The organism is Streptomyces sp. NPDC088730 (assembly GCF_044751215.1).
Classification (GTDB): Bacteria; Actinomycetota; Actinomycetes; order Streptomycetales; family Streptomycetaceae; genus Streptomyces.
In genome coordinates this window covers 1-54,991 of sequence record NZ_JBIVLK010000012.1, presented here as the reverse complement: position 1 = coordinate 54,991, position 54,991 = coordinate 1, and the positions used below count along the sequence as shown (strand labels likewise).

The window sequence follows — 54,991 nt, the reverse complement described above, 5'->3', positions numbered from 1 at the left end:
GCGTCCACCGGGTGGGTGTGCGGCACGAAGCCGTTCTCGCCGCGCTCGAACTGGGTCAGCTCGGGGCGCACCAGATGGCCGCGGGAGAGCCGCAGCGACGCGGTCCGGTAGATGGCCGCCGCCATCCGGCCGAGCGCCCGGCCGTCCTGGTGGCGGTGTTTGCGGACGCCGACGTCGACCTGGGCCAGCGCGTCCAGGCCGACCGTGTGCAGGGCGTCGACGAGCAGCCCCAGCTCCACCCCGTAGCCGACCGGGAACGGCAGCTGTTCGAGCAGCGAGCGGCGCACGGCGTACTCGCCGCCCAGCGGCTGGACGAAGCCGGCCAGCCGCGGCCAGTGCAGATTGAGCAGCGGCCGTGCCACCAGTTCGGTGACCCGCCCGCCCTGGCCCGCGGTCTCCCCGAGCGGACGGTCGTACATCGCCTTGACGAACTGCACGGAGGGGTCGGTCAGCAGCGGGCCGACGATGCCGGAGACGAAGTCGGCCGAGAAGTCCTTCAGGTCCGCGTCGATGAAGCAGACGATGTCACCGCCGGTCACCAGCAGTGACCGCCACAGCACCTCGCCCTTGCCGGGGACGGCCGGCAGCCGGGGCAGGATCGCGTCCCGGTGGATCACCCGGGCGCCCGCCCGGCGGGCGACCTCCGCGGTGTCGTCGGTGGAGCCGGAGTCGATCACCACGAGTTCGTCGACCAGCCGGACCTTCTCCATGAGCTCGCGCCGGATGGTCCGGACGATGTCTCCGACCGTCGCGGCCTCGTTGAGCGCGGGCAGCACGACACTCACGCTCCCCCGGCGCGGGTCGCCGCTCCTGGCGGCCAGGAGCTGCTCCAGCGGGCGGTCGGCGCACGACCAGGAACGCCTGGTCAGCCAGCGTTCGACCTCTTCCAGCACGGTCGATACTCCCTGCATGTGATCCATCTCGCGGTTCGGACGACTATCTCAACAGTCCGGTGCTTCGGTTACAGTCTGAACAACGCAGATGGCCATGGCATGCCGGGGTCCATCCGCCGACAAACGCCTGGATCGATGGTCCAGTGCCATAGCGCTCATCCAGAGGGACAGAGGGAACGGCCCGTTGAAGTCCCGGCAACCATCCCGCCGACCGCGAGGTCAGGTGGGGACGGTGCCAATTCCGTCTTGTGGCGAAATGCGTCACGAGGAAGATGAGGAGAAAGGGCCTCGCCATCATGGCTGTTCAGACTGTTGCAGCATCCACCGAAACTTACGTCGACCTCGGTCCCGCCGCGGCACTTTCCTGCCGCGAGTGCGGAGAACGGTTCGCGCTCGGTCCCCTCTTCGCCTGTGCGACCTGTTTCGGGCCGCTCGAAGTGGCGTACGACCTGCCGACCGGCTCCCCGGACGAGCTGAGGAAGCGCATCGAGGCCGGACCCGACAACATCTGGCGCTACGCGCCGCTGCTGCCGGTCCCCGCCGACGTCGCGGACAAGCCCAACATCAACCCCGGCTTCACCAAGCTGGTCAAGGCCGACAACCTCGCCCGTGAGCTGGGCGTCACCGGCGGCCTGTACGTCAAGGACGACTCCGGCAACCCGACGCACTCCTTCAAGGACCGCGTCGTCGCGATCGCCGTCGAGGCCGCCCGCGCCTTCGGTTTCACCACGCTCTCCTGCTCCTCCACCGGCAACCTCGCCGGAGCCGTGGGCGCCGCCGCCGCCCGCGCCGGTCTGCGCTCCTGCGTGTTCATCCCGCACGACCTGGAGCAGGGCAAGGTCGTCATGGCCGCGGTGTACGGCGGTGAGCTGGTCGGTATCGAGGGCAACTACGACGACGTCAACCGGTTCTGCTCGGAGCTCATCGGAGACCCGCTCGGGGAGGGCTGGGGCTTCGTCAACGTCAACCTCCGCCCCTACTACGGCGAGGGCTCCAAGACGCTCGCGTACGAGATCTGCGAGCAGCTCGGCTGGCGGCTGCCCGACCAGATCGTCATCCCGATCGCGTCCGGCTCGCAGCTGACGAAGATCGACAAGGGCCTCCAGGAGCTGATCAAGCTCGGGCTGGTCGAGGACAAGCCGTACAAGATCTTCGGCGCCCAGGCCGAGGGCTGCTCGCCGGTCTCCGCCGCCTTCAAGGCCGGTCACGACGTGGTCCGCCCGCAGAAGCCGAACACGATCGCCAAGTCCCTCGCCATCGGCAACCCGGCCGACGGCCCCTACGTCCTGGACATCGCCCGCCGTACGGGTGGCGCGGTGGACGACGTGAACGACGAGCAGGTCGTCGACGCGATCAAGCTCCTGGCGCGCACCGAGGGCATCTTCGCCGAGACCGCGGGCGGTGTGACGGTCGGCGTGACGAAGAAGCTGATCGAGGCCGGCCTGCTCGACCCGACGCTCACCACCGTCGTCCTGAACACCGGTGACGGCCTCAAGACGCTGGACGCGGTGGCCGCCACCTCGCAGGCGACGGCGACGATCCGGCCGAGCCTGGACGCCTTCCGCGCCGCCGGCCTCGGCACCGCCAGCTGACCCACCCGAGACTCCAGGAAGGGCACCCACCATGAGCGTCAAGGTCCGTATCCCCACCATCCTCCGCACCTACACGGGCGGCCAGGCCGAGGTCCCGGCAGAGGGCGCGACGCTCTCCCAGGTCATCGAGTCCCTGGAGAAGGACCACCCGGGCATCGCCGCCCGCGTCCTGGACGACCAGGGCAAGCTCCGCCGCTTCGTGAACGTGTACGTCAACGACGACGACGTGCGCTTCGAGGGCGGCCTGGAAGCGGTCACCCCGGACGGCGCGGGGGTCTCGATCATCCCGGCCGTCGCCGGCGGCTGCTGAGCCCCGGGACCCGAGCGGTCCCACTGCGCCGAGTCACCTGGATTGCCCTCTCCGCGACGGAAGCGGAGGGGGCAATTCTGCATGGTTGAACGCGGTAGAGTGTGGGAAGTCCCCTTCGCTGCCCGTGCCCCCCGCATATGAGAATGCGCCTGGCCACGACAAGATGCAGCCAAAGTACCTGAGCCTCTTGTGCCATAAGTCGCCTTTGCCTGGCCCGACTTGCCCTGGAATCTCATGAATTCCTCATATTCGGGTGATCGGCGCTGCCCAGAATTCTCGTCCGATTGACCTGTTGCAGAGGGCAGTTGGGCAGATACATTCGGCCGCGGTCGACGCGTTCCGGCGCACGCACCCTCTCCTGTCGGAGGGTGAGTTCTGACCCGGGCCCGCGAAGTGCGGTCCTGTGCAAGGGCCAGTAATAGGGGAGTTAGGCATGGCTCAGGGCACCGTCAAGTGGTTCAACGCGGAGAAGGGGTACGGCTTCATCGCGGTCGACGGTGGTGCGGATGTTTTCGTCCACTACAGCGCGATCCAGATGGACGGATACCGCACCCTCGAAGAGGGTCAGCGAGTTGAATTCGAAATCTCGCAGGGCCAGAAGGGGCCGCAGGCGGACATGGTCAAGCTCGCTGTCGGCTGAGCTCGGCGCGGTCGGCCAACGACACTACTCACGCACGGAGGGCCCGTACCCCTGGGGTACGGGCCCTCCGTGCGTCCTGGCCCCGTTCGCTCCCGCTGTCCGGTTGTCCACACTCCGGAGGGCGACGCTTGCACTCTCGGGGGTCGAGTGCTAATCATTGGGCTTAGCACTCTCCGGGTGAGAGTGACAGAAACTTGGACCGGGCCGGTGAGGCCCGCAGGTCTGCCGGGGCAAGGAACCGGCAGGCGGCAGGCCGTCCGTCGCGGGCGCCACTCGGTCCGGAGAATCCACCCCTGTCCGGGAGGACCACTTCATATGGCCAAGATCATCGCGTTCGACGAGGAGGCCCGGCGCGGTCTTGAGCGCGGCATGAACCAGCTCGCCGACGCCGTCAAGGTCACCCTCGGCCCCAAGGGCCGCAACGTCGTCCTTGAGAAGAAGTGGGGCGCCCCCACGATCACCAACGATGGTGTTTCCATCGCCAAGGAGATCGAGCTGGAGGACCCGTACGAGAAGATCGGTGCGGAGCTGGTCAAGGAGGTCGCCAAGAAGACGGACGACGTCGCCGGCGACGGTACGACCACCGCCACCGTTCTCGCTCAGGCGCTCGTCCGCGAGGGTCTGCGCAACGTGGCCGCGGGTGCCAACCCGATGGCTCTCAAGCGGGGCATCGAGAAGGCCGTCGAGGCCGTCTCCGCCGCCCTCCTGGAGCAGGCCAAGGACGTGGAGACGAAGGAGCAGATCGCTTCGACCGCCTCCATCTCCGCCGCTGACACCCAGATCGGCGAGCTCATCGCCGAGGCCATGGACAAGGTCGGCAAGGAAGGCGTCATCACCGTCGAGGAGTCCCAGACCTTCGGGCTGGAGCTTGAGCTCACCGAGGGTATGCGCTTCGACAAGGGCTACATCTCGGCGTACTTCGCCACGGACATGGAGCGCATGGAGTCGTCCCTGGACGACCCGTACATCCTGATCGTGAACTCGAAGATCAGCAACGTGAAGGACCTCCTTCCGCTGCTGGAGAAGGTCATGCAGTCCGGCAAGCCGCTGCTGATCATCGCCGAGGACGTCGAGGGCGAGGCCCTGTCGACCCTGGTCGTCAACAAGATCCGTGGCACCTTCAAGTCCGTCGCCGTCAAGGCTCCGGGCTTCGGCGACCGCCGTAAGGCCATGCTCGGTGACATCGCCATCCTCACCGGTGGCACCGTCATCTCCGAGGAGGTCGGCCTCAAGCTGGAGAACGCCGGTCTCGACCTGCTCGGCCGCGCCCGCAAGGTCGTCATCACCAAGGACGAGACGACGATCGTCGACGGCTCCGGTGACAGCGACCAGGTCCAGGGCCGCGTCAACCAGATCCGCGCCGAGATCGAGAACTCCGACTCGGACTACGACCGCGAGAAGCTCCAGGAGCGCCTCGCGAAGCTGGCCGGCGGCGTGGCCGTCATCAAGGCCGGTGCCGCCACCGAGGTCGAGCTCAAGGAGCGCAAGCACCGCATCGAGGACGCGGTGCGCAACGCCAAGGCCGCCGTCGAGGAGGGCATCGTCGCCGGTGGTGGCGTGGCTCTGCTCCAGGCCTCGGCCGTCTTCGAGAAGCTGGAGCTCTCGGGTGACGAGGCGACCGGCGCCAACGCCGTCAAGCTGGCGCTGGAGGCCCCGCTCAAGCAGATCGCCGTCAACGGTGGTCTTGAGGGTGGAGTCGTCGTCGAGAAGGTGCGCAACCTGCCGATCGGTCACGGCCTCAACGCCGCGTCCGGCGAGTACGTCGACATGATCGCCGAGGGCATCATCGACCCGGCGAAGGTCACGCGCTCCGCTCTGCAGAACGCCGCGTCCATCGCCGCGCTCTTCCTCACCACCGAGGCCGTCATCGCCGACAAGCCGGAGAAGGCCGCTGCCGCGGGCGCTCCGGGCGGCATGCCGGGCGGTGACATGGACTTCTGATCCTCACGGATCGGTAGTTCCGGCACGCACCACAGCACCACAGCACCACAACGCCGGCCCCCGGGGAGCGATCCCCGGGGGCCGGCGTCGTCCGTTGCGCCCCTTGGACGGGCCCTACGGCGTGAACACCATCTCCGGGAAGCGGCCGGAGGGGCCGTGCAGCAGGCAGTCGTCGTGCCCGCGCAGCCACCGCCCGAAGAACGACGCCGCGTACGCGCGGCTCGCGGCCGCCGCCCGGTCCGGCCGTACCGTCCCGACCGCCTCGGCCAGTCCGCCGTCCGGCTCCGCGCCCTGCCGGGCCAGCTGCGGGAGCAGCAACTCGGCGTCGGTGTAGGAGGCGTGGCGCGAGCCGGTCAGGGTGACGTCCGCCCGCCAGCCCCGGGTGTTCCTCCAGAACGCCGCCCAGGACGGCTGCTGCCGGTAGTCGCCCGAGCCCTCACCGGCCGTCCCCATCAGGAGCAGCGGCCGGTCCAGCCCGTCCGTGGCCACCGTGCTCAGCCGGCTGCCGTCCGGCAGCGCGCCGCCCACGTAGTCCATCTGCCCGTCCATGTTGACGCCCGCCCGGATCCGCCGGTCGTCGTGCATGGTCTGGGCCGCGGTGAAGCCGCCCGCGGAGTGGCCGAACATGCCGGTCCGGCGCAGATCGAGTACGTCTCCGAAGCGCGTCCGGTTCAGTTCCGGGAGCCGGTCGAGCACGAACCGGGTGTCGGCCACCCGGACCGCCATGACCTTGCGCAGCAGGGTGCTGATCGCGTCCGGATCGCTGGGCGGTGCCCCGTCGAAGATCCGCATGGTGGCGAGGCGCCCGCCGGGGAACTCCACCTCGGTCGCCTCGTAGCTGTGGTCGATGGTGACGACGGCGTACCCGTGGCTCGCCAGATCGTCCACCAGGGCGGTGTTCCAGGTGCGCGGGTCGCCCAGCCCGCCGGAGTACAGCACGACGGGCAGCCGGCCGGCCCGCGCGGCGACGGGGGCGTCGCGGCGGGCGTGGCTGAGCGTGGCCGCCCAGTCGACGCTGCCCGGGGCCATCCCCAGGTTCAGGACGGCGGCCCCGTCCGCCCCGCCGAAGTGCGCGGCGGCCGCGGCCGTCATCTGCGGCTCCCGAGGGCCGGAGCCACCGGGTGCGGCCGGGTAGCGGACGCTGATCATCAGCTCACGGCGCTCCGTGGTGCCGGGCAGCCAGGGCTCGGGCCGGTCCCGGTCGACGAGATGCAGCACGGTGGAGCCGACCTCGAACGGCCCGGTGGGCCGGGGCAGCCGCGCGGTCGGCAACGCGGTGCGGGTCCGCCGGTCGCTCGCCGCGAAGGACGGGACGGCGCCGGTGGCCAGCACGGCGGACGTGGCGAGGGCGGTGGTGAGGACCTGCCGACGATTGTGGATACGGGTACGCGGGACTGCGGGCACCTGGGACTCCCCGTTCGGGCGGCGCCGCGCGGCACGGTGTTCTGTGCCGCGCGGCGCGCGGTACGTGTACGAACGCCTCCACGATGCCCCGCGAGGCCCGTCCCGCGCGTGGTATCCAGGTGCTCATTCGGGGGCGTGGCGGCTGGCACCGGGTACGGGGTCCGGATGGTGCGCGGGGCCGGTCGTGCCGCGGGGCCACTCCGGTGTGAGGCCGCGTCAGGAGTGGAACGCCAGGTACGGGGCCAGGGCCAGGAGCATGGCGGCCATCGCGTACTTGAGGCGGCGGGCCGGGACGGATCGGGCGATGCGCCAGCCCACGAGCACCCCCACCAGTTCCGGTACGCCGACGACGGCGGCCAGGGTCCAGTCGATCGAACCGTGCTGGACGTAGCCGAGGGTGCCCACGCTCGCGATCACCACGGACTGCGCCTGCGCGGCGGCCAGCGCGGAGAGCACCGGGAGCCCGCAGACGACCAGGAGCGGCACGCTCAGCATCGGTCCGCCCAGGCCGAAGAGCCCCGCCGCGACGGCCACCGTGCCCCCCACCGCGATGGTGCGCGCGAGCGGTACGCGCACCGGGCCATCGGCCGCCTGCGAGGTTGCCGAGCGGCGCTCGCGGAGCCACACCAGCAGGCCGGTCACCGTGACGGCACACGCCAGCAGGATGCCGAACAGCCGCCCGGAGACGTGGGTGTTGAGCAGTACGCCCACCGGGGTGCCGACGAGCGCGCTCACGGCGAGGACCCAGGCGGTGCGTCGCGTGACCGGGTCCCTCAGCTGTCCGGACCTGGTGTACGCGGCGGTGCCGAGGACTCCGGTCGCCACGTGGGTGACGATGGCGGTGCCCGCGACTCCGGCCGGGGTGAGCCCGGTCAGCAGGAACATCCCGATGGTGGGCAGCACCCCGCCCGGCCCGATCGCGGTGATCCCGATGCCTCCGGCGAGGCCGAACAGGGCGAGCAGAACCAGGGTGAGGGTGTCGGGGGTCCAGGGCATGGCGGTGCCTCCGCGGGCGGTGCAGGGGTGGGTGGGCGGCCTCGGCCGGGGGCGGCGCGGTTGATGGGCGCGGCGCGTCGGTTCGGGGGCGCGGGGCGGTGGGCGCGGCGCGTCGGTCAGGCGGTGGGGGGTGGCGGGCGCGGCGCCCGGTCAGGCGGTGGGTGTGGCGGGGGGCGGTGCGGCGCCCCGGTGGAGCAGCGTGTGCAGGGCGAACCGGTCGGCCCGCACCCGCAGCGACTCGGTGTCCACGGGGCGGCCGTCGGCCAGCCGGGTGAGGCGGTCGATCACGAACAGGGCCGCTCCGGCGGGGATGGCGAGGAGGCGCGCGGTGTCGGGTTCCGCGGTGACGGCGTGCACGGTGATCTCGGCGCTCCCGAGCCGCGTCCCGGTGGTCTCCTCGATGAGCGTGAAGACGTCCCGGTGGGCGAGGTCGCAGTCGAGGAGGGGGCGCCCGATGTCCGGGGCGAGCCAGGTCGAGTCGACGGAGAGCGGCCGGCCGTCCAGGCTGCGCAGCCGCTCCAGGTACACCGCTTCGGAGCCGTCGGGCAGTTGGAGCCGCTCGGTGACCGCCTTCGGCGCGTGCGGCACGAGCCGGGCCGCGCGGACCGTGTTCGCCACGGTGCCGTAGTCGATGAGGGTCTCCGCGAGGCCGGTGAGGCGGTCGAGGCCGTGCCCGTACTTCGCCGTCACGACCTGGGTGCCGATGCCCCGCCTGCGGGTGATCAGCCCTTCGTCGCGCAGCAGTCCGAGTGCCTCCCGGATGGTGTTGCGTGAGGTGCCGAGCAGCTGGCCCAGGTCGCGTTCGTCGGGCAGCATGCCGTCCTCGTACCGGCCGGAGGTGATCCGCTGGCGCAACGTGTCCGCGATCTGCCGCGCCCGTTCGGCGCGGGGCAGCGGCGGCCTCTCGCGGTGCGGTGGCGGTTCGTCTCGCATGGGTGTCTCGTCACCTCCTCTCGTCCCTCACGCTACCCGGCAAGCGCCCCGTGCCACGTTACGCCGAAGTTACGCCACCCGATCTGACCTGCAAAAACGTCTGAGCTGCGGGTTTGCCAAGAACTCTTTGCGCTCCGCCGCTCCAGGACGCACGCCGCCCCACCGGATGAATCCGGTGGGGCGGCGTGAAGGGGCACTGGTCAGCATTGTCTGCGCACCGGGCCGGTCCCTTCCCGGACCCGTGCCGCCAACGCGTCGTCCCGGCATCGGCTCCCTGATATGACGTGCCACGGCCGGCCTTCCCGCTGAGGACCTGCCGGGGAGGGTGCTGGGCCGGATGCGCTCGGACCGGGTCCCGCGACGCGCGACAACTGTCCCGTGAACCGGCGCCCCTGGGGCAGCGGCGCCGGCGTGGACGTTGTCGCCGCAAGGCGCTCAGCCGCAGTGGGAGTTGAGGATGGAGTGGCCCGCGAGCCTCTCGGACCTGGTTCCTCCGATGCCGCCGACCCAGTCGATGCACCTGTTCTTCGCGTAGAGGTATACGGGTCCCGCGTAGGAGGAGAAGTAGCCCGAATCCTCGTCTCCGTCCCCACCGCCGGTGAGCAGGAGTTTGGTCTCCGCGAAGATGGTTCCTGACCCCGGCACGATCTGCATCAGAGAGCAGTTGTAGCCGTTGGAGGAGTTGTAGGTGAGGTAGGCGTCCCCGAGGTGTGTTCCGGCCGAAGTTGTCATCTTGAGGTGATCGATGACCGTGTAGTTGGCACCGCAGACCCCGTTGTACGGGTTGGCGGCCGCGTTGGCCACACCCGGAGTCAGCATGACTGCGGCAAGAGCTAGCGTGAGCCCGCCGGAGAGAGCGGCGAGTCTTCTGCGAACGCTGGTCATCTCAGGTCCCTGTCGTGTCGGGTGAAGGGTGCGGAGGCTGCGGGCGTGGCAGATATCCGCCACGGTGGCCGCACGGTGTCAGCCGCAATGCGAGTCTTCCTGTGCCACTCCGTGCTGGGACGGATCGTCCCCGAGCCAGCCGCCCCAGTCGATGCACGTCCCAACGGCATCCACGTACACCGGACCGGCGTAGGACGTGAAGGCGCCGTAATCGTCATGCCTGACACCGCCGACGACGGAGCGACGGATCCAGACACCGATGGACCAGCGCTCGGGCCCCTTGGATGTCACGATCTGATGGATGACGCAGTTCTTTCCCGTCGACGCGTTCCAGGTGAGGAACACCGTGGTGGCGTCCCCGTTAGGCAGAGAGTCGACGAGCTTGTAGCCGCTTCCACAGGCACCGTTGTAGGTTCCTGCGGCGCTGGCCGCGGGAGCGGCGATCAGCGCTCCGGCCGAGAGGGATGCGACGGCCGTGAGTATCGCCGTGATTCTCTTGACTTGCTTCATGGTCAGTCACCTTCTCCAGCGGGCGGAATCATCCGCAGTGGCTGTTCCAACGATTGACTTCCTGGTTCTCGATCACGCCGCCCCAGTCGATGCAGGATCCGCGGCCGTTCACGAAGACCGGTCCGGCGTACGAGGTGTAATAGCCGGAGTCGACGTCTTGGACCCCGTCGTCCCGTCCGATCATCGCGTTCATGGAAACGGCTGCTCCCGGTTCCTTGCGGACGACGACCACGCAGTTCGTGCCGGCCTTCGCGTTCCAGGTCAGATATGCCGTTCCGAGACCTCCAATAGGTGCGGAATCCACGAGTTGGTGGCCGCTTCCGCAAAGTCCGTATCCGACGGCGCCGGCGGCGGGCGCGGAGACGAACAGAAATCCTGCGGCCATCGTTCCCGCAGCCACGGCCGAGATGAAGTTTCTGAAGATCCGAAGACGCTTGCCCGCGCCATCCATAGCACCCTCCGATGGACCCACATCCCGCGAACTCTGGCCGTGTCCTCCCGGTGTCCCTCCACCCGCCAGGGATCACGGGACAGTCGTCAGCCGCAGTGTGAGTTGTACTGGCTCGAACCGGTGGGCGCGGGATCCACATAACCGCCCCAGTTGATGCAGGTTCCCCGCCCGTTCGCGTAGACCGGGCCCGCGTAGCGGTGGTACAGGTCCCTGTCCTCTTCCTGGTAGTGATCAGCGGTCCGCTCGATCCACGCGCCGATCGTGTACAGCTCACCCGCGTCATTCGACCCGTATTTCTGGGTGACGACGCAGTTGTAGCCATTGGAGTTGTTCCAGGTCAGGAAGGCGCGTCCGTACCCGCTGATGTCGATGGAATCGACCACTCCGTACCCGGAGCCGCACGAGCCGTTGTACGTCCCGTTCACCGGGGCCGCGTCGGCTGTTGCCGGAATCGCGATCAAGCCCGCCACTGCGGCACACAGCGAGATTCCGGCCCGGAGGCCGATATGTCGAGCGTTCTGCATGGAAACTCCATTCTGGTTAATCATGCCCATGACAGATTTGTCGATGGGAGGCGGCGGCCCCAGTGGCGAGCGGGGGAGATGGATGTGCGTGAAGGCCACAGCTCGGCCGACCCCTGGGCGTCTGCGGCGCCGACGCTGCGGCGGGCTCCCAGGGAACTCGGTTACGTGGCGGCGAAATCAGCCGCAGTGGGTACTGCGTTGAGTCGTCGAGCCGTACATGTACGAGCCACCCCAGTCTACGCAACTACCTTTTGCATAGGTGTAGACCGGACCGGCGTAGGACGTGAAATTACCGGGATTTGCGTCCGCCGAGGGCTCGTCGCCGGAGCGCATGACCCACGCATTCATTGGTTGCGCGACTCCGGTGAACTCGCGCACCGTCACGACGCAGTTGTAGCCCCCGCTTGAATAGGTCAGAAATACGTTGGCGCCGGATTCCAGTCTCTGCTGGTCGATCACTGTGTAGCCGCTCCCGCAGGCACCGTTGTACGCGGATGCCGCTTGAGCTGTTCCGGGTAGTCCTATCGTTGCCCCTGCGGCAAGGATGGTGGCAGCCCCATAAGAGGCGACCTGTCTCTTCTTTCGGAAGTCCGGCAAATCCTTGAGTATACGGAAGATCGTCATCCATTTAGCCATTCTTTCGATCGGTCAAGGCGGGTGAAGGATAGGACGCCAAATGACTCCGGGTATAGACCTGGTTCTGGCCAGGGTGGCTCATTCGGTGAGCATCGAAAATAAACATTCGGGCGACCTGAATTCGTGGAACAGGGTGAAACTCTTTCATTCCTCCGACTGGCACAGGGCTTTGGTGCGGTCGCGCGATGTCTGATTCATGGTCGTGCGGGCCTCAGGAGGGTGAGTGGGCGGCGACCGCCGGGCCGTGGACCGAGCGGGAGCTCAGGCAGCGTGTCTGCCCGGCCGGCCGGGCGCGGTGCGATCAGGCGGGTACTCGCGTTCGGCGGGATCCTCTGGCTTGGGCCGGTAGTTGATCCCGTACGGGTTGCCCCCGTGTGGGACGGTGAGCGTGTGCCGCGGAGCGTCTCCCGGCGGGCAGCCGGCGGGCGGACGCCTTGACCTCGGCAACCCGGGGCGGCGTGAACGCCGATGTGCAGCCATACAGTTGACGGTCTTTGAGCCCAGCCCAGTCCTGTTCGGTGAACGGGCCACGCCGGCGGCGCAGCCGCCATGAAGGGCACGGATGACTGACAATGCCGGGGTGATCCGACCGAGAATCCGTGTCGCCGCGTACGTGGTCCGGCATCGGGCCGCCCCCGAAGTTCTGGTGTTCGACCACGTCGGTATGCCCGAGGCCGGCACCCAAGTCCCGGCGGGAGGCGTCGAACCAGGCGAAGAACCGGAAGAAGCGGTCCTTCGAGAGGTCGCCGAGGAGACCGGCTTGCTGACAGTCGCAGTGGTCCGGCAGATCGCCGTGGAGGACAAGCCGCATCCCGACACGGGGCAGGCCCGACGAACCAGCTTCTTCCTCCTCCAGGTACCGGCAGAAACCCCCGATGCCTGGGAGCACTACGTCGACGGCGACGGTGACGACGCCGGCCTCACCTTCACCTGTCGGTTTCTCCCCCTCCCCCTGAAGGAACCACTGGCCGACGATCAAGACGCATGGCTGGGCCACATCGATCCGCGCTGGACCACCGGAACCGTCGGCAGTCAGTAGTCAGGAGCCGGACCCGTCCGCTGAATACGCGACACCTCGACGCGCGGGCTCACCGGTCCCGAGGCCGAGAGCCGGCGAGTCGGCCCCGATTGCAATGAAGGCCCCTCGTTGCGCAAAAAACCTACGAAGTGATGCAGTTGAACAGCAGTCTGCCGGAAATGCATTGCAGGAGTCTTGTGGGTCGTGATGTGCGGGTCCTACTGTCGGCTCACCTCCCCCGGCGGCTGCTTCGGCCAGTCCGGTTGCCCCGGCCGCACCTCAGAGAAACGGGCCTGCGATGTCACGGAAGATCACCGGCAGTGAAGTGAGCCCGCGAAGACCGCGAAGCCTGCGGCGAACGACGCGGTACGCGGTGGCAGTCGCCTCGATGACCGCCGCCGCAGTCGGCCTCGGCGTGCTGACGGGCGCACCCGCACCCGCTGCCCCGCGCACCCCAGCCACCCCCACCGCTGCCACCCCCGCCTCCCCCGTCACCCGCGCCGCCCTCGACCCTGCGCTCGTGGCGGGCCGGGGCGCGGACGTGCCGTTCGTCGAGCAGGAGGCCGAGAGCGCCGCGACCAACGGCACGGTCATCGGCCCCGACCGGGCCGCCTACACGCTCCCCGCAGAGGCGTCCGGCCGCAAGGCGGTCAGCCTGGAGCCGGGCCAGCACGTCGAGTTCAGGCTGCCGCGCGCCGCCAACGCGATCACCGTGCGCTACAGCATCCCGGACGCCCCGAACGGCGGCGGGATCACCGCACCGCTGGACGTCGCGGTGAACGGCAAGAAGCGCTCCACCATGACGCTCACCTCGCAGTACTCCTGGCTGTACAACCAGTACCCGTTCTCCAACGACCCGGGCGCCGGGCTGCTCCACCCGGACTGGTGGATCACCGAGTGCTCCTGCGTACCCAGCGAGACGACCCCGGCCCCGGTCATCGCCAAGCCGTACCGGCCCAGCCACTTCTACGACGAGCAGCGCCTCCTGCTCGGCCGTACGTACCGCGCGGGCGACACCGTACGGCTGACCGTCCCGGCGGGCAGCCGGGCCGCGGCGACGACGATCGACCTGCTGGACTCGGAGCTGGTCGGCCTCCCGCACATCGAGCTGCTCGCCGCCAACGTCCTCGCCTTCGGGGCCGATCCCACCGGCCGCCGCGAATCGGCGGCCGCGATCGACAAGGCCATCGCCTTCGCCAAGCGCACCCACCTCAAGGTGTACATCCCGCCGGGCACGTACCAGGTGAACCGGCACATCGTCGTGGACAACGTGACGATCGTCGGCGCGGGCAACTGGTACACGAAGATCAAGGGCCACGAGGTCGCGCTCGACACCCCGGCCGCCGACGGCTCGGTCCACACCGGAGTCGGCTTCTACGGCAAGGACGCGGCGGACGGCGGCAGCCGCAACGTCCACCTGTCCGGCTTCGCCATCGAGGGCGACGTACGCGAGCGCATCGACACCGACCAGGTCAACGCCATCGGCGGCGCGCTCAGTGACTCGACCATCGAGGGCCTACACATCAGCCACACCAAGGTCGGCATGTGGTTCGACGGCCCGATGAAGAACCTGCGGATCACCGGCAACACCATCGTCGACCAGATCGCGGACGCCATCAACTTCCATACGGGAGTGACGGATTCACGCGTCGCCCACACCTTCGTACGCAACTCCGGTGACGACGGCCTCGCCATGTGGTCCGAGAAGACCGCGAACGCCCGCAACACCTTCGACCACAACACCGTCCAGACCCCGGTCCTCGCCAACGGCATCGCGATCTACGGCGGCACCGACAACACCGTCTCGAACAACCTGGTGGCCGACCCGATCCGGGAGGGCAGCGCGCTGCACGTCGGCTCCCGCTTCGGCGCCGAGCCCTTCGCCGGGAAGCTGAACCTCACGGCCAACACGACGGTCCGCGCCGGTACGTACGAGCTCAACTGGAACATCGGCCTCGGCGCCCTGTGGATCTTCGCCCTCGACAAGAGCATCGACGCGGACATCCGGGTCACCGGAAACAACTTCCTCGACAGCACCTACAACGCGATCATGCTGGTCTCCGACTGGGCCGTGAAGGACCAGTACGTCATCAAGGGCGTCCACTTCAAGGACATCAAGGTGGACGGCACCGGCACCTCGGTGCTGAGCGCCCGCGCGGCAGGAGGCGCCACGTTCGAGAACGTGGACGCGCGCAACGTCGGGGCGGTCGGCGTCAACAACTGCGGATCGTTCAACTTCCCGTCCACCGGCTCCGAGTTCGCCCTGACGGACCTGGGTGGCAACGACGGCGACTGGCTGGCCCCCTGGCTGCTCCCCAACACGATCACCTGTGACGACCGCCCGGCCGTCGTCCCGCCGCCGGCGCCGGGAGCGTGGTGACGCCGGACGGCAGGCAGGAGAACCACTGACGGCCGCAGGAGAACCACTGACGACCGGCTGAGCCGCCCACTCCCCGGGACGGCTCAGCCGGTCACTGCCCCACCCGCCCGTCGACGCACTCGCGCAAGAGGTCGGCGTGGCCGCAGTGGCGGGCGTACTCCTCGATCCGGTGCACCAGCAACTCCCTCGCGGCAATGCCCTCCTTGCCCAGCCGGGTGCCCAGGTCCGGGTGTCCGTAGAGGGCTGCGTCGGTCGCGGCCTGTTCGCGGGCCAGGTCGGCCCAGGCGGCGTCGACCACGGCCGGGTCCGCGACGGCTCCGTCGAAGTCCGCGTCCCGCTTGCCGTAGATCTTCGGCCTGGGTTCGCCGTCGCTGATCCAGTTGAGCCAGTCCCGCTCGACCTCGGCGAGGTGCCGCACCAGGCCGAGCAGCGACATGTTCGACGGCGGAACGGCCCTGCGGGCCAGCTGCTCGGCGTCCAGCCCCTCGCACTTCATTCGCAGGGTGAGGCGGTAGTCCTTCAGGAAGTTCTGGAGGGTGGGGAGTTCACCGTCCGGGCTGACTCCCTCGCTGTTGCGGGGGTCGTCGTCGGGGTCGGTCCACATGTCGGGGTAGACGGTGGCCTGGCTCCATCGTGCGGGTTGATCGGTCATGCGTTCCATGGTCGTCCGAGAGGGCCCACGACCGCCAGTGGTTTCCCGTCCGGTTCGTGCCGCCCGGCCGTGCTGCCCGGTTCATGCTGTCCGGCCGTGCTGTCCGGCCGCGCTCCTGCCGGTCAGTCCCTTCCGGCAGCTCCGACCAGCCCCGCCCGTACGGCGCTCATCCTGGCCCGTACGCCGTGGGCGGGGACGGCGCCCGCAGGGCCGTTGGGGGCGGGTTCCGGGTTGCCCCGGCAGTTTCCGCAGAGTCCGCCGGGCATGGCTGTCGCGTTGCCGGGGGCGCGGCATTCGCGGCATTCGAGGGTGCGCAGGACGACTCGGGGGGTGGGGGAGGCTTCGCGTACGGGTGGGAGTTTGTCCAGGAGGCGTCGGCGGATGAGTGCGGCGGCGTGGTGGATGCGTGGGGGCAGGCCTTCGGTGAGGGCGTGCAGGACTTCCGGTTCGGTGGCGCCGCGTTCGAACCATTCGGTGACCTGGGGTTCGAGCGTCACGCAGTCCCTCTGCGAGAGGGTGAGCGTGGGGGTGTGACGTCCGAGGGCGGCGAGCAGGATGAACGCCCGTGAGCGGGTGGGGCGTTGGGGAGCCTGCTCTCGCGGTACGTCGCCCCGGATGAACGCGTTCCACCACTCGTCCCCGCGTGAGGTGCGGGAGAAGAACGTCCGGGTGACCCAGAGCAGTGCTTCCTCCGTCGCGATGCATTCGCTGCCCCGGCGCAGGTGGCCCGCTTCCTGGAGCCGGTTCAGCGTGGTCCGCAGGGCGCACTGGCCGTACGGGAGCACCTTGGCGAGGGTCTTCACGGAGATGTCGGCACCGTCGCACAGCCCGTCGATGTACGCGGCGACAGCGGCGTCACGGGGCAGCAGGTGCACGAAATCGTGGTCGGTGCGCGGGCGTTGGCCGGGCGCGGAACGCTTGCCGTACCCGGGACTGGCCATCGGGTGATCAAGCGTGGGCCGGGGTACGGCCGCAGAGGAGGGGGCAGCACTAAGCTGGCTGGCAGCCATCAGATCGCTCCGTACGATCGAAGTGGTCAGGCCCTCGTTAGGTGTTTGTGCACCGACGGGGGCCGTCTTGGTTCTGCTGACGCTAGAGCGTCGCTACGGTCGGTCGCAAGTCGGTCACAAATGGTCAACTGGCCGGTCAGGGTGGGTGGGTGGGTATTCAGACCCACCCACCATTCCGCTGAAAGAGCGTTCGGAGCTCGACGCTTGAGCCCCGGGGGATTTCTCCAGGAGCGGCACCCTGCCGGCCGGGCGGAGCCGGTGGCCTACCGCCCTACCGCCCTACGTCGGTCACTTCAGGTGTCGGCCGAAGAACCGGGCGGCGTCCTCCGTCTCGAACCACGGGGTGCCGGTGTGCCCGCCCATGTTGGCGTGCAGCGTCTTCTCCTCGCTGCCGAAGGCGTCGAACAGGTCCAGGACCGGCTGCCGTTCCATCCCCGCGTCGTCCCACTGGAGCAGGAACTGAAGCGGGAGGGTGAGCTGCCGGGCCTCCTCGCGTACGACCCCGGGGACGAAGCCCATGCCGAAGAAGACGGCGGCCGCGATGCGCGGCTCGACCGACGCCAGCCGGATGCCGATGGCGGTCAGCCCCTCGTACCCGACAGGCCCGCCGATCCCGGGCAGCGAGAGGAGGGCGTCGAGGGTGGTCCGCCACTCCGGGACCGCCCCTTCGACCAGGGGGAGGAGGAGCCGGTCGACGATCTCGTCGACCGGCTCGCCGGCCTGCAACGCCCGGCGCAGGTCGGCGCGGGCCTGCTCGTCGTCGGCGGAACGGGGCCGGTCACCGTGGCCCGGCGCGTCGATGGCCGCCACCGCGAAGCCGTGCTCCGCCGCGTAGTAACGCGCCCGCGCCACCAGCCGGGGAAGCCGCTTGTGCAGGCTGCCGGGGTGACCGATCAGGATCAACGGGGCCGGTGCGGACCCGGAGGTCCACAGGAGGCCGGGAATCTCGCCAAGGGTGAATTCGCGTTCGAGGACGCCGTCGTCGAGGCGCTGCTCAGAAGTGAATCGCACGGTCGTGCCTTTCGGGAGTGCTGCTGAACGGCGCTCCCGGACGACCTATCGCCCGACCGTGACCCCGGAGGAGAGCACCCATGTCAGTTCTGTGTTCACGGGTACCACCTCCTCGTTCTCTCGCACGGCCTCCGCGAGATTAGCCGTGGCCGCTGCGGCTCGGCAAACAGGTTTCTCCCGCAGAGCGCATCGCCGCCCGCCCGCACCGCTTCCGGCCGCCCCACGCGCTCACCGCAGCGAGCGCTCCAGCGCACCCCGGTGATCGGAAACCCACTGGAAGGCCGCCCGGACCTGGCGTACCGCACCCGACTCACGGAGCCGGGCCATGGCGGCGTCACCCGCGTCGGCCTGGGCCTCGATGCCCCGCCAGCACCGGTCCTGCCACCACAGAATCGTGGACACGAGTCGTTGCCGGTCCGCCAGCTCGTAGCTGTCGGCGATCAGCCTCATGCGTCGTGCCACCTGCTCGACGTCGGTGACCGAAGGGCCCAGGTCGAGGTACTGCCAGCAGACATGGGCGATGTCGTGGATGCGTGCACCTGGTGCCGCCAGGTCCCAGTCGATGAAGGCCGTCGGCCGGAGCCGGCCACGGTACAGCCGATAGACCGTGTTCCTGGGCGACAGGTCGTTGTGGCACACGACCTCGTGGTCCCCGGCCAGCGGGGTGCCCGCCGTCAGGTCGTGGAACTCACGCACGAGCCGGGCGACCTTCACCAGGCTCTCGTCCGAGGACACAGCGCTGGGCTGGTTCGGCTCCCATGCCACATGGCCATCGAGGTAACCGAGGACTTCACGGCCTTCTTCGTCCACACCGAGATATCGCGGAGCGCCACTCCAGCCGCCGGCTTCGAGCATCTTCAGCAGATCGCCCACGAACGGTGCCGAGGCCGGACGGCGCACGGTGTCCCCGACACGGACGACCGCGTTGACGAACCCCCCGGGCAGGGACGGCTCAGGCACCCGTCCCGCTGCCTGATCGCTGCCTTCGACGCTCATGCCCTGTCACGACGGTCCGGGGCGTCCTCCGTGGGGACGGGGGTGTCGCGGATGCCGTTGATCAGGGTCGCGATGCCCCACGACATGCGCTGCTCTGCCGTGCCGGAGACCAGCTGCGTGGCGCGGGCCGCGATGTGCGGGTGGGTGCCGTCCGAGGTTCCGTGCAGGGTGTCCGTGAGGGAGTCCCGCACGGCCCGGGTGTCGGCGGACTGGTCCCGCGTCGCCTGCTCCGCCGCCGTCGCGGTCGTGTACTGGAGCAGCAGGTCCACGCCCCAGGCCGCCTGGGCGGGTGCGACGCCGCCTTCGTCGAGGAGGGCGAGAAGCGACTCGATCAGCCGGAGGTAGTGCGGCCCGCTGGGCTGGATCACCAGTGCGGCGCGGGCCAGACCGGGGTGCGCGAAGAGGGTGGTCGTGTACGAGGTGAGCAGGCCCTCCAGCCGCTCGCGCCAGTCGCCGCCGTCCTCGGCCCGCACCGGCTCCAGCAGCTCGTCGAGGATCGCCGCGTGCAGCTCGGCCGTGTTGGCGACGTACACGTAGAGCGAGGCCGGACCCGTGTCCAGCTCCTGCGCCAGGCGGCGCATGGTCACCTTGGCCAGGCCCTCGGACCGCATGATCCCGACCGCCGTGGCCACGATCCCGTCCCGCGACAGCGCGGGCTTGGCCGGCCGTTCCCGGCGGCTGCGTCGTGGCTGGTCGGTGTCGGCTCCCATACGGCACACCGTAACCAACGGGTATGGGGCGAACAAGTTCGAAACGAACGCGTTCGTAGTGGCCGTGCGGAGCCCGGACTCCGGCGTGCCCGTCAGCCCCCGAAGCCCGACGGGCACGACGGGTTCACTCCCCGGAGGCGGCCTCTTCCATCCGTCGGCGCAGGCTCAGCGGGCGCATGTCCGTCCACACGGCCTTGATGTGCTCCAGGCACTCGGCCTTGGTACCGGACGTGCCTTCCTGACGCCAGCCGGCCGGGGTCTCCCGGCCCTCGGGCCAGAGGCTGTACTGCTCCTCGTCGTTGACCACCACCAGGTAGGCGCGGTCGTCCTCCTGGTCGTTCCAGCTCTCGTCGCTGCTCACGCCGTCTCCTCATCGATCGCCGGCCGGTTCGCCGACCCGTTGAACGACGTGGCGGGGTGTTCCGTCACGGACCGCATGAGCACCTTCGGAACCAAGGCACTCGGCCCCAAGTGCCTGGCACGGAGAACCAACGCTTCGCGGTGCGGCCCCTGTCATCGTCCGTATGTGAGCGGTACCGGCCGACGGCACATCGGCCGGTGCCCCCCGTCTGCCGACCGGTAGACGGGATACGCACGGTCAACAGGAGGAAGTCATCATCACCACGAACAGGCGCGTCGCGGCAGCTTTGATCAGCGCGGCCGCCGCCCTCACGGTCCTCACCGCCCCTGCCCACGCCGGTACGCCCAGTGGCGGTGCACAGGTGCTCTCCTGCTACGGCAGCGCCCGCGCCTACACGGGCGAGGCGGGCACCGGCGCCAATGACAACGCGCACTGGCCCAAGCGCGGCCAGTGGACCAAGGTCAGGGGCAACTGCGGCGACATCAACATCAAGACCAACTACAAGCGTTCCGTGCGCGTCTGCACCCACAGCAAGTGCTACGGATGGGTCACCGCCCCGAAGGGGAAGTGGACGGTCATCTTCGCCAACTCGACCAAGAACGCCGAGTACTACTTGCAGTTCAAAGGCGTGAACGCCAGCACCGGCCTGATCGCGGACTGACCGGTCCGCGCACCGTGCCTACGGGCGGGGCCCGCGCCCGCCGGGCCCCGTGCCCAGGTGACGGTATTCGCTGGGCGGCATGCCGTACGTGGCGCGGAAGACGTGGGTGAAGTCCGCCGCGCGGGGGAAGCCCCACGCGGCGGCGACCGCGTGGATGGGGCGGGCGGCCAGCGCGGGGTTGGTCAGGTCGCGCCGGGCACCGTCGAGCCGCTGCTGACGGATCCAGGCGGTGACCGTGGCGCCCTGGCGCTCGAAGACGCGGTGCAGGGTGCGCAGGGAGATGTGGTGGGCGGCGGCGATCCGGCGCGGCGTCAGCCCGGGATCGCCCAGGTGCTGCCGGACGTAGCTGTGGATGCGGGCGGCGAGCGCCTCGGGATGGGCCTCCGGCGGGGTCGTCCCGTCGAGGTGGTGGGCGAGCAGCGCCGCCGCCAGATCGAGGGTCACCACCCCGAGCCGCTCGGCGTCGGCGGGCCCGCAGGCGGCGGATTCGGTGGTCAGCCGGGTGAGGAACTGGGCGAAGAGAGCGCCGAGACCGGCTCGCCCGGAGAACGGCAGCGTGAGTAATCGGTCCGCGGCCCCCCTGGGCAGGGGCAGCATCGCCTGGGGGAAGAGCACTTCCATCATGGTGACCGGCTCGTGCTCGGTACCCATCCTGGTGCGCAGAGGCAGCGAGGTACTGGACAGCATCAGGTCGCCCGCGCCCAACTGGATCTCCCGGCCGGCGTGGACGCCACCGGCCCTGCCGCGCTGGTGGAAGGTGAGGTTGTACAGCTCCGGATCGGACCGCCGGATCAGCCTCGGGGTGCGGTCCGAGCGAAGAGCCGGGTAGGTGAGGGCGAACACACTCACCGGCCCCAGGCCCAGCACCCGTAGCGTCGCCCGGAAGTCGTCGGACTGCTCGGTATCCACCACGTTGGGCGCGTGGCTGTCGCACGCCATGTCCCGCCAGCACGCGAACCGGTCCGCCTGCGGCAGCTCCTGCCAGCGGAACACCGTCTCGTCCACGCCTCCCCCTTCGGTGCCACGTCGTCAGCGCCGGACAGCACGGCTGGACACCACGGCCGGACAGCACGGCTGGACACCATGGCTGGGCAGCACTGTCGGACAACACTGTCGGGCAAAAGCAAGCGAACCCTCGGGAAGGCGTGAACACAAGAGAGCGAAAGCGCACACGCGGCCGACGGATCTCGCGCGGGCGCACCGCACCGGAGCCGGGGCCCGTCACGCGCGGGTGCCGGCCGCCCTCGCCGTCCGGCCCCTCTCGTATCGTCGTGTCCCCGGAGAGGAATCCGGTGACACGGGAGGGAAAGCGCATGGCGTTCGGGAGGAATCGGCAGGTCGAGCCGTTCGAGCCGGAGCACTGGGACGCGATCACCCAGTTCACCGTCGGCCGGATGATGCGGCGCACCGTGCGGAAGTCGACGCGGGGCGAGGGTGCGCACGCGGTCCGGTTCAAGAGGATGCGCGGGGGCGACGTGTACATGGTCCCCGGCGTCTACATCGTCCCCGTGGACCCGGCCGTTGCGCTCGCCAAGGGCGGGTTCCGGCTCTTCGAGGACGAGGCCGCCCGGCAACTGCTGTGCACGGTGCTCCCGGACGGCTCGGACCGCTACCGGGTGACGGACGCGGCGGGGCAGGATCTCGGCTCGGTCCGCCGCACCCCGGTCACCAAGCGGTTCAGCCAGCACGGCCTGTGGCTGGAACAGCCCGGCCACCCGGCCGTAGTGGCTCCCCGCAACTGGGCGAAGGGCGGCGCGAAGGCGGGGGGTGGGTCATGTCGTCGAGGGCGTCGTGGACTCCGTGCTGTCCTTCGGATCGGACGAGACGGCGGGCTCCGAGGGGGGCCTGACGCCGCTGGTCTGGGTGCTCGGCGCGGCGGACGGGGAGCACGGGCAGGAGGTGCTGACCTTCCCGCGCGGTACCCACGGCGAGCGCTGGTACTTCATCAAGCACGGCGGCCCGCTCGACAAGCGTCTCGCGTTCGCCCTGGCCGTGGTGCGTGAGAGTGAGATCTTCCGCGCCGACCAGCGCTGAGCGGGGGCCTGTCGGAGGCGGGTGCCAGGATTCAGGGGCGCGCCGCGATCCGACCACCCACATCCACCGGGAGCACCCATGAGGATTCACCTGACCAGCGTCTTCGTCGACGATCAGGAGAAGGCCCTGCGCTTCTACACGGACGTGCTGGGCTTCGTGAAGAAGCACGACGTACCGGTCGGCGCCGACCGCTGGATCACCGTGGTCTCACCGGACGCCCCCGACGGGACCGAACTGCTGCTGGAGCCCAACGGCCATCCGGCGGTGAAGCCGTACACGACGGCACTGTTCAAGGACGGCATCCCGGCCACCTCCTTCGCCGTGGACGACGTGTACGCGGAGTCCGCCCGGCTGCGTGGACTCGGCGTGCGCTTCACCCAGGAACCGGCGGAGACGGGCCCGGTCACCACCGCCGTCCTGGATGACACCTGCGGCAATCTGATCCAGATCATGCACACCGGGTCCTAGCCGTCTACGTGTAGGGCGAACCCCGTGCGGTTCGCGGGTTCCAGGCCCTCCTTCAGGTGCAGCGAAGGGATCTCGTAGTCACCGAAGTTCTGCCGCCGGAACGGGATCGGCTCGGTCGACTCCAGGGTGAGCAGGCGCTGTTCCCACGCCTTGGCGGCGTCCGCGTACTCCTCGGCGTTCATCCGGTCCGTGCCGTGCAGCACGAACGGCGGGAGCACCTCGATGCCCGGGTAGAACAGGACGCCGTGGTGGATCGGGAACAGCAGGTCGTCGATCGGGCCGTTGATCCCGCGAGCGGCGTAGTGCGCCTCCGGGCCGCCGACGGTCACCGAGAGCATCGCCCGCCTGCCCGCGAGGGTGCCCTCGCCGTAGCGCTCGCCGTACTTGGTCGCGCTGTGCTCACCGACGCCGTACGCGAAGTGGTACGTGAACACCCGGTCCACCCACCCCTTCAGGATCGCGGGCATCGAGTACCACCACAGCGGGAACTGGAAGATGACCGTGTCGGCCCACAGCAGCTTCTCCTGCTCGGCCCGCACGTCCGGGGTGAGCGTCCCGGTGTCGAAGGCCCGGCCCGAGTCCCGGGCGACCTTCAGCGGGCTCGACGCGGCCGGGCCGTAGTCCGAGGCGTCCGCGACCGCCTTCCAGTTCATCGCGTACAGATCACTCACCCGCACCTCGTGCCCCGCCGCCTCCAGGGTGGACACCGCGAGGTCCTTCAGCGAGCTGTTGAGCGACTGCGGCTCCGGGTGGGCGTGGACGATCAGCGTCTTCATGGCAATTCCTCCGGATCGGTTGCCCCCGATTCTGGGCGCCGCAGCGACCGGCGTTCAGGGGCGCTTCTTCCGTCGGACCGGACTTCCTGGTAACGGCAGGGCCACCCTCCCGGTGCGCCCGCGTGTCCATACTGGAGAGCATGGACGATCTCGCAGGCTTCCTCCGGACCCGTCGCTCCCGCGTCGACCCGGCGTCCGTCGGCATCACCGTCGACAGCCGCCGCCGGGTCGAAGGACTGCGCCGCGAAGAGGTCGCGCACCTGTCCGGGGTCAGCGTCGACTACTACGTACGCCTGGAGCAGGGCCGCGCGACCCAGCCCTCCGAACAGGTCCAGGACGCCCTTGCCCGCGTCCTCTGCCTCGACGAGACGGAACGCGGTCACCTCGGCCGGCTCGCCTGCCAGCGCCGCCGCCGGATGTCCGCCCCGAACGGCCGGGTCCGGCCCGAGCTGCTCCAGATCCTCGACCTGACCGCCGGCGCCCCCGCGATGATCATGAACCACCGGACGGACGTGCTCGCCGCGAACCGCCTCGCCCGGCTCCTCTACGGCCACCCGGTGCCCGGCCTGAACACCGCCCGGCACATCTTCCTGGAGGAGACCGAGCGCGGCCTCTACGCGGACTGGGAGACCTGCACCCTGGACGCGGTCGGGCACCTGCGCCTGGCCGCAGGCACCTACCCGGAGGACCCCCGCCTGGCCTCGCTCATCGGGGAGCTGGCGATGGGCAGCGAGCGCTTCCGCCGCCTCTGGGCCCGTGCGGACGTGCGCGCCCGCACGCACGGCCGCAAGGCGTTCCGGCACCCGCTGGTCGGTCTGCTGGAGCTGCACCAGGAGAACTTCGCGCTGCCGGACGAGTCGGGCATGGAGCTCGTGGTGCTCTCCGCGCCCCCGGGCAGCCCCGCGGAGGACGGGCTGCGCCTGCTGGCGAGCCTGGACCCGGGCAGCGACGACGCGGTGGACGCGGCGGACGCGGTTGAGGGCGCTCAGGCTCGGGAGTAGCTCACCTGGGGTCGTCCACGAAGGCTGCTAGGCCGCCACGCGGAACATCCGCACGGGGCCGGCTCTCACCTTGGAGTCGCGGACGGGGACGACCTCGGGGACCCCGTCGGGCACTTCGAGGCAGCCCCCGCCGTCGCCGCGGCTGTGCGTGGACTTCCGCCAGTCGGTGCCGACCTCCACGCAGTTGCCGCCGTTGGCGTCGCTGTAGGTGGACTTGCGCCAAGTCGCCGTGGACAGGTCGTCGTCAGAACCGCTGAAACGAGCCGCTGAGGAAGAGCGGAGCGCCCGGCTCCGACTGGGAGAGGTTCGCGGCCTCTCTCCGATGGCGCAGTCCGGCACCCAGGAGGGCGCGGGGAGAGGAGGAGGGACCGAGCTTTCTGGGACCCGGCATGACAACTCCCTGTGACGCACCAGCGGTTGTTGGAACTGCACCTCTTCCAGGCTAACGAGAGATTGGCCACGCTGGGTATGCATTGTCATTACTCAGCGTGGAAGGAATGGATCATGACGACAACGGATCGGCGCAGGGTTACGGCAGGCAGAGTGCGGGAGGCGGAAGAGGCGGTCGAGAGTCTGCGGAAAGGGCTCGCGGGGGTCGGGGTCACCCTGCCTTCGCTGCGGGTGGACCCGGTCTCCAGTGCGGGGAGCGGACCGGGCGTGCTCATCGAGCTGGGGCGCTGCAACCTCGACACGGTGCGGCGGCTGACCGGAGTGCTGGACGGAAAGGCGGCAGGCCATGGTGGGTGAGGGCAGTGAACCGGAGGAGTGTACGCCGGAGCCCGGATCGTTCGCCGTGGATGTGCGGGACGGGCGGGTGGGCCGGGTGACGGGGCGCGTCGGGCCGTATGTCCGGCTGCGGCCGCCCGGCGGTGGCCCGGAGTGGGACTGCCCGCCCGAGTCCGTACGGCCGGCGTCGCCGGGGCTCGTGCTGCGGGCGCGGGTGACGGAGGTCAACCGGGAGGGGCAGCTGCCCAGGTGAGGATGCGAAGGGGATTCCTGCCGGGCCGGGAACGGGCACGGATAGCCTGCGTTCATGGGGAGCATGGACACGGAAAGTGACGCACAACTGGCCGTCAGAGCGGTACGGGCGGGCGCGGCGGTGGTCCGGGACATGTACGGGACATCGCCGCAGCGGTTCGAGAAGGACGGCGGTGACTTCGCGACGGCCGCCGACCTCGCCGCGGAGAAGGCCATCCTGGACGTCCTGCGTACCGCCCGTCCCGATGACGCGGTGACGGGTGAGGAGAGCGGCCGCACCGGAGTGGACGGCGCCGAACGCAGGTGGCTGGTCGACCCGTTGTGCGGAACGCTGAACTACGCCGTGAACACGATGGTGGTCGCGGTGAACGTCGCCCTGCGCGACGGGAGATCCGTCACGGCGGCGGCTTCGGCCGACCCGTTCGGCGGCGAGGTCTTCTGGACGGACGGCGAGCGCGCCCGTCTCCGCAAGGGTGGTACGGACGAGGAGTTGGCGCCCTCGTCCGGGTCGCGGCTGGTCGACGTCAACCTCGACCCGCCGTTCCCCAACGCGCCCGGCTTCCGGGCGGTCGGACTGCTGGCCGCACCGGAGTTCGCGGAGCACTTCCGGCCGCGCGTGGTCTCCAGCACCCTTGCCGTGGCCTGGGTCGCGGCCGGGCGGCGGGCCGCGTACGTCACGGACGGGCGCGGGCTGCGCGACAGCGTGCACTTCGCGGCGGGCATCGCCCTGTGCGAGGCCGCGGGCTGTGTGGTGACGGGCATCCACGGGCAGCCGCCGCACACCGGCGCGGAGGGCCTGGTGGTGGCGGCCGACCGGGAGACGCACGGCCTGCTGCTGGAGATGATCAGGAGTCAGGAGCGGGGCTCCGATGGACCGGACGACGCGTCGCCGTTGAGGTAGCGGCCCGGCGAGGTGCCCACGGTCCGGCGGAACGCCGCGAGGAAGGCGCTCGGTGTCGCGTACCCGACGGTGCGCGCGACCCGGGAGACGGGCAGGCCCTCGGCGAGGAGGGGGAGCGCGGCGCGCAGCCGTGCGTGGGTGCGCCAGCGGTCGAAGTTCATGCCGGTGTCCTGGACGAAGAGCCGGGTGAGGGTGCGTCGGCTGACCCCGGCCGCCCGCGCGTGCGCCTCCAGGCTCCGTGGGTCGTCGGGACGGGCGAGCAGCGCGTCGGCCACGGCGCGAACGCGTGCGTCGGTGGGCTCCGGCACGTCGATGGGCGTGGCCGGCAAGGGGTGCAGCAGGTCCAGCACGACCGCCTCCGCCCGGAGCCGCTCGCCGTCGGGGAGGCTGTCGCGGCCGAGGTGGGCGATCAGGTGGGCCAGCAGCCCGTCCACGGCGACGGGGGTGGGTTCCGTCCAGCCCTTGTCGCACCGGTCCGGGTGGAAGTAGAGGCTGCACAGAACCGCGTCGCGGGTCGCGCCGGTCCGGTGCACGACGCCCGCGGGTATCCACAACGCCGTGGTGCGCGGCAGGACCCAGTGGGCGTCCCCGACCGCGACGCCGAGCACCCCGCGCCGCGCCCAGGCCAGCTGGTGCTGCGGGTGGTGGTGCGGGACGAACCACTGCCCGGCCGCCAGCGGGAAGTTCCCGACGACGATGGCACCGACCCCGGCCGGGACGTCACCGAAGACGTCATTGGTCATGCTCCCGAGCCTATGTCCCCAACGCGCTATGGGCTGGCCTCGTAGCCCGTAGCGGCCAGAACGGCCCGTGCATAGCGTCGTTCTGTGCCGCTGGGCGAGTGGGTCCGTCCACCCCCTCGCCCGGTGCCGCCGGCCCCGGCACAGCCGCCGGCCGCTCACGACGACGGGACGCCCGGCATGACATCCGTACCGACCACGACCACGACCACGACCACCTCAGCGGCCGACGCCGCACGCCGGGGACCGGCCCTGGTGGTGCTGTGCTTCGTTCAGTTCATGCTCGTCCTGGACGACAACGTGGTGAGCGTCGCGCTGCCGAGCATCCGCGACGGGCTCGGCTTCGGCGCCGCGGGCCTGTCCTGGGTCGTCAACGCCTACTTCCTGGCGTTCGGCGGCCTGTTGCTGCTGTTCGGCCGCATGGCGGACCTGCTGGGCCGCAGACGCGTGTTCCTGGCCGGGGTGGCGCTGTTCGGTGCGGCGAGCCTCCTCTGCGGGCTCGCGCAGGAGCCGTGGCAGCTCGTCACCGGGCGGTTCGTCCAGGGTGCGGGGGCGGCCATGTGCGCACCGGCTGCGCTGGCGATGATCACCCTGCTGTTCCCCGGCCCCGGGGAGCGGGCCAGGGCGTTCGGCGTCTGGGGCGGTATCGCCGGCCTCGGCGGGACGGCGGGCCTGGTGGTCTCCGGTGCGCTGACCGGTCTCGCCTCCTGGCGCTGGATCTTCCTGATCAACCTGCCGGTGGCCCTGGTGACCCTGGCGCTGCTCCCGCGACTGGTCCCCGAGAGCCGGGCCGGTCGGGCGGGACGCCTCGACGTACCGGGCGCGGTCCTCGGTACCGGCGCCCTGGTGTCCCTGGTCTACGGGCTGCTCAGGACGGGGGAGTCGGGCTGGCGGGACGTCGGCGGGGTGGGGCCGCTGGTGCTGGCCGTGGTCCTCGCCGCCGCGTTCGTCGCAGTGGAGGCCCGGACCGCGGAGCCGCTGGTGCCGTTGGCGTTCCTGGCCGACCGGTTCCGTGCGGTGGCGAACGGGGCGACGCTGCTGTTCTCCGCCGCGATGTACGCGATGGCCTTCCTGCTGATGGTTCACCTGCAGACCGTGCTCGGCTACCGCCCCCTCACGGCCGGTGTCGCCTACCTGCCGTACTGCGCGGGCATCCTGGCGGGCATGTGGCTGTCCTCCCGGGCCGTGGCCGGGCTCGGGACGCGCCCGGCGCTCGTCCTCTCGTTCCTGATCAGCGCGGCCGGAATCCTGCTGCTGTCCGGCGTGACACCGGACGCCGGCTACGCCTCCGGGGTGCTGCCCGGCATGCTCCTCACGAGCCTCGGCTGCGGGCTGACCCTGCCCGCGTTGACCGTCGCCGCGCTCACGGGGGCCACGGAGGAGAACGCCGGGCTCGGCTCTGCCGTACTCAGCTCCGTCCAACAGGTCGGCGGCGCGCTGGGGGTGGCGGTGCTCGTCGCGGTGGCCGCCCGCCGCGCGGACGCCCTGGACGCGCGGGAGGGCCCGCTGCCCGCCGCGACCGAGGGCTACTCGCTCGCGCTCACCGTCACCGCGGGCCTGCTGGTGCTCGGCGCGGTCCTTGTCGCCGCGTTGCCGGGGAAGGGGAACCGCCCGGTCCCGCCGGGGAGGGCGGTCGGCCCGGTGCCGCGAGGGAAGGCGGACGGTCCGGTCCCGCCGGGGAGGGCGGACGGCCCGGTGCCGCCGGGGAGGGCGGACGGTCCGGTCCCGCGAGGGAAGGCGGACGGTCCGGCCTGACGTGCGTGGTGCCGTCATGTGGGCCGCCCGAACCGATGCCGAGCGGCTGCCGTACCGTTCGGGCGGCCCCTCGGTCGTGGTCCGGGCTTCGGCCTGGTCCCTGGCCCCTGGGTCCTGGCCCCTGGCCCCTGGCCCCTGGGTCCTTGCTGCGGACTTGGACTTGGACTCGGACTTGGACTCGGGATCGGCTGCGGCTTCGGACTCGGGGTCGGCTTCGGGCTCTGGCTTCGGCTGCGGCTCCGGCTTCGGCCGGTGGAGGGGCCGCCCGCTCTCCTCCGCCCGTGGAAAGGACGCGTGATGCCCGCTGTTCTCGTCCTGCTGCTCTCCGGTACCTGGCTGCTGTCCGGCGCGCTGGTCACCGGCACCGATCCGCTGATCGTCGCGGTGGGCCGTACCGCCGTGTGCTGTCTGGTGCTCACCGCTGTCGCCGCGTCGAGCGCGAGCGGCCGGGCGGACCTGCGACGGGCCGCCGCCCGGCCCGGGACCGTCTGGCTGCTGGGGCTGCTCGGCTTCGCCGGGTACGCGGCCGGGACCCTGCTCGCCATCCCGCGCATCGGCACCTCCCTGACGAACCTGGTCGTCGCGCTGATGCCGTGCGCCTCCGTCGCCGTCGGCGCGCTGTTCTTCGGTGAACGGTCCGGGCCCCGCAAGGCGCTGGGCGCGGTCATCGCCTGCGCGGCGGCCGCCGGATACGCGGCGCTGGGCGCGGACGCCGGGGACCTGGACGCGTTCGGGCTGCTGCTGGTGGCCGCCGCGACGGTGGCGTTCGCGGTGTACGGGTTCCTGTACCGGGACCGGCTCTCCGGGCTGCCGCCGCTGGCCGTCCTGCCCGTGCTGCTGGCGGCGGCCAGCTGCCTGCTGCTTCCGATGGCCCTGCCCGCGCTGATCGCCCACCCCCCGACGCTCGCCGCGACGGGCGGGATCGTGGTGCTCGGCGCGGTCGTCTACGCCCCCGCCTACCTCGTACAGCACCGCCTCATCCTGCTCCGCGGCCCGGTCTTCACGGCCGCCGTCCAACTGGCCGTCCCCTTCACCGTCCGGCTCGGCGACTGGGCCCTGGACACCGCCCCCGCCCCGTCACTCCCCGAGGTGCTGCTTCTGGCGGCGTGCTGTGCGGGGATCGCCCTCGTCACCGTCCAGCCGGTCCGGCCGCCCGAACCGGTCGCCTCCGAACGCTGATCGGAGCGGGTTCCTCGGTGCGTCCGGCAGACGAGGCGGTGCCGTTCGGCAAGCCGCTCGGGCTGCCCGCGCCCTTCGACGTCACGCTGGCCACGGGCGCCTGCCCGGTCTGAGGCGCGCACGAAAGCGGCGCCACCTTGTGGGTGCCGCCGCTTTCGGGTGTTCCGGGGGTGGGTGGCCGTCAGAGCGCGGCGGGTTCCTTCGCCAGGGCGTCCGGGCCGGAGGCGGCGGTGGTCGCCGTGGCCGGGGCGGGCTCGGCCGCCGGGGTGGTGGCGGACGGTTCCTGGGACACGTTGAACTCCGCCAGCAGGTCCTTGCCGAAGCCGAAGAAGTACGTGGCGACGAAACCGGCCAGGTAGCCCACGACCAGGCCGCCCGCGTAGATCGCGACCGTCGCGCCCAGGCCGTGGTTGCCGTCCAGAAGCGGGAACAGGGCCCAGCCGGACGGCCCGATCGCGGTGGAGCCGACCGCGTCACCGAGCTGGTTGAAGAAGCCGACGAACGCGCCGCCGAACGCACCGCCCACGCACGCCGTGATGAACGGGCGGCCCAGCGGCAGCGAGACACCGTAGATCAGCGGCTCTCCGACGCCCAGGAACCCCGCGGGCAGGGCGGACTTGATGGTCTTGCGGATCGACTCGTTGCGCGGGAGGCGGAAGTAGACCGCGATGGCCGCACCGACCTGGCCCGCACCGGCCATGGCGAGGATCGGGAGCAGGACGGTGTAGCCCTGCTGCTCGATCAGCGTGGTGTGGATCGGGATCAGCGCCTGGTGCAGGCCCAGCATGACCAGCGGGAGGAAGAACCCGCCGAGGACCAGGCCCGCGCCCGCACCGCCGTTGGACAGCAGCCAGTTGGCGAACGTGCCGATCGCGGTGGACACCTCACCGGCCACGTACATCAGGCCGAAGATCGTCACCAGTCCGGAGATCAGCACCGTCAGGGTCGGGGTGACCAGGACGTCCAGCGCCTCCGGGACCCAGCGGCGGCACCACTTCTCCACGTACACCGCGAGCACCGCCGCGCCCAGGGCGCCGAGGACGCCGCCCTGGCCGGGGGAGAGCTTCTGGCCGAACGCCTCGATGTTGGCGACGCCCGGGAAGACGATGATGGCCGCGACCGCACCGCCGAGGATCGGCGTACCGCCGAACTCCTTCGCCGTGTTGTAGCCGACGAAGACCGCGATCAGCGCCATGAAGCCGGACGCCATCGCCGCCAGGGCCGGGGTGACCGAGGGCAGCCACTCCAGGTTGACCAGCAGGCCGTTCAGGCCCGCGATGATGCCGCAGCCGATCAGGGCCGGGATCAGCGGCACGAAGATGTTGGCGATCTTGCGCAGGAAGAGCTTGAACGGGGTGGCGTTCTTCGCCTTCCTGGCCGCCTTCATCTCGGCGCCCTGCGCGGCCAGTTCCTCCGCGGTGAGCGGGGCGGCGGGGTCGGCCGGGGAGGGGGCCGGGGCGGGCTCCGGCGCGGCCGCCCGGCCCTCCTCGACGAGCTTCTCGAACTCCGGCGTGACGCGGGCGACCGTACCGGGACCGAGGACGATCTGGTACGTGTCGTCGTCGACCACGCCCATGACGGCCGGGACGGCCTTCAGAGCCTCGTCCTGGACGAGCGAACGGTCGTGCAGACCGAGCCGGAGCCGGGTCATGCAGTGGGCGATGGAGCTGACGTTCGCGGCGCCACCGACGAGCGGAAGGATCGCGGCGGCAGTGGCGCGGTTCTTGTCTTCTGTAGCCATGGTGCGTGGTGCCTTGCTGTGCGGGGGGTGGGGCCTGAGAGTCAGGTGGTGCGGGGGGCGGCGGCGAGCGCGGCGCGGAGGTGGCCGTCCGAGGCGGACAGGAGCGTGGCGGCGGTGGGGCCGTCGACCTGGCCGAGGATGGTGAGGATGGCGTTCTTCACCTCGCCGTCGGTGGCGGCGAGCGCCGCCTCGATCTCGGCGTCCGACGCTCCGGTGGCCAGCGAGACGATCCGGCGCGAGCGGGCGCGCAGCTTCTCGTTGGAGGCGCGGACGTCGACCATGAGGTTTCCGTACGTCTTGCCGAGCCGGATCATCGTGATCGTCGAGAGCATGTTGAGGACGAGCTTCTGGGCCGTGCCCGCCTTGAGCCGGGTCGAGCCGGTGAGCAGCTCCGGGCCGACGACGACCTCGACGGGGTGCTCGGCGGCGGCGCCCAGCGCGGAGTCCGCGTTGCAGGACAGGCCGATGGTCAGCGCGCCCTCGGCACGGGCGTGCTCGACGGCACCGATCGCGTACGGCGTGCGGCCGGAGGCGGAGATGCCGACGACGGTGTCATCGGTGGTGAGCCCCAGCGCGTCCAGGTCGGCGGCGGCCAGCTCCTTGCTGTCCTCCGCGCCCTCGACGGCGGTGACCATCGCGGACGGGCCGCCCGCGATGAGGCCCACGACGTGCGCCGGGTCGGTGTTGAAGGTGGGCGGGCACTCGCTGGCGTCCAGCACACCGAGGCGGCCCGCGGTGCCGGCGCCCGCGTAGATCAGCCGGCCGCCGCGCGCCATGCGTGCCGCGGTGGCGTCGATCGCGGCGGAAATCTCGGGGAGCCGGGCGGCGACGGCGGCGGGGACGGTCTGGTCCTCGCCGTTCATGATCCGGGCGATTTCCTCGGTGGCCAGCTGGTCGATCTCGGCGAGCTCGGGACGGAACGCCTCGGTGGTGAGGGTTTCGAGCTGGGCGCGCAGCTCGCCGTATCCGTCGGAAGCGGTGGCGCCGGCGTCGGTGATGGAGGTCATGGAGAGCGGCTCTGCTTTCTTGAACTCGTACGGTTCTGCGGGTGCGGGTGCGGGGTTCTTCTGTGGCGTCAGCGGGTGCGGGGGTTGTGGCGGTGGGCCAGCGCCTCGTAGGAGGCGGCGAGGGCCGGGGCCGCCGTCTCGTACGTGCGCTGCGCGACTCCGATGAACAGGCAGTCCACGACGAGGAGCTGGCTCGTACGGCTCGACATGGCGGCCGGGCGCAGCTCGCTCTCGCGGGCGGTGGACGTGGTCAGCACGTGGTCGGCGTACTGCGTGACGGGTCCGTCGGGGCGGCCGGTGATCGCGATCGTGGTCGCGCCCCGGTCGAAGGCGACCCGCAGCGGCTCGATGACGTCGCCGGTCGAACCGGAGTGGGTGATCGCGATGGCCACGTCACCGGAGCGCAGCTGCACGGCGTTGGTGACCGCGAGGTGCGGGTCCATGTTGGCGTGCGCGATCAGGCCGATCCTGGCCAGCTTCTGGGCCAGGTCCTGGCCGACCAGCGAGGAGGCGCCGACCCCGTAGATGTCGATCCGGCGGGCGGTCGCGGCGGCGGCCACGGCCGCGCCGAGCTGCACGGTGTCGAGCCCGGCGGCCGTGTCCGCGAGGGTCTGCTGCTCGTCGTAGGCCAGCTTGGCGACCACGTCCGCGATCGGGTCGTCCACCGCTATGTCCGCGGTGACGGCGGGCGCCCGGCCGGACTGCTGGTGGGCGGCGAGACCGGCGAGCGCGAGGCGCAGATCGCGGTAGCCGGGGTAGCCCAGGAGGCGGGCGGTGCGGACCACCGTGGCCTCGCTGGTGCCGGTGAGCTCGGCGAGACCGGTGACCGTCAGGGCGGCGCAGCCCGCCGGATCGCCCGCGACCGCCTCCGCGACCCGCTGCATGGAACGGGTCATGGACGGCGCGAGCGTGCGCACCTTGGCGGCGAGGGCTGCCGGGGCGGGCGGCGAATCAGCGTTGAAACTTTCCTTCAGGTCATTGGTCACCTTTGAAAGATATTTTCAAGACTTGTGCCCGTCAACCCCCCTTTGGTCCCGACCTCTGACGGCAGCGGCGGGCGCCCCGGTGCGCGGGTGGACAATGGAGGCATGGAGCCGAACCCCCTGGAGCAGGCGCTGCACACCGCCCGCGCACTCGTCATGGCCGACCTCGCCGCCGGAGACGTCGCGGAGGCGCAGATCGTCTCGATGGTCGAGGACGCGGTGACGCACCGCCGCTGGTGGGTCGAGCAGTGGCCGCAGGGCGCGGAATTCGTGGTCGGCCTCGTCGCCCAGGACGTCCAGGACGCGCTCCTGGAGCAGTACGGCCGCTGGCCGCTGTGCCCGGTCTGCGACTCGGGCGACCCGCACGCGCTCGACGTCGAACCGGAGCTGGGCCCGGACCCGCACTGGGTCTGCACGAAGGCCACCGTCGCGGTCGCCCCGGTCGGCGCGCTCGGCGGGATACCGCGCCCGTGACCGTCTACATCGATCCGCCGGACTGGCCGGGCCACGGGCGGTTCTGGTCGCACCTGGTCAGCGATGACTCGTTCGAGGAGCTGCACGCGTTCGCGGCGTCCATCGGCTGCCCGGCGCGGGCCTTCGAGCGGGACCACTACGACGTACCGGATGCCCGGTACGAGGACGCCGTACGGGCCGGCGCCCGGCAGATCGGCTCCAAGGAGCTGGTCCGCCGGATCACGGAGGCGGGCCTGCGCCGCCCGAAGGGGCGCGAGCTGCCGGGCCGGTAACCCTCGGCGCCGTTCGTCGTGACGGCACTCAGCCGTCGGCTGCGAGAGCGCTCGGCCGCCGGCCGCGACGCCGCTCAGCCGTTCGTCGTGACGGCGCTCAGCGGTTCGTGGCGAACAGCGCTCAGCGGTTCGTCGTGACGGCACTCAGCCGTCGGCCGCGAGAGCGCTCGGCCGCCGGCGGCGGCGCTCAGCCGTTCGTCGAGGGGGCGCATACCTCCACCGCGTCCCGCGACTGCTTCGGCACGGCGGCAGGGGCGCTCGCCACCAGCCGGGACGCCGAGCCCCGGCCGCGCTGGAGCCGCAGCGAGACCACGACCGCCACCAGTGCCAGTACGGTCATCGCGGCACCGGCCCACGCGGTCGCCGCGAACCCGAAGTCCGCGTCGATCACCGCGCCGCCCAGCCAGGGGCCCCCGGTGTTGCCGCTGTTGAACGCGGCGGTGGTCGTCGCACCGGCCAGCGTGGGGGCGGCGCCCGCGACGTTGAACATCCGGGCGTTCAGCGCCGGGGCCGTGTAGAACGCCGACAGGCCCAGCAGGAACGAGAGCACGATCACGGCGACCTGGTTGGAGGCGAACAGCGCCAGCGCGGCCAGGAAGACCGTGGAGGCCGTGATACCGCTCAGCAGCACCCCGAAGAGGTGCGCGTCCGCGACCCGGCCGCCGATCGTCGTACCGATCAGCGCACCGACGCCGAAGAGCGCGAGGACGGCCGGGACCCAGCCGGAGTCGAGGCCGGCGACGTCCGTGAGGACCGGCGCGAGATAGCTGAACGCGCAGAACACCCCGCCCGCCGCCAGCGCGGTGATCGTGATGGACAGCCACACCTGCCGGTCGCGGTAGATGCCCACCTCCCGCTTCAGCTGCGGCTTCTCGTCCGGCACGGGGATACGGGGAATCAGCGTCGCCACCCCGACGAGGGCGATCGCGGAGGCCACCCCCACCGCCCAGAACGCGGAACGCCAGCCGAGGTTCTCCCCGAGGAAGGCGCCCAGCGGCACCCCGAGCACGTTGGCGATGGACAGCCCGCCGATCATCACGGCCATGGCGCGCGCCCGCTGGTTCACCCGGACCATCGCGATGGCGACGGCGGCGCCCACGGCCCAGAACCCGGCGCACGCGAAGGCGCTGAGCACCCGGGAAGCGAAGAGGATCTCGTACGTCGGCGCGAGCGCGCCCGCGACCTGGCCGAGCCCGAAGACCGAGATCAGTGCGATGAGCGTGGTGCGGCGCGGCAGCCGCAGCGTGGCGACGGCGAGCAGCGGGGCGCCCACCACCATGCCGATCGCGAACGCGGATATGAGGAGTCCGGCGCGTGGGATCGACACGTTCATGTCGTCCGCGATGGGCGGCAGCAGTCCGGAGAGCATGAACTCGCTGGTGCCGAGTGCGAAGACGGAGAGGCCGAGTATGTATACGGCCAGGGGCATACGCGAGCGGCTAGCGGCAGAGTCGGGCATGACACGTCCTAACAGCACGCTTACCTGTCGCATTCCCGGCCGGTGGTGCGGTGGCCCGGCGGCCTGCCGTCGCACCGGCCCCGCGTCCGTTCAGTGCGCGAGCAGCTCCAGCTCCGTGCGCAGGTTGTGCCGGGCCCTCGGCTCCCACTCGGCCGCCCCGTGCGGCGTACGGAACAGCCTCGGCAGCTCCAGCAGCTGCCGCAGCACGGCCGCCCGCCCCTCCCGGAACGCGTCCTCCGGCACGAAGCCGTACTCCTCGCGCACCTGGGCCGCGTACCGGGCGTACTCCTTCGGCGGCGACGCCAGGATCGCCAGGTCCGCGTCGCACAGCACCTCGCCGTTGCCGTCCCCGGCGGCCGGGTCGTGCGTGACCGTGAGCCGGACCAGCCGGGCGACCTCCGCGGTGGTCGCGGCGGGCACCCCGGCCTCCGGCAGCGCGCGCTCCGCGAGGACGGCGCTGCGCTCCTCGTTCTCGGTCCGGTCGGGGCGGTAGACCGCGTCGTGGAACCAGACGGCGAGCCGTACGGCGTCCACGTCCGAGGCGTGAGCGGCGAGCGTGTCCACATGGTCCAGGACCGTCGCCAGGTGGGCGGTGGTGTGGTATTTGCGCTGGGGTTCGGCCCAGCGCGCCAGGAGGTTGTCCGCGTACGGCAGCGGGTCCGGACCCGCCGCGCCGCGCCGCGCGGCGAAGAGGGCTTCCTGCCACCGGCCGCGGAGCGCGCCGTCGGTGCCGCCTTCGTACGCCCTGCCGGTCTCGTCGTCCATGCCACCGAGGTTACGACCTCCCGCGCACGACCGACCGCCGGGCACACACCGGGTGCCGGGCCGCGCGTTCATGAAATACCGAAGTCCGCGGGGGAGCGGGATGGTTGGCTTGGGCCATGGCTGACGAACGTGATCCCGAACTGCCCGGTCTCCTCCTGCGCACCGAGCGAGACGCCTTCATCCCGCTGCTGCGGTCCGCCGGAGCGGACGCTTTCGCGCTGCGCACGGCGTGTCCGGGCTGGACGGTGCGGCATGTCCTCGCGCACTGCGGTTCCGTGCTGAACCGGGTGGTGGAGAGCCGCTTCGAACCGGATGTGTTCAGCCCCGAGTGCAACGACCGCGACATCGCGGAGCGGGCCGGCTGGACGGACGCGGAGGTGGTGGACGAGCTGGAGCGCGGGATGGCCGAGGCCGGTGCCGCGATCGCCAAGGCGGGCGGGGTACTGGACGGGGTGGCGCTGGGGGAGTGGATCCACGCCGGGGACGTGCGCGAGGCCTGGGGGCTCGACGGGGCCTACCGGGGGCCGGGGCTGCCGCACGCGCTCGCGCTGCTGGCCCCCTTCGCCCGGCACCGGAAGACGCCGCTGCTGGTCGCCCGGCTGGAGGACGGCGGCGAGGAGCTGGCCATCGGCACCGAGCACGAGGGCCGGGCACCCGGCCGTTACCGGGGGGACGGGGCGACGCTGATCCGGCTGTTCGCGAACCGGCCGCTGGTGGGGACGCGGTACGAGCTGGAGGGCGTGAAGGAGGACGAGCTCTTCGTGTTCTGACTCCTCGTGTTCTGACCCCTCGTGTTCTGAACTCCTGGTGTTCTGAACCCTTCGTGTTCTGAGCCCGTGTTCCGGGGGCTCGCAGACGCTAACGTGCGCTTCGTGACGAATCTGATGAATCCGGCGGACCGGGGGGACGCCTCGGCCGCACCGGCTCCCATGGACCTCAACGCGGATCTCGGTGAGGGTTTCGGGCGCTGGTCGCTCACCGACGACGAGGCGCTCCTCGCGTGCGTGACCAGCGCCAACGTGGCGTGCGGCTTCCACGCGGGGGACCCCTCCGTGATGCGCCGGGTCTGCGACACGGCGGCCGCCCGGGGCGTGCGGATCGGCGCCCAGGTCTCCTACCGCGACCTGGCGGGGTTCGGGCGCCGCTCCATGGACGTCCCGGCCGATGAGCTGGCCGCCGAAGTGGCGTACCAGATCGGCGCGTTGCGGGTGTTCGCCGAGGCTGCCGGGGCCACCGTCTCGTACGTCAAGCCGCACGGCGCCCTGTACAACCGCGCGGTCCACGACGACGAGCAGGCGGGCGCGGTGATCGAGGGCGTCCGGCTGGCGGGCGGCAGCCCGGCCGTCCTCGGGCTGCCCGGCTCCCGGCTGCTGGTCCGGGCGGCGGAGGCGGGGCTGACGGCGGTCGAGGAGGCCTTCGCGGACCGCGCCTACACCGAGCGGGGCACGCTCGTCCCGCGCACCGAGCCGGACGCGGTCGTGCACGACGCGGACGAGGTGGTGCGCCGGAGCGTCGGGATCGCGGTGGACCGGAGCGTGCTCGCGGCCGACGGCGGCCGGATCGCGGTCGCGGCCCGGTCCCTGTGCGTCCACGGCGACACCCCCGGAGCGGCGGCGATCGCCCGGCGGGTCCGGGCCGCGCTGGAAGAGGCGGGCGTCGTGGTGCGGGCGTTCGCATGAGCACGCCGACGCGGGACGGGGAAGGCCAGGAGCCGGGACCGGGGCCGGTCGTGCTGGCCGTCGGCGCGGACGCGCTGCTGGTCGAGCTGGGCTCCGGCGAGGAGACGGAGGCCTTCCACGCGGAGGTGCTGCGCCGCCGCGCGGCCGGTGAACTCCCCGGCGTACGCGAGGTCGTGCCCGGTGCGCGGACGGTTCTGCTGGACGGGATCGCGCGGGAGACGGCCGGGCTCGCCCGTGAGCTGGCGTCCTGGCCGGTACCGCCGCCGCTGCGGGCGACCGGCCCTGCGGTGGAGATCCCGGTCGTGTACGACGGCCCGGACCTGGACGACGTGGCGCGGGCGTGGGGGGTCGCCGCCGCCGAGGTGGCCGCCCTCCACTCCGGGACGGAATTCCGGGTCGCCTTCTGCGGGTTCGCCCCGGGCTTCGGCTATCTGACGGGCCTGCCCGACCACCTCCACCTGCCGCGCAGGGCGACTCCGCGGACCAGGGTCCCGGCCGGTGCGGTGGCCCTGGCGGGCCCGTACACCGGGGTGTACCCGCGCCCGTCCCCCGGCGGCTGGCAGCTCATCGGCCGGACGCCGGACCCGGCCGCCCTGTGGGACGCGGACCGCGAACCACCCGCCCTGCTGGTGCCGGGGGCACGGGTCCGCTTCGTCGAGGCCGGTACGGACAGGGGTACGGGTACGGGATGGGGTCAGGCTTCGGGTTCGGGTCAGGCCTCGGGATCGGGTTCGGGGGCGCAGGCGTGAGCGCCGGGATCGAGGTCGTCCGCGCCGGGGCCCTGACCACCGTGCAGGACGAGGGGCGCTTCGGCCACGCGCACCTGGGGGTGGGCCGGGCGGGCGCCCTGGACGCGCCGTCCGCCCGGCTCGCCAACCGGCTGGCCGGCAACCCCGTCGGCGCGGCGCTGCTGGAGACGACCGTCACCGGCTGCGCGGTCCGCCCCGACCGCGCGGTGCGGGCGGTCGTCGGCGGCGCGCCCTGCCGGGTGACGGTGGACGGGCGGCCGGTGGCGTGGGGCGCGCCGGTCCACGTACCGGCGGGCGCGGTGCTGGATGCCGGTCCCGCCGCGCACGGGCTGCGCTCCTACCTGGCGTTCGCGGGCGGCCTGGAACCGGAGCCGGTGCTCGGCAGCCGGTCCGCCGACCTGCTCTCCGGCCTCGGCCCGGACCCCCTGCGCGACGGCGACGTGCTGCCGCTCGGCCCGCCCCCGTCGGCCGGCCCCCCGGCGACGGCGGCCGTTCCGTGGCCCGGGGTGCCCGCCGAACTCGTGCTCCCGGTGCTGCTCGGCCCCCGCCACACCTGGTTCACGGCCGACGCCCTGCGCACGCTCACCACTGCCGCGTACCGCGTCTCGGTGCAGAGCAACCGGATCGGCCTGCGCACCGAGGGGCCCGCGCTGGCCCGTGCCCGGCAGGGCGAACTCCCCAGCGAGGGCATGGTGCTGGGCGCGGTCCAGATCCCGCCGGACGGCCGCCCGGTGGTGTTCCTGAACGACCATCCGACGACGGGCGGTTACCCCGTGGTCGGTGTCGTCCCGGAATCCGCGCTGGCCGGGGCGGCGCGGGTGACGCCGGGAACGGTGGTGCGGTTCGTGCGCGCGGCGAGGTGATCCGCCGGGGCGCTCATCGGCCTTCGGGCGGCCCTCAGTTCGCGGTGGGCAGCCCGAAGTGCTCGGTGATGATCCGCATCGTCACGGCTCCGTCGGCGTTGTACGAGGGATCGGCGTCGTACACGGGGGTCTCCCGGCCGACGATGCCGGCGGCGAGCAGCTCCCGGATCAGCCGGTCGCCGCTGCGGTGCGCCTCACGGCGCATCCCGATGTTGAAGTAGTCCAGCTCGAACCCGCCCCGGCTGTAGGAGTAGTGGACCGGGTGGTCGTCGCAGTGCGGGATCGAGTAGTTCCGCCCGTGCGGGCATTCACATGCGGGGGTGGAGGCCAGGAAGACCGTAACCACCCGGTCGGGCCCGCCGAACCGCTCGTCGTAGCGGAATCCGGTGAGGTCGCGCGCCAGATCCGAGACCTCCGGGCCGCTGACGGCGGTCGCGTCGTACGTCACCCAGGTCCAGCCGTCCGACTCGCCCGCCGTGCGGACGGGGAGCGACGCCTCGGTGGAGACGGCGGTGAGGGTGGGCAGGTCCAGGCCCTTGGCATAGGTGGCGTAGGTGTTCGGGGGGATCGGGTTCACTTCGCTGCCCCCTCAAGCGCGAGCGGGGGCGACGGCAGGGCGAAGGCGTCCGCGATCGCCCTCACGAGCCGGATGTCCCTGTCGGCCTCGTGCTCGTAGCAGTCGTGGCCTCCGTCCGTGCGCCACTCCTCGCACTCGGCGTCCGGTCCTATGAGGTTCGCGGCGAGGAGCTCGGCCGAGATGTAGTCGGGGTTGTCCCCCAGCCGCTGTCCGATGTCCTCGAAGCTGAAGTACAGAGTCGTGGCACCGCCGCGCAGGTAGTGGAACTGGGGCCCGTGCGCCTTAGCGCTGCACGGCTCGGTGACGAACACCACGAGCTCGGTGCCCTCGGGGCACAGGAGCCGGTAGTCGGCTTCCGCGTAATCCTCGGAATCCTCTTCGATCATGTCGTGCACCGCCCAGGCCCAGCCGCCCGCCTCGCCCTGGGCGAGCGGCTCGCGCTTCAGCTCGCGCAGTCCTGAGGTGAGGGCGTCGAGGGACTGGCCACGGGCGAGGACGAGGTTCACCTCGTGGCCGGGAAACGAGTCGTGCATCCAGCTGATCATGCCGGAACACTAGGCGCGACCACTGACAACAGGACTTTCCGGGCTCCCTGTTGAGCACGGGAGCCCGGAAAGGGGGAAGGGGGAGCGGTCACACCCCGGCGCGGAACCCCCGCAGCCGCAGCGAGTTGCCGACCACGAACACCGAGGAGAACGCCATCGCCGCACCCGCGATCATCGGGTTCAGCAGTCCCATCGCGGCCAGCGGCAGCGCCGCCACGTTGTAGGCGAAGGCCCAGAACAGGTTCGTCCGGATGGTGCCCAGTGTCCTGCGCGACAGCCGGATCGCATCGGCTGCGGACCGCAGGTCGCCCCGGACCAGGGTCAGGTCACCGGCCTCGATCGCCGCGTCCGTGCCGGTGCCCATCGCGAGGCCCAGATCGGCCTGGGCGAGGGCGGCCGCGTCGTTCACGCCGTCACCGACCATCGCGACCGAACGGCCCTCCGCCTGGAGGCGCTTGACGACGTCGACCTTGTCCTCCGGCATGACCTCCGCGTACACCTTCTCGATGCCGACCTCGGCCGCGACCGATTCCGCCACCGCCCGGTTGTCGCCGGTCAGCAGGATCGGCGTCAGACCGAGCGCCCGGAGCTTCACGATCGCCTCCGCGCTGGTGTCCTTCACCGCGTCGGCCACCTCCAGGACCGCCCGCGCCTCGCCGTCCCAGGCGACCGCGATCGCCGTGCGGCCCGCCGCCTCCGCCTCGGCCTTGCGGTGCGCCAGCTCCACGGGGAGGCGGATCTCCCACTGGGCCAGCAACTGCTCGCGGCCGACGAGGACGGCGTGTCCCTCGACGACGCCCTGGACGCCGAGGCCGGGGACGTTGACGAAGTCCTCGGGGGTGGGCAGAGGAGTGGTGGTGCGTCCGGCGGCTCCGGTGGCGACGGCCTGGGCGATGGGGTGTTCGGAGGCGTGTTCCAGGGCTCCGGCGAGGCGCAGGACGTCGGTCTCTGTGGTGCCGGGGGCGGTGTGGACGGCCTGGAGGGTCATCTTTCCGGTGGTGACGGTGCCGGTCTTGTCGAGGACGATGGTGTCGACGCGGCGGGTGGTCTCCAGGACTTCGGGTCCCTTGATGAGGATGCCGAGCTGGGCGCCGCGTCCGGTGCCGACCATGAGGGCGGTGGGGGTGGCGAGGCCGAGGGCACAGGGGCAGGCGATGATCAGTACGGCGACGGCGGCGGTGAAAGCGGCCGTCAGGCCCGCACCGGTGGCGAGCCAGAAGCCGAGCGTGCCCAGCGCGAGCAGGATCACGACGGGGACGAACACCGCGGAGATCCGGTCGGCGAGGCGCTGGGCGGCAGCCTTGCCGTTCTGCGCGTCCTCGACCAGCTTCGCCATCCGGGCCAGCTGGGTGTCGGCGCCGATCCGGGTCGCCTCGACGACGAGCCGGCCGCCCGCGTTGAGCGTGGCACCGGTCACCGGGTCGCCCACGCCCACCTCTACGGGGACCGACTCACCGGTGAGCATGGAGGCGTCGACCGCCGAGTTGCCCTCGACGACGGTGCCGTCGGTGGCGATCTTCTCGCCGGGGCGGACCAGGAAGCGGTCCCCGGCCCGCAGGTCCGCCGTGTCCACGGTGACCTCGCGGCCGTCGCGCAGGACGGTGACCTCCTTGGCGCCCAGTTCGAGCAGGGCCTTCAGCGCCGCGCCCGCCTTCCGCTTGGAGCGGGCCTCGAAGTAGCGCCCGGCCAGGATGAACGCGGTGACTCCGGCGGCGGCTTCGAGATAGATGTTCCCGGCGCCGTCGCTGCGGCCGATGGTCAGCTCGAAGGGGTGCGTCATGCCGGTCATCCCGGCGGTACCGAAGAAGAGCGCCCACAGCGACCACAGGAACGCGGCGGAGGTGCCGACCGAGACCAGCGTGTCCATGGTGGCCGCGCCGTGCCGCGCGTTGGTCCACGCGGCGCGGTGGAAGGGCCAGCCGGCGTACGTGACGACGGGCGCGGCGAGGGTCAGGGAGAGCCACTGCCAGTTGTCGAACTGGAGCGCCGGGATCATCGACATCGCGATCACCGGCACCGCGAGCAGCACCGCGGTGATCAGCCGCTGCCGCAGCGGCTGGAGCTCATCGGCCTCCGCCGCCTCGTCCGTTTCGCCGGAAGCGGCCGCGCCGCGTACCGGGGGAGCGGGCTGCTGGGCGCTGTAGCCGGTCTTCTCGACGGTGGCGATCAGGTCCTGTACGGAGACGTCCTCGCCCCGGTAGCTGACCCGGGCCTTCTCGGTGGCGTAGTTGACGGTGGCCTCGACCCCGTCCATCCGGTTGAGCTTCTTCTCGATACGGGCCGCGCACGAGGCGCAGGTCATGCCCCCGATGGCGAGCTCGACCTCTGCGGCGCCGGTGGTGGCTGCGGTCTGCGCGGACACGGGGCCTCCTCGGTAGGTGATCACTGGGATCACGGTGATCAGGGGATCTTGGAGTTCATTTATACCCCTGGGGGGTATGTGGTGCTGATTCAGGTATACCCCCTACCCCTATGAGTACGCAAGGGCGGCCTCCGGCGGATCCGTGGAGTCCGGCCGTCCGGCCGCCCGGCGCGCCTCTGACCTCGCGCATCTTGCGTGTGCGGTGAGACTGTGTCCTCGGCCGCTCGGCCCGTAGGCTGGTCATTGGACTAGACCTATAGCTGCTTCCTGGAGGATTGGGTTCCCATGAGCAACCGTGCAGTCCTGGAGGTGATCGCTCTCGACGCGGAGGACGCGGTCGCTGCCCAGGCGGGTGGTGCGGACCGGCTTGAGCTGGTCACCGACATGGCGGCGGACGGCCTCACCCCGTCCTCGGCGACCTTCGCGGCGATCCGCGCCGCGGTGGACATCCCCCTGCGGGTGATGCTCAGAGTGGCGGACGGCTTCGCGGCCGGTGACATCGAGGTACTCGTGCGCAAGGCGCGCGAGCTGCGGGCGGAGGGCGCGGACGAGTTCGTGTTCGGCTTCCTGGACGCGGACGGCCGCCCGGACCTCGTCGCGGTCGAGCGGATCATCGCTGAACTGGACGGCTGCCACTGGACGTTCCACCGCGCGATCGACCGCGCCGCCGACCGGGACGCCCTGCGCAAGTCGCTCGCGGACCTGCCGGGACTGGACACGTACCTCACCGCGGGATCGGCCGCCGGGGTGGACGACGGCATCCCCACGCTGCTGGTCGAGGCCGCGCGCAAGGGGGAGCCGGGGTACGAGCCGCAGATCCTCGTCGGCGGCGGGCTGCGCCTCGACCACCTGCCGGAGCTGCTGGACGCCGGGATCGACGCGGTCCACATCGGCGGGGCGGCGCGGCCGGGCGGCTGGGCGGGGCCGGTGGACGCGGGAGCGGTACGGGAGTGGCGGACGGTGCTCGACGCGTAGCCCTCGGCCGGGGGGCGCGCGGGATTTGTGCGCCGTTTCCCTTGGTGCGGGGTTCCGTCCTCAATCGCCGGACGGGCTCGGGTGGTGCGGGTGCTCCGCCGGTGCGGGGGTGCGCCTTTCCCGGTGGGTGGGGGTTCGGGGTCCCTCCGGGGCGTCTCCTCGGACGACGAACGTGCGGCGGGTCCGTATTGCGTACCCGGGTCTGTGTTCGTCGTCCTGCGGGGACTCCCCTGCACGCCCCCGAACCCGGTCGTCGCGCGTCTGCGGCAGTCGTTTCGCCGGTGTGCAGCCGCGCACGAGGCTGGGGTGGGGACGTGCAGGGGGTCCCCGCAGGGAATGGCGTACGACCCGGCCCCCGCTACGTCTCCGGGTGAACACGCCATTTCCGAGGAGACACCCCGGAGGGGCACCACCCCCCACCCACCGGGGCAGGCGCACCCCCACGGACCTCAGGCGGTCAGCTGGTCCGGGAGCGGCGCCGCGTGGACCACGATCAGGCCGGAGACCGCTCGGGTCAGGGCCACGTACAGGCGGCGCAGGCCCGTCCGTTCGTCCGGTTCGCCGTCGACCACCGCCGCCGGTTCGTCCAGCACCACGTAGTCGTACTCAAGCCCCTTCGCCAGTGACGCCGGGACCAGGGTCAGCCGGGACTCGGCGGTCGTCTCCTCACCGGGGGAGAGGTAGCTGTGGCCCGCCGCCGTCAGGGCGGCCGCCAGCGACGGGATACGGGCGTCGGCGGCGATCAGGCCGGTCGAACCCTCCTGCTCCAGCGACTCCTCGCAGGCCGCGACCACCGCCGCGTCCAGCGCGTCCACGTCCCCCACCCCCCGTACCGACAGCGAACCCGGCGACTCACGCACCGACTCCACCGGCGCCAGGCCCGGCGAGATCACCGGCAGCAGCCGGGACGCGTACGCGATCACGTCACGCGGCACGCGGAAACCGGCCGTCAGCTCCTCCACCACCGCGTCCGCCTTGCCCAGGTGGTGCAGCGCCTGCTCCCAGCTCTGCGTCGACCACGGCGTCGTGCCCTGCGCCAGGTCCCCGAGGACGGTGGCCGAACCGGTCGAGCAGCGCCGGCCCACCGCCCGGTACTGCATGGGGGAGAGGTCCTGCGCCTCGTCGATCACCACATGGCCCAGCGAGTGCGTGCGCGCCACCAGGTCGTTCGCCTCGTCGATCAGCACCGCGTCCGCCGCCGACCACTTCGCGGCCTTCACGCTGCGGGCCGGTCTGCTCCACAGGATCGTCTTCTGCTCGTCCTCCGTCAGCAGCCCGTCCGCCTGCGCGGCCAGGAACTCCGGGTCCGACAGCAGCCGCAGCACCAGCTTCGCCGGTTCGACCGCGGGCCAGACCGCCTTCACCGCCGCCTTCACCGCGGGGTTGCGCGCCACCGCGTTCTGCACCCGGTCGTCGGGCGCCTCGCCCGCCTCCTCCATGCGGACCAGCACGGCGTGCGCGATGCGCTGCGGAAGCGCCTCGTGCGCGGCCCCGTACCGCATGTCGCGGGCCAGCAACTCGTCGACCATCTCCTCGATCTCGTACGCGGGCACCCGCCAGCGCCGCGAGCCGCGCACCACCATCACCGGCTCCGTCGGCGGTGTCACGTGCGAACGGATCGCCCGCCGCAGCACCTCCGCCATCCGGGCGTCGCCCTTCACGACGGCGGCCCGCGCCTCGTCCGTACCCCGGACCTCGACGTCCGCCGTCACCAGGTCGTCGACGGTCGCCTGCTTGACCTCCAGCTCACCGAGGGCGGGCAGCACCTGCTCGATGTAGTGCAGGAAGGACCGGTTCGGCCCGATGACCAGCGTCCCGGTGCGGGCCAGCCGGTCCCGGTGCGCGTACAGCAGGTACGCGACCCGGTGCAGGCCGACCGCCGTCTTCCCGGTGCCGGGCCCGCCCTGCACGCAGACCGAGCCGCCCAGCTCGCTGCGGACGATCTCGTCCTGCTCCGGCTGGATCGTCGCGACGATGTCGCGCATCGGGCCGACGCGCGGCCGCTCGATCTCCGCCTGGAGCAGCTTGCTGGTCTGCGCCGCCTCTGCCGGGTCGGTGAGGTGCTCGTCCTCGTACGCGGTCAGCTCGCCCCCGGTGTAGCCGAAGCGGCGCCGCTGGCCGACGTCGAGCGGGTCGTTGCGGGAGGCGCGGTAGAACGGCTGGGAGACCGGCGCCCGCCAGTCGATCACCATCGGATCGCCGCCGGCGTCGTGGACGTGGCGGCGCCCGATGTAGAACTGCTCGCCCTCCGCGCCCTCGGCCTTCTCCGCGCCGACCACGTGGAGGTAGTCGAGCCGTCCGAAGAAGAGCGGGGTATGGGCGAGGTCGGCCAGTGACTTGATGCGGTCGGCGACCTGGGCCTGCAGGACCGCGGCGTTCACCCAGTTCGCCGTGACATCGCGGATGTTCAGGGCCTGGGCGTCCTCGCGCATGGCACGCAGCGCGGCGCGCGAGGCAGCGAGATGGGAGCGTTCATGAGCCAGGGGGTCGGTGGTGGTGTCGCTTTCGTGTTCGTGCGCGGGCACGGTGTTGCCTCCGGCATTCAACGCAGGACGGCGGACCGCGTCCCGTCCCCGGCCGTTCACCGGGGGCGATGCGGTCCGCTCGGGGATCGATCACTGGTACGCGCGAGGGCGCGCGTACGGCTGTCGGCCGGTTTCCGTCCGGTCGGCGGCGCTCCCCCGGCTGCCGGCGCGAGCCCTCGCGGGCTGCCGGTACCACGGTGCGGGAGGCGGGCAGACCGGCGATTGTACCGACGGGGCGGGCCGGGCGCGAACGAATAAACCGGAGTACGACCGCGAGGCGCCCGGGGTCCATCCCGTAGGGGACGGCATGGGACCACAGGGGTAGCAGCGGCCCCGGCACCATCACCCCGCGGGCCGACGACGCCACCGGCCGGCCGGAGCACCATGGAATACATGAGCACCGTCATCCTGAACCCGCGAAGGACCGGCCCCGCGCACGGCGCGACCGCGGCCACCGGTCACCACCACAGCCACCTGGCGGGGAACGCCCTGCGCGCCGCCGGGATCTTCGTACGGGCCGCGTTCGGCGTCGTCGTCCTCGGTGAGTACGCGGAGGAGGCGGGGGTCCGCCGCACCCGCTGACCGACCGCCCCCGGCCGTCCCTCAGGCGTCCCGGTCGTCCGTCAGCAGCTCGTCCGCGTCGACGATCCGGTACGCGTAGCCCTGCTCGGCCAGGAAGCGCTGGCGGTGGGCCGCGAAGTCCTGGTCGATCGTGTCGCGGGCGACCACCGAGTAGAACCGCGCCTCGTGCCCGTCCGCCTTCGGCCGCAGCACCCGGCCGAGCCGCTGGGCCTCCTCCTGGCGCGAGCCGAAGGTGCCGGACACCTGGATCGCGACGGTGGCCTCCGGCAGATCGATGGAGAAGTTCGCCACCTTCGACACGACGAGCACGCTGATCTCGCCCTCCCGGAACGCGCCGAACAGCTTCTCGCGCTGGGCGTTGCTGGTCTCGCCCTTGATCACCGGGGCGTCCAGATGCTCACCCAGCTCGTCGAGCTGGTCGATGTACTGCCCGATGACCAGGGTCTGCTCGCCCCGGTGCTTGCGCACCAGCGCCTCGGTGACCTTCCGCTTGGTCGCGGTCGTGGCGCAGTACCGGTACTTCTCCTCGGCCTCCGCGGTCGCGTACGCGAGCCGCTCGCTGTCCGTCAGATTGACCCGTACCTCGACACAGTCGGCGGGGGCGATGTAGCCCTGCGCCTCGATCTCCTTCCACGGGGCGTCGAACCGCTTGGGCCCGATCAGCGAGAAGACGTCCGACTCGCGGCCGTCCTCCCGCACCAGCGTGGCCGTGAGCCCCAGCCGGCGCCGCGCCTGGAGATCGGCGGTGAACTTGAAGACCGGCGCGGGCAGCAGGTGCACCTCGTCGTAGATCACCAGACCCCAGTCGCGGGAGTCGAACAGTTCCAGGTGCGCGTAGACGCCCTTGCGGCGGGTCGTGAGCACCTGGTAGGTGGCGATGGTGACGGGCCGGATCTCCTTGCGGGTGCCGCTGTACTCGCCGATCTCCTCCTCGGTCAGCGACGTCCGCTTCACCAGCTCGTGCTTCCACTGCCGGGCGGAGACGGTGTTGGTGACCAGGATCAGCGTGGTCGCCTTCGCCTGCGCCATCGCGCCCGCGCCCACCAGCGTTTTCCCGGCCCCGCAGGGCAGCACGACCACACCGGAACCGCCGTGCCAGAACCCCTCGACCGCCTGCTGCTGGTAGGGCCGCAGCGCCCAGCCGTTCTCGTCCAGCTCGATCGGGTGCGCCTCGCCGTCCACATAACCGGCGAGGTCCTCCGCGGGCCAGCCCAGCTTCAGCAGCGTCTGCTTGACCTGTCCGCGCTCCGAGGGGTGCACGGCCACGGTGTCGGGGTCGATCCGGGCGCCGACCAGCGGCTGGACCTTCTTCGACCGGAGGATCTCCTCCAGGACGGGCCGGTCGGTGGAGGTCAGCACCAGCCCGTGGACCGGGTGCTTGGAGAGCGTGAGGCGGCCGTACCGGCCCATCGTCTCCGCGATGTCGACGAGCAGCGCGTGTGGCACGGGGTAGCGGGAGTACTTCACCAGCGCGTCGACGACCTGCTCGGCGTCGTGCCCCGCGGCCCGCGCGTTCCACAGCCCGAGCGGGGTCAGCCGGTAGGTGTGGATGTGCTCGGGCGCGCGCTCCAGCTCGGCGAAGGGGGCGATCACCCGACGGCAGGCGTCGGCCTGCTCGTGGTCGACTTCGAGGAGCAGCGTCTTGTCGCTCTGGACGATCAGCGGTCCGGTCACGCGCTTCGGCCCTTTCTACTGCGGGGTGGCCGTGTACGGGCCAAACGTCCAGTGTGCCGTACGCGGTCGCGGGATGCGGCGGGTGCGGGCGCCCCGGTCCTGACCAGGCATGCTCACGGCCCGTCAGGAAACCGGCTCCATGGACACCGTGCGTACATGCTCAGTAACTCCTCAAATCGCGGGACGCCCCGCCGTCGCGGGCGATATACACGATTCCCGGGTGGCACAGCGAAGGCAGGAGTGGGGCCATGGACTTGGAACTCGCGGCACTGGCCGGTCAGGCCGCTTCGACCGTGGTCAACGGAATGGCGACGACCGGGTGGGAGCAGGTTCAGCGGGCGCTGGGCGAGCTGTGGCAGCGGGTGCAGCCCGACCGGGCGGGCGCGGCGGTGGGGGATCTGGACCACGTGCGGGACGAGGTGCTCGCCGCCCGGCGGAACAGGGACGAGGGTGCGGAGGAGGCGCTCGTCTCCGAATGGAAGCAGCGCCTGCGCCGGCTGCTGACCGCCCACCCGGAGCTGGTGCCCGAGATGGAGCGGCTGATCCACGACCTGCGGGCGGCCGGCCGGCCGGAGGACTTCCGGGCCCACCGCGTCACCATGGAGGCGCACGCGTCGGGCCACGGCCGGATCACCATGGCCGGGCGTGACATCAACATCACCAAGGGCGGGTGATGGTTTGAGCTACTCCCGAGGAAACCCGGGCGGATTCGACGACGACGACGACGATTACTACGGCGGCGACGACGATGACGACTACGGCGACGGCGGGACCGGTGGGACCCGGATCAACGCGCGGGCGTCCGGGCGGGGCCGGGTCACGGTCGCCGGCCGCGACATCACCAGCAGCTACTTCATCAGCGTCTCGTCGGCGGTGCTCGTCGGACTGGTGGGCATCGCCGTGCTTCTCGCCGTGTGGAAGCCGTGGCATCAGGTGGAGCCGGAAGGCGTCGGGAAGTCCGCGAACAGCGTGGACGCTCCGGTGAGTCCGGCACCGCACCCTGATCCGCCGACGGCCGGCGCGGGGACCAAGGAGCCGGACGACGACCCCACCACTCCCGCCCCCGAGGACAGCCCCACCACTCCCGGCCCCTCCGCCACCACCGCCGCCCCTCCGCCACCCGCCCCGCCGGACCCGGTGGACGTGGCGTTCGCGTCCGTCCGCGTCGGCACCTGCCTCAACGTGTACGACGAGGGCTGGGGCAAGCTCAGCCGGGACCGGCCGTCCGCGGTGGACTGCGGTGCCAGTTACGCGTTCTCGAAGGTGACGATGGTGACGACGTCCGCCTCCGGCTGCCCCGAGGGCGGGGGCCAGCACGGCTGGGGCCATGTGAACCACGACGGATCCTCCATCGCGCTCTGCCTGGACCGCGTGTTCGTCGCGGGGCAGTGCTTCCCCGCGGTGCTGACCAAACAGGCCGACGGCTCGGTCAAGGGCACCGCGCGGCTGTTCAGCGTCTGGGGCTGCGACCGGACGCGGGTCCCGAAGGGACAGAACGCGATCATGGGCATCACGGCGCTGGTGAGCGGCGGCGACTGCCCGCAGCGCAGCGACCGCCGGACGCTCTCCTGGACGGTCTTCAACGGGGCGGCGAAGGTCTGCGCCGTGCAGATGGAGATGAAGGGCTGACGCGGGCCGGGGACGGTCACGCCGTCTGGTCGTCCGCCAGTTCCGCGACGCCCGTGATGCGGTGCAGCGGGTACGTGCGGACCTCGTCGGCCGTGTGGTCGTACGCCGTGACGTAGCCGCCCTCGACGCGGACCGGGGCGATGACGCGCTGGCTGGCGGCGCCCTCCGCGTTGACGTAGCCGATCCAGATCGCGGAGCCCGTCATCGCGGCGGCCTGGACCGTCACCAGGGTCTCGGCCGACGTCGTACGGGGCAGCGCGTCCCCGGGCGCCGCGGGGCCGGTGTCCTTGTGGACGACGGTGGCGGCCGTGTCACCGGCCCGGATCGCCCGGACCGCCGCGCCCAGCAGGGCGGGCTCCGGAAGCGGCGGGCCCTCGGGGACCGGGGCGGGGGCCGAGCGGGGCGGGGTGCGGCGGGCGCCCGCGCGGGTGATCAGGACGTCGCCGTCGGCGGACTCCGCGGCGGGCGCGTAGCCGAGTTCGCGCAGCCCGTCCAGGAGCGAGACCGGGTCGATCCGGGCGGCGAGGGCCGTCGGGGCGAGGCGGCGCAGCCTCAGGGTGGCCGAGCGCTTGTCGGCGAGGATCTCGTTGAGGACGGCCTCGTCGTCGCAGCGCACGTACGAGGACGCGGCGCCGATCCGCAGGTGGCCGTGGCGGCGGGCGACGTCGTCGATGAGGTAGCTCAGCGGCTGCGGCACCGGCGTACGGCTGTGCGCGGCGAGGAACGCGTGCAGGTCCGCGGCGGACTGCCCGGCGTCCAGGGCGCGCCGCACGGACCCCGGCGTGAACCGGTAGACCGTCGCGCCGCCCTTCGACTCGATGTCCGCGAGCGCGGCGAGCATGTCCGCCAGCGGGCGCTCCAGCGGGCCGGGGGCCACGGCGGTCAGGTCGGCCTGGAGCAGGACGTGGTCCAGGGGCTCCGGGAGGAGCGGGGCGAGCCGGGCGGCGGCCTCGGCGGGTCCGGCCGTCAGCAGGGCGCGGGTCTGCGAGGCGAGGGCGCCGCGGCCGGTGATGCCGAGGAGCTCGGACTCGTTCAGCGTCCACAGGGCGATCCGGGACCGCAGGTCGGTGGTGTCCCCGGCCGAGGTGGAGGCGCCGCGCAGCGGGCGTTCCCAGCGGAGCCGGGCGAGGAGCGTCTCCGGTTCCGGGGCGGTGCCCGGCGGCAGCGCGTCGAGCAGGGCCAGCACGCGGTGGCGGACCTCGGGGGCGGCGGAGCGGTCCAGCCCTGGGCCGAGGGCGGACAGGGCGCGGCCCTTGGCGTCCTGGCCGCCCACCAGGCCCGGGGTGCGGGTGGCGGCGAGCCAGGCGGTGGCGAGCCGCACCCAGCGGTCCTCGGCCGGGAGTTCGGTCCAGTCGTCGTACGCGGGGGTCGGCGCGTACCGCTCGTCGGTCTCGCCGTCGGAGGCCAGCAGCCCGGCCGCGTAGGCGAGTTCGATCCAGAACGCGGCGACGGGCTCCGACACGTCCAGCACCGTCGCGGTCTTCTTCAGCTCGCGGACGCTGAGCCCGCCGGCCCGCAGTATGGCGGGGCCGCCGCCGTTCCAGCTCTTCAGGAGCTCCTCGACGGTGGACACCGACAGGAACGCCTGGCCGGCCGCCGCGCTGTCCACAGCCTGTGTATCGCGTTCGGCAGCGGCCGCCACGACGGGCGGCAGCGGCTCCGGCACCCGGTGGGCGCGTCCGGCCCGCAGATGCAGGGCGGCCTCGCGCGGCAGCACGACGGTACGGGTCGACACCGGCAGCAGCAGGCCCCGGTCACGCAGCCACTTCACGGGCGGCGTCGGATTCGGGGTCACCTCCCCGTACGGCGGGCCCCAGACCAGCCGGTCCAGCACGGACAGGGCCTCCACGGGGGCGGTGTCCAGCAGTTCGCCCATCCGGGCCCGGTCGGTGAAGAGCGCGGCCAGCGAGGTCACCGCGGAGACCGGGTCGTAGGTGGCGGGCAGCCCGGCCGCGGTCAGGATCTCCTGGAGCCGGCCCGGCGACATGCCCGCGGTGGCCTCGGAGACGGTCGGGCCCAGACCGGTGGGGGAGGGGTGCTGCGGTGAGGGCGCGAGGAGCTCCCGGGCGGTCCGCACCAGGTGCAGCCGTTCGTCCTCGCCCCAGACGAGAGCCTGTTCGCGCAGCGTGGTGAGGGCGCCGGGCAGCGCGTCCACGATGGCGGCGCCCGCGTCACCGCGAAGCTCGCCGTCGTCCCGGCCGTCCCCGGTGAGCAGCCCGAGCAGCGTGTCGTACGGAGCGGGATCGGGCGCTACCGCGAGTGCCTCGGCGGTCTGCAGGGCGAACCGGTCGAGGTGTTCCAGCGCGCGGACGACGGAGGCACGGGTGCCCGCCCGGGTCGCGAGCTGGGTGATGTCGTTCGGCACGGGGCTGAGGAGGTCGGGCCGGGCGCGCAGCAGCCCGGCCAAGGACTCGTCGTCCCGGGCGCGCAGAGCCTCGGCCAGCGTCCGCGGTGGTGTGGTCATCCCCATCCGTCCCACGGTAGTCGCTCCGGACGGGCCCGAGGGCGCTACCGTCGGTGCAGGGCGGTCAGAGGGGAACCATCGCGTGGGGATCGAGAGCGATCAGCTGGTCTACGACTACCTGAGCCGGGTCGGGGACATCGCACAGCAGCAACAGCTGTCCTCGGGCACCCGGATGAGGCTGGTCTCGGCGCTGCGGGGCGAGATCGACCGGCAGCGGGTGAAGCAGGCCGCGGACACTCCCGCGGCGATGCGCCGCATCATCGGGAAGCTCGGCACACCGGACGAACTGGTCGCCGCGGCGGCCTCGTCCGCCGACGGATCGGTGCGGCTGCCGCAGTCGCCGGAGCCGGCGCCGGGCCCCGCGAAGGCGCCCGGGGTCCCCCGGCCGCGCAGGCCGAAGCTCCGCAAGGACAGCCGCGAAGGCGGCCGGAAAGACAGTTCGCGCAAGGGCGCGTCGGAGCCGCCGGAGGCTCCCCCCGCGGCCCCGGCCGACGGCGGACCGTCCTCCCCGCACCGGGCGGGCACGGACGAGCTGGGTCCGTCCGGGAGCGAGGAGGACTGGTGGCGCGTCGAACCGGGCCCCTTCGGCGAGACCGGCGAGTTCGGTGCGGGCACCGAAGTGCCGGGGTTCCGCGGCGGGGTGGAGATCCCGGCGGTGCTGCGCCCGCCGGTCGCGGACGACGACGAGGACGTCGAGGACGAGTACGAGGACGGCGACGAGGAGTCCGAGGAGGAGGAGCACGAGGAGGCGCGGGCGGCGCCACGGCGTCGCTGGCTGCCCAAGGTGCGCCGCGTCCGGGGCGGCGACGGGGGCGGGGCGCCCCGTCGCGGCTTCTCGCACCCCGTCCTGCTGCTCGCCGCCGCCCTGCTGGTGGCCGGCGCGGTGATGGACTCCCCGCAGGCGCTGCTGGCCCTGGCGGGCGGCTGGGCCCTCGCGTACAGCTCCCGCAAGCTGTCCCGCGCGGAGGCGAAATGGGTGGCGATGGGACTGCCAGGGGTGGTCGCGGCGGGCGCTCTCGTCTGGCTGTGGGGCCGGATGGACGGCCGGTGGGGCGCGCCCATCGGGGACGGGCAGATGGCCCCCGCGATCGGCCAGACCTGGCCGTGGGTGGTGCGGGGTGCGGCCGTGGCCTCGGCCCTCTACCTGGTGTGGCGGGCGCGGAGGCCACGGGCTTGAGTGGTGCGGGGTGCTCCGCCGCTGCGGGGTGCGCCCTGCTCGGTGGGTGGGGGGTGGTGCCCCTCCGGGGTGTCTCCTCGGAAATGGCGTGTTCACCCGGGTACGTGAGGGACCCGGGTCGTACGCCATTCCCTGCGGGGACC

56 protein-coding genes, 1 pseudogene and 1 riboswitch (1 of these 58 cut by a window edge) are annotated in these 54,991 nt (G+C 71.7%); of the genes and pseudogenes, 26 read left to right on the top strand and 31 right to left on the bottom strand.

The annotated features are described in order from the left end of the window. Positions 1–893: the 5' portion of a glucosyl-3-phosphoglycerate synthase gene (locus tag ACIP89_RS28685; protein WP_401923781.1), read on the bottom strand. The gene continues 58 nt to the left of window position 1, outside the view; the window shows 893 of its 951 coding nt (coding positions 1–893); its start codon is at positions 891–893; its stop codon lies beyond the left edge, outside the window. Between the two features lie 152 nt (positions 894–1,045). Continuing rightward, positions 1,046–1,172, top strand: a riboswitch (SAM riboswitch). Positions 1,173–1,189: 17 nt separating this feature from the next. On the opposite strand from ACIP89_RS28685, the gene thrC reads away from it, so the two are divergent. The 4 genes from thrC to groL all read left to right on the top strand — a co-directional run bounded on the left by thrC (position 1,190) and on the right by groL (position 5,376). Continuing rightward, entirely contained in the window at positions 1,190–2,485 is a 1,296-nt protein-coding gene (gene thrC / locus ACIP89_RS28680) for a threonine synthase (RefSeq protein WP_402117473.1), read from the top strand. A 31-nt stretch (positions 2,486–2,516) separates the two neighbouring features. After that, entirely contained in the window at positions 2,517–2,795 is a 279-nt protein-coding gene (locus ACIP89_RS28675; RefSeq protein ID WP_327338284.1) for a MoaD/ThiS family protein, read from the top strand. Positions 2,796–3,228: 433 nt separating this feature from the next. Further along, a complete protein-coding gene (locus ACIP89_RS28670) occupies positions 3,229–3,435 on the top strand; it encodes a cold-shock protein (RefSeq protein WP_003967346.1) in 207 nt (68 codons plus the stop codon). A 315-nt stretch (positions 3,436–3,750) separates the two neighbouring features. Further along, positions 3,751–5,376, top strand: coding sequence for a chaperonin GroEL (gene groL, locus ACIP89_RS28665; RefSeq protein ID WP_401922763.1), 1,626 nt, complete (start codon positions 3,751–3,753; stop codon positions 5,374–5,376). A gap of 114 nt (positions 5,377–5,490) precedes the next feature. On the opposite strand, the gene ACIP89_RS28660 is transcribed toward groL, so the two are convergent. The 8 genes from ACIP89_RS28660 to ACIP89_RS28625 form a co-directional block, all read right to left on the bottom strand. Next, positions 5,491–6,780: an alpha/beta hydrolase family protein gene (locus tag ACIP89_RS28660; RefSeq protein WP_402117472.1), complete on the bottom strand. Its 1,290-nt coding sequence runs from the start codon at positions 6,778–6,780 to the stop codon at positions 5,491–5,493. A gap of 216 nt (positions 6,781–6,996) precedes the next feature. After that, the gene (locus ACIP89_RS28655) at positions 6,997–7,776 is read right to left on the bottom strand and encodes a sulfite exporter TauE/SafE family protein (protein ID WP_402117470.1); all 780 of its coding nucleotides are present in this window, start codon (positions 7,774–7,776) and stop codon (positions 6,997–6,999) included. Between the two features lie 150 nt (positions 7,777–7,926). Next, positions 7,927–8,709 (bottom strand): GntR family transcriptional regulator, encoded by a 783-nt coding sequence (locus ACIP89_RS28650; RefSeq protein ID WP_401932381.1) that lies wholly within the window; start codon positions 8,707–8,709, stop codon positions 7,927–7,929. 435 nt (positions 8,710–9,144) lie between these two features. Next, positions 9,145–9,594, bottom strand: coding sequence for a spore-associated protein (locus ACIP89_RS28645; RefSeq protein ID WP_401922772.1), 450 nt, complete (start codon positions 9,592–9,594; stop codon positions 9,145–9,147). Positions 9,595–9,672: 78 nt separating this feature from the next. Then, positions 9,673–10,104, bottom strand: coding sequence for a spore-associated protein A (locus ACIP89_RS28640; protein ID WP_401922774.1), 432 nt, complete (start codon positions 10,102–10,104; stop codon positions 9,673–9,675). A 28-nt stretch (positions 10,105–10,132) separates the two neighbouring features. After that, complete coding sequence (locus ACIP89_RS28635; protein WP_402117469.1) at positions 10,133–10,555, bottom strand: spore-associated protein A; 423 nt, start codon at positions 10,553–10,555, stop codon at positions 10,133–10,135. 86 nt (positions 10,556–10,641) lie between these two features. Further along, complete coding sequence (locus ACIP89_RS28630; protein ID WP_401922778.1) at positions 10,642–11,079, bottom strand: spore-associated protein A; 438 nt, start codon at positions 11,077–11,079, stop codon at positions 10,642–10,644. 177 nt (positions 11,080–11,256) lie between these two features. Next, positions 11,257–11,703, bottom strand: a complete 447-nt coding sequence (locus ACIP89_RS28625; RefSeq protein WP_401922780.1) for a spore-associated protein A — start codon at positions 11,701–11,703, stop codon at positions 11,257–11,259. A gap of 574 nt (positions 11,704–12,277) precedes the next feature. Here ACIP89_RS28625 and ACIP89_RS28620 point away from each other — a divergent pair. Beyond that, positions 12,278–12,754 (top strand): NUDIX domain-containing protein, encoded by a 477-nt coding sequence (locus tag ACIP89_RS28620; RefSeq protein ID WP_401922783.1) that lies wholly within the window; start codon positions 12,278–12,280, stop codon positions 12,752–12,754. 367 nt (positions 12,755–13,121) lie between these two features. Beyond that, positions 13,122–15,113, top strand: coding sequence for a glycosyl hydrolase family 28-related protein (locus ACIP89_RS28615; protein WP_402117467.1), 1,992 nt, complete (start codon positions 13,122–13,124; stop codon positions 15,111–15,113). 91 nt (positions 15,114–15,204) lie between these two features. On the opposite strand, the gene ACIP89_RS28610 is transcribed toward ACIP89_RS28615, so the two are convergent. The 6 genes from ACIP89_RS28610 to ACIP89_RS28585 form a co-directional block, all read right to left on the bottom strand. Continuing rightward, positions 15,205–15,765 (bottom strand): DinB family protein, encoded by a 561-nt coding sequence (locus ACIP89_RS28610; RefSeq protein ID WP_401932369.1) that lies wholly within the window; start codon positions 15,763–15,765, stop codon positions 15,205–15,207. A gap of 122 nt (positions 15,766–15,887) precedes the next feature. Then, complete coding sequence (locus tag ACIP89_RS28605; RefSeq protein ID WP_402117465.1) at positions 15,888–16,706, bottom strand: hypothetical protein; 819 nt, start codon at positions 16,704–16,706, stop codon at positions 15,888–15,890. A gap of 357 nt (positions 16,707–17,063) precedes the next feature. Continuing rightward, complete coding sequence (locus tag ACIP89_RS28600) at positions 17,064–17,786, bottom strand: alpha/beta hydrolase (RefSeq protein ID WP_402117464.1); 723 nt, start codon at positions 17,784–17,786, stop codon at positions 17,064–17,066. Positions 17,787–18,014: 228 nt separating this feature from the next. After that, positions 18,015–18,746, bottom strand: coding sequence for a phosphotransferase (locus ACIP89_RS28595; protein WP_402117463.1), 732 nt, complete (start codon positions 18,744–18,746; stop codon positions 18,015–18,017). 32 nt (positions 18,747–18,778) lie between these two features. Next, positions 18,779–19,492 (bottom strand): TetR/AcrR family transcriptional regulator, encoded by a 714-nt coding sequence (locus ACIP89_RS28590; RefSeq protein ID WP_402117461.1) that lies wholly within the window; start codon positions 19,490–19,492, stop codon positions 18,779–18,781. A gap of 124 nt (positions 19,493–19,616) precedes the next feature. Then, positions 19,617–19,853, bottom strand: coding sequence for an MbtH family protein (locus ACIP89_RS28585; protein WP_402117460.1), 237 nt, complete (start codon positions 19,851–19,853; stop codon positions 19,617–19,619). A 286-nt stretch (positions 19,854–20,139) separates the two neighbouring features. Here ACIP89_RS28585 and ACIP89_RS28580 point away from each other — a divergent pair, with 286 nt between their 5' ends. Continuing rightward, on the top strand, positions 20,140–20,514 hold the full coding sequence (locus ACIP89_RS28580; protein ID WP_402117458.1) for a hypothetical protein: 375 nt from the start codon (positions 20,140–20,142) through the stop codon (positions 20,512–20,514). Positions 20,515–20,532: 18 nt separating this feature from the next. On the opposite strand, the gene ACIP89_RS28575 is transcribed toward ACIP89_RS28580, so the two are convergent. Then, positions 20,533–21,519, bottom strand: coding sequence for a helix-turn-helix domain-containing protein (locus ACIP89_RS28575; protein ID WP_402117457.1), 987 nt, complete (start codon positions 21,517–21,519; stop codon positions 20,533–20,535). A 762-nt stretch (positions 21,520–22,281) separates the two neighbouring features. Between ACIP89_RS28575 and ACIP89_RS28570 the strand changes: the two genes are divergently transcribed. Both ACIP89_RS28570 and ACIP89_RS28565 read left to right on the top strand, forming a co-directional pair. After that, on the top strand, positions 22,282–22,548 hold the full coding sequence (locus ACIP89_RS28570) for a hypothetical protein (RefSeq protein ID WP_402117455.1): 267 nt from the start codon (positions 22,282–22,284) through the stop codon (positions 22,546–22,548). Between the two features lie 78 nt (positions 22,549–22,626). Beyond that, a complete protein-coding gene (locus tag ACIP89_RS28565) occupies positions 22,627–23,016 on the top strand; it encodes a VOC family protein (protein WP_401922813.1) in 390 nt (129 codons plus the stop codon). On the opposite strand, the gene ACIP89_RS28560 is transcribed toward ACIP89_RS28565, so the two are convergent. Beyond that, positions 23,013–23,792 (bottom strand): NAD(P)H-dependent oxidoreductase, encoded by a 780-nt coding sequence (locus ACIP89_RS28560; protein ID WP_401922815.1) that lies wholly within the window; start codon positions 23,790–23,792, stop codon positions 23,013–23,015. The genes ACIP89_RS28565 and ACIP89_RS28560 overlap by 4 nt on opposite strands. A 140-nt stretch (positions 23,793–23,932) precedes the next feature. Between ACIP89_RS28560 and ACIP89_RS28555 the strand changes: the two genes are divergently transcribed. Continuing rightward, positions 23,933–24,793, top strand: coding sequence for a helix-turn-helix transcriptional regulator (locus ACIP89_RS28555; protein WP_401922817.1), 861 nt, complete (start codon positions 23,933–23,935; stop codon positions 24,791–24,793). Between the two features lie 27 nt (positions 24,794–24,820). Here the strand turns inward: ACIP89_RS28555 and ACIP89_RS28550 are convergent, their stop codons facing one another. Beyond that, entirely contained in the window at positions 24,821–25,030 is a 210-nt protein-coding gene (locus ACIP89_RS28550; protein WP_402117593.1) for a DUF397 domain-containing protein, read from the bottom strand. Positions 25,031–25,049: 19 nt separating this feature from the next. Further along, positions 25,050–25,184: pseudogene (locus ACIP89_RS28545) on the bottom strand (transcriptional regulator); the annotation flags it as partial. Between the two features lie 113 nt (positions 25,185–25,297). Between ACIP89_RS28545 and ACIP89_RS28540 the strand changes: the two are divergent. The 3 genes from ACIP89_RS28540 to ACIP89_RS28530 are packed head-to-tail and all read left to right on the top strand — an operon-like array spanning position 25,298 to position 26,672. Beyond that, positions 25,298–25,540: a hypothetical protein gene (locus tag ACIP89_RS28540; protein ID WP_401922819.1), complete on the top strand. Its 243-nt coding sequence runs from the start codon at positions 25,298–25,300 to the stop codon at positions 25,538–25,540. Continuing rightward, entirely contained in the window at positions 25,530–25,772 is a 243-nt protein-coding gene (locus tag ACIP89_RS28535) for a hypothetical protein (protein WP_371776897.1), read from the top strand. Before ACIP89_RS28540 ends, ACIP89_RS28535 begins: the two co-directional genes overlap by 11 nt. A gap of 54 nt (positions 25,773–25,826) precedes the next feature. Then, positions 25,827–26,672, top strand: a complete 846-nt coding sequence (locus ACIP89_RS28530) for an inositol monophosphatase family protein (RefSeq protein WP_402117453.1) — start codon at positions 25,827–25,829, stop codon at positions 26,670–26,672. On the opposite strand, the gene ACIP89_RS28525 is transcribed toward ACIP89_RS28530, so the two are convergent. Beyond that, positions 26,624–27,415, bottom strand: a complete 792-nt coding sequence (locus ACIP89_RS28525; RefSeq protein WP_401922825.1) for an AraC family transcriptional regulator — start codon at positions 27,413–27,415, stop codon at positions 26,624–26,626. The genes ACIP89_RS28530 and ACIP89_RS28525 overlap by 49 nt on opposite strands. 177 nt (positions 27,416–27,592) lie before the next feature. Here ACIP89_RS28525 and ACIP89_RS28520 point away from each other — a divergent pair, with 177 nt between their 5' ends. Together ACIP89_RS28520 and ACIP89_RS28515 are read left to right on the top strand one after the other, a co-directional pair. Beyond that, positions 27,593–29,167 (top strand): MFS transporter, encoded by a 1,575-nt coding sequence (locus ACIP89_RS28520; RefSeq protein WP_402117452.1) that lies wholly within the window; start codon positions 27,593–27,595, stop codon positions 29,165–29,167. Positions 29,168–29,464: 297 nt separating this feature from the next. Beyond that, positions 29,465–30,346, top strand: coding sequence for an EamA family transporter (locus ACIP89_RS28515; protein ID WP_402117450.1), 882 nt, complete (start codon positions 29,465–29,467; stop codon positions 30,344–30,346). A gap of 181 nt (positions 30,347–30,527) precedes the next feature. On the opposite strand, the gene ACIP89_RS28510 is transcribed toward ACIP89_RS28515, so the two are convergent. From ACIP89_RS28510 to ACIP89_RS28500, 3 genes are all read right to left on the bottom strand, one after another. Beyond that, entirely contained in the window at positions 30,528–32,087 is a 1,560-nt protein-coding gene (locus ACIP89_RS28510; RefSeq protein WP_402117449.1) for a PTS transporter subunit EIIC, read from the bottom strand. A gap of 41 nt (positions 32,088–32,128) precedes the next feature. Next, positions 32,129–33,094: an N-acetylmuramic acid 6-phosphate etherase gene (gene murQ, locus ACIP89_RS28505; protein ID WP_402117447.1), complete on the bottom strand. Its 966-nt coding sequence runs from the start codon at positions 33,092–33,094 to the stop codon at positions 32,129–32,131. A 68-nt stretch (positions 33,095–33,162) separates the two neighbouring features. Next, a complete protein-coding gene (locus tag ACIP89_RS28500; protein ID WP_401922837.1) occupies positions 33,163–34,080 on the bottom strand; it encodes a MurR/RpiR family transcriptional regulator in 918 nt (305 codons plus the stop codon). A gap of 102 nt (positions 34,081–34,182) precedes the next feature. Here ACIP89_RS28500 and ACIP89_RS28495 point away from each other — a divergent pair, with 102 nt between their 5' ends. Further along, on the top strand, positions 34,183–34,551 hold the full coding sequence (locus tag ACIP89_RS28495) for a hypothetical protein (RefSeq protein WP_401922839.1): 369 nt from the start codon (positions 34,183–34,185) through the stop codon (positions 34,549–34,551). Further along, positions 34,548–34,823 carry a DUF4031 domain-containing protein gene (locus ACIP89_RS28490; RefSeq protein WP_401922842.1) on the top strand — a complete coding sequence of 92 codons (276 nt, stop codon included), beginning with the start codon at positions 34,548–34,550 and terminating at the stop codon, positions 34,821–34,823. The genes ACIP89_RS28495 and ACIP89_RS28490 overlap by 4 nt, the downstream gene beginning before the upstream one ends. A gap of 187 nt (positions 34,824–35,010) precedes the next feature. Here ACIP89_RS28490 and ACIP89_RS28485 read toward each other — a convergent pair whose 3' ends face one another. Both ACIP89_RS28485 and ACIP89_RS28480 read right to left on the bottom strand, forming a co-directional pair. Beyond that, positions 35,011–36,252, bottom strand: a complete 1,242-nt coding sequence (locus ACIP89_RS28485) for a Cmx/CmrA family chloramphenicol efflux MFS transporter (RefSeq protein ID WP_401922844.1) — start codon at positions 36,250–36,252, stop codon at positions 35,011–35,013. A gap of 120 nt (positions 36,253–36,372) precedes the next feature. Further along, complete coding sequence (locus ACIP89_RS28480; protein ID WP_401932332.1) at positions 36,373–37,047, bottom strand: hypothetical protein; 675 nt, start codon at positions 37,045–37,047, stop codon at positions 36,373–36,375. 116 nt (positions 37,048–37,163) lie between these two features. Between ACIP89_RS28480 and ACIP89_RS28475 the strand changes: the two genes are divergently transcribed. From ACIP89_RS28475 to ACIP89_RS28460, 4 genes are all read left to right on the top strand, one after another. Further along, positions 37,164–37,817 carry a maleylpyruvate isomerase family mycothiol-dependent enzyme gene (locus ACIP89_RS28475; RefSeq protein WP_402117445.1) on the top strand — a complete coding sequence of 218 codons (654 nt, stop codon included), beginning with the start codon at positions 37,164–37,166 and terminating at the stop codon, positions 37,815–37,817. 159 nt (positions 37,818–37,976) lie between these two features. Further along, the gene (locus ACIP89_RS28470; protein WP_402117591.1) at positions 37,977–38,726 is read left to right on the top strand and encodes a LamB/YcsF family protein; all 750 of its coding nucleotides are present in this window, start codon (positions 37,977–37,979) and stop codon (positions 38,724–38,726) included. Continuing rightward, the gene (pxpB, locus tag ACIP89_RS28465) at positions 38,723–39,475 is read left to right on the top strand and encodes a 5-oxoprolinase subunit PxpB (RefSeq protein ID WP_402117444.1); all 753 of its coding nucleotides are present in this window, start codon (positions 38,723–38,725) and stop codon (positions 39,473–39,475) included. Before ACIP89_RS28470 ends, pxpB begins: the two co-directional genes overlap by 4 nt. Then, entirely contained in the window at positions 39,472–40,338 is an 867-nt protein-coding gene (locus ACIP89_RS28460; RefSeq protein ID WP_402117442.1) for a biotin-dependent carboxyltransferase family protein, read from the top strand. Before pxpB ends, ACIP89_RS28460 begins: the two co-directional genes overlap by 4 nt. 34 nt (positions 40,339–40,372) lie before the next feature. Here ACIP89_RS28460 and ACIP89_RS28455 read toward each other — a convergent pair whose 3' ends face one another. The 3 genes from ACIP89_RS28455 to ACIP89_RS28445 form a co-directional block, all read right to left on the bottom strand. Next, positions 40,373–40,915 (bottom strand): hypothetical protein, encoded by a 543-nt coding sequence (locus ACIP89_RS28455; RefSeq protein WP_402117441.1) that lies wholly within the window; start codon positions 40,913–40,915, stop codon positions 40,373–40,375. Next, positions 40,912–41,460 carry a hypothetical protein gene (locus ACIP89_RS28450; protein ID WP_402117439.1) on the bottom strand — a complete coding sequence of 183 codons (549 nt, stop codon included), beginning with the start codon at positions 41,458–41,460 and terminating at the stop codon, positions 40,912–40,914. The genes ACIP89_RS28455 and ACIP89_RS28450 overlap by 4 nt, the downstream gene beginning before the upstream one ends. Positions 41,461–41,548: 88 nt before the next feature. Continuing rightward, positions 41,549–43,822 carry a heavy metal translocating P-type ATPase gene (locus ACIP89_RS28445; protein ID WP_402117437.1) on the bottom strand — a complete coding sequence of 758 codons (2,274 nt, stop codon included), beginning with the start codon at positions 43,820–43,822 and terminating at the stop codon, positions 41,549–41,551. Between the two features lie 285 nt (positions 43,823–44,107). Here ACIP89_RS28445 and ACIP89_RS28440 point away from each other — a divergent pair, with 285 nt between their 5' ends. Beyond that, positions 44,108–44,797 (top strand): copper homeostasis protein CutC, encoded by a 690-nt coding sequence (locus ACIP89_RS28440; RefSeq protein WP_402117436.1) that lies wholly within the window; start codon positions 44,108–44,110, stop codon positions 44,795–44,797. A gap of 449 nt (positions 44,798–45,246) precedes the next feature. On the opposite strand, the gene ACIP89_RS28435 is transcribed toward ACIP89_RS28440, so the two are convergent. Continuing rightward, positions 45,247–47,322 carry a HelD family protein gene (locus tag ACIP89_RS28435; protein WP_402117435.1) on the bottom strand — a complete coding sequence of 692 codons (2,076 nt, stop codon included), beginning with the start codon at positions 47,320–47,322 and terminating at the stop codon, positions 45,247–45,249. 393 nt (positions 47,323–47,715) lie between these two features. Between ACIP89_RS28435 and ACIP89_RS28430 the strand changes: the two genes are divergently transcribed. After that, positions 47,716–47,904, top strand: a complete 189-nt coding sequence (locus ACIP89_RS28430) for a hypothetical protein (RefSeq protein ID WP_401922868.1) — start codon at positions 47,716–47,718, stop codon at positions 47,902–47,904. A 21-nt stretch (positions 47,905–47,925) separates the two neighbouring features. Here the strand turns inward: ACIP89_RS28430 and ACIP89_RS28425 are convergent, their stop codons facing one another. Further along, positions 47,926–49,578: a DNA repair helicase XPB gene (locus ACIP89_RS28425; protein ID WP_401922870.1), complete on the bottom strand. Its 1,653-nt coding sequence runs from the start codon at positions 49,576–49,578 to the stop codon at positions 47,926–47,928. A gap of 248 nt (positions 49,579–49,826) precedes the next feature. On the opposite strand from ACIP89_RS28425, the gene ACIP89_RS28420 reads away from it, so the two are divergent. Both ACIP89_RS28420 and ACIP89_RS28415 read left to right on the top strand, forming a co-directional pair. Further along, a complete protein-coding gene (locus ACIP89_RS28420) occupies positions 49,827–50,252 on the top strand; it encodes a hypothetical protein (protein WP_401932313.1) in 426 nt (141 codons plus the stop codon). A gap of 4 nt (positions 50,253–50,256) precedes the next feature. Next, positions 50,257–51,207, top strand: a complete 951-nt coding sequence (locus ACIP89_RS28415; RefSeq protein ID WP_402117434.1) for a hypothetical protein — start codon at positions 50,257–50,259, stop codon at positions 51,205–51,207. A gap of 16 nt (positions 51,208–51,223) precedes the next feature. On the opposite strand, the gene ACIP89_RS28410 is transcribed toward ACIP89_RS28415, so the two are convergent. Then, the gene (locus ACIP89_RS28410; protein ID WP_401932308.1) at positions 51,224–53,677 is read right to left on the bottom strand and encodes a helicase C-terminal domain-containing protein; all 2,454 of its coding nucleotides are present in this window, start codon (positions 53,675–53,677) and stop codon (positions 51,224–51,226) included. A 76-nt stretch (positions 53,678–53,753) separates the two neighbouring features. Between ACIP89_RS28410 and ACIP89_RS28405 the strand changes: the two genes are divergently transcribed. Continuing rightward, positions 53,754–54,848: a hypothetical protein gene (locus tag ACIP89_RS28405; RefSeq protein WP_402117433.1), complete on the top strand. Its 1,095-nt coding sequence runs from the start codon at positions 53,754–53,756 to the stop codon at positions 54,846–54,848. Positions 54,849–54,991: the final 143 nt, after the last annotated feature.

Coding starts and splice junctions, on each gene's coding strand:
- thrC (WP_402117473.1), top strand. CDS start 1,190: ATGGCTGTTCAGACTGTTGCAGCATCCACCGAAACTTACGTCGACCTC.
- ACIP89_RS28675 (WP_327338284.1), top strand. CDS start 2,517: ATGAGCGTCAAGGTCCGTATCCCCACCATCCTCCGCACCTACACGGGC.
- ACIP89_RS28670 (WP_003967346.1), top strand. CDS start 3,229: ATGGCTCAGGGCACCGTCAAGTGGTTCAACGCGGAGAAGGGGTACGGC.
- groL (WP_401922763.1), top strand. CDS start 3,751: ATGGCCAAGATCATCGCGTTCGACGAGGAGGCCCGGCGCGGTCTTGAG.
- ACIP89_RS28655 (WP_402117470.1), bottom strand. CDS start 7,776: ATGCCCTGGACCCCCGACACCCTCACCCTGGTTCTGCTCGCCCTGTTC.
- ACIP89_RS28650 (WP_401932381.1), bottom strand. CDS start 8,709: ATGCGAGACGAACCGCCACCGCACCGCGAGAGGCCGCCGCTGCCCCGC.
- ACIP89_RS28645 (WP_401922772.1), bottom strand. CDS start 9,594: ATGACCAGCGTTCGCAGAAGACTCGCCGCTCTCTCCGGCGGGCTCACG.
- ACIP89_RS28640 (WP_401922774.1), bottom strand. CDS start 10,104: ATGAAGCAAGTCAAGAGAATCACGGCGATACTCACGGCCGTCGCATCC.
- ACIP89_RS28635 (WP_402117469.1), bottom strand. CDS start 10,555: ATGGATGGCGCGGGCAAGCGTCTTCGGATCTTCAGAAACTTCATCTCG.
- ACIP89_RS28630 (WP_401922778.1), bottom strand. CDS start 11,079: ATGCAGAACGCTCGACATATCGGCCTCCGGGCCGGAATCTCGCTGTGT.
- ACIP89_RS28625 (WP_401922780.1), bottom strand. CDS start 11,703: ATGACGATCTTCCGTATACTCAAGGATTTGCCGGACTTCCGAAAGAAG.
- ACIP89_RS28620 (WP_401922783.1), top strand. CDS start 12,278: ATGACTGACAATGCCGGGGTGATCCGACCGAGAATCCGTGTCGCCGCG.
- ACIP89_RS28615 (WP_402117467.1), top strand. CDS start 13,122: ATGACCGCCGCCGCAGTCGGCCTCGGCGTGCTGACGGGCGCACCCGCA.
- ACIP89_RS28610 (WP_401932369.1), bottom strand. CDS start 15,765: ATGACCGATCAACCCGCACGATGGAGCCAGGCCACCGTCTACCCCGAC.
- ACIP89_RS28605 (WP_402117465.1), bottom strand. CDS start 16,706: ATGGCCAGTCCCGGGTACGGCAAGCGTTCCGCGCCCGGCCAACGCCCG.
- ACIP89_RS28590 (WP_402117461.1), bottom strand. CDS start 19,492: ATGGGAGCCGACACCGACCAGCCACGACGCAGCCGCCGGGAACGGCCG.
- ACIP89_RS28565 (WP_401922813.1), top strand. CDS start 22,627: ATGAGGATTCACCTGACCAGCGTCTTCGTCGACGATCAGGAGAAGGCC.
- ACIP89_RS28560 (WP_401922815.1), bottom strand. CDS start 23,792: ATGAAGACGCTGATCGTCCACGCCCACCCGGAGCCGCAGTCGCTCAAC.
- ACIP89_RS28555 (WP_401922817.1), top strand. CDS start 23,933: ATGGACGATCTCGCAGGCTTCCTCCGGACCCGTCGCTCCCGCGTCGAC.
- ACIP89_RS28540 (WP_401922819.1), top strand. CDS start 25,298: ATGACGACAACGGATCGGCGCAGGGTTACGGCAGGCAGAGTGCGGGAG.
- ACIP89_RS28535 (WP_371776897.1), top strand. CDS start 25,530: ATGGTGGGTGAGGGCAGTGAACCGGAGGAGTGTACGCCGGAGCCCGGA.
- ACIP89_RS28530 (WP_402117453.1), top strand. CDS start 25,827: ATGGGGAGCATGGACACGGAAAGTGACGCACAACTGGCCGTCAGAGCG.
- ACIP89_RS28525 (WP_401922825.1), bottom strand. CDS start 27,415: ATGACCAATGACGTCTTCGGTGACGTCCCGGCCGGGGTCGGTGCCATC.
- ACIP89_RS28520 (WP_402117452.1), top strand. CDS start 27,593: ATGACATCCGTACCGACCACGACCACGACCACGACCACCTCAGCGGCC.
- ACIP89_RS28515 (WP_402117450.1), top strand. CDS start 29,465: ATGCCCGCTGTTCTCGTCCTGCTGCTCTCCGGTACCTGGCTGCTGTCC.
- ACIP89_RS28510 (WP_402117449.1), bottom strand. CDS start 32,087: ATGGCTACAGAAGACAAGAACCGCGCCACTGCCGCCGCGATCCTTCCG.
- murQ (WP_402117447.1), bottom strand. CDS start 33,094: ATGACCTCCATCACCGACGCCGGCGCCACCGCTTCCGACGGATACGGC.
- ACIP89_RS28495 (WP_401922839.1), top strand. CDS start 34,183: ATGGAGCCGAACCCCCTGGAGCAGGCGCTGCACACCGCCCGCGCACTC.
- ACIP89_RS28485 (WP_401922844.1), bottom strand. CDS start 36,252: ATGCCCCTGGCCGTATACATACTCGGCCTCTCCGTCTTCGCACTCGGC.
- ACIP89_RS28480 (WP_401932332.1), bottom strand. CDS start 37,047: ATGGACGACGAGACCGGCAGGGCGTACGAAGGCGGCACCGACGGCGCG.
- ACIP89_RS28475 (WP_402117445.1), top strand. CDS start 37,164: ATGGCTGACGAACGTGATCCCGAACTGCCCGGTCTCCTCCTGCGCACC.
- ACIP89_RS28470 (WP_402117591.1), top strand. CDS start 37,977: ATGGACCTCAACGCGGATCTCGGTGAGGGTTTCGGGCGCTGGTCGCTC.
- pxpB (WP_402117444.1), top strand. CDS start 38,723: ATGAGCACGCCGACGCGGGACGGGGAAGGCCAGGAGCCGGGACCGGGG.
- ACIP89_RS28450 (WP_402117439.1), bottom strand. CDS start 41,460: ATGATCAGCTGGATGCACGACTCGTTTCCCGGCCACGAGGTGAACCTC.
- ACIP89_RS28440 (WP_402117436.1), top strand. CDS start 44,108: ATGAGCAACCGTGCAGTCCTGGAGGTGATCGCTCTCGACGCGGAGGAC.
- ACIP89_RS28430 (WP_401922868.1), top strand. CDS start 47,716: ATGAGCACCGTCATCCTGAACCCGCGAAGGACCGGCCCCGCGCACGGC.
- ACIP89_RS28420 (WP_401932313.1), top strand. CDS start 49,827: ATGGACTTGGAACTCGCGGCACTGGCCGGTCAGGCCGCTTCGACCGTG.
- ACIP89_RS28410 (WP_401932308.1), bottom strand. CDS start 53,677: ATGGGGATGACCACACCACCGCGGACGCTGGCCGAGGCTCTGCGCGCC.